Origin of the sequence: Actibacterium sp. XHP0104 (assembly GCF_025751515.1) — a bacterium.
Lineage (GTDB): Bacteria > Pseudomonadota > Alphaproteobacteria > Rhodobacterales > Rhodobacteraceae > Actibacterium_D.
Genome location: NZ_JAOWLE010000007.1, coordinates 56,388 through 112,394 on the forward strand (window position 1 = coordinate 56,388; position 56,007 = coordinate 112,394).

A 56,007-nucleotide genomic window follows, 5' to 3' on the forward strand; every position below is an offset into this window, starting at 1 on the left:
TGAAACACGGGATCAGCCTGCCCAACACGCCCGGCACGATCGACAGCGATTATCGCGGGCCGCTGGGGGTGCTGCTGATCAATCTGGGCGATCAGCCGTTTCACATCGCCCATGGCGACCGCATCGCGCAGGCGATCGTGGCGCCGGTGGTGCAGGCGCGGTTCGCGCTGGCGGATCAACTGGGCGATACCGCGCGTGGTGCGGGCGGGTTCGGATCTACCGGGCAAAGCTGATGCTGTACGTCTTTTTCCTTGCTGCGATGCTGTGGGTCATCGGGCGCATCATGGGCGCACCGGCGCGGGCGCGCTGGTTGATGATCGCGGTGCTTTATGTGGCGGTGCTGATCGTGCAGATCCTGTTTCCCGAGGGCCACGCGCTGCGTCAGGCCACGGGGGGTCGCAAAGAGGTCTGGCTGATCCTGGGCATGGTGGCCGTCGTGATTTGGGGCTATCGCCAGCTGCTGGGCCGGCTGCACCAGAATGCGCAGCCGGCTGTCGAGACCCCGAAACAGGGCACATTTTCCGAGGCCGAGCTGGAACGCTACGCCCGCCATATCGTGCTGCGAGAGGTCGGCGGGCCGGGGCAAAAGGCGCTGAAGAACGCGCGGGTGCTGGTGATCGGGGCAGGGGGGCTGGGCTCGCCCGCGCTGCTCTATCTGGCGGCGGCGGGCGTGGGCACGATCGGGGTGGTTGATGACGACGTGGTTGATGCCTCGAACCTGCAACGCCAGATCATCCATTCCGACGCCAAGATCGGCGTGCCCAAGGTGTTTTCGGCCGAGGACAGCCTGCGCGCGCTGAACCCTTTCGTCACCGTCCACCCCTATCACCGCCGCCTCAGCGAAGAGGATGCGCGCGAGCTGTTTGCCGACTATGACCTGATTTTGGACGGCACCGACAACTTCGACACGCGCTACATGGTCAATCGCGTGGCGGTGGCGCTGGGCAAGCCGCTGATCTCGGCGGCGATCACCCAGTGGGAGGGGCAGATCAGCCTCTATCATCCCGCCGGTGGCGCGCCCTGCTATCAGTGCATCTTTCCGCAGGCCCCCGCCCCCGGCCTGGCCCCGCCCTGCGCCGAGGCCGGCGTGATGGGCGCGCTGCCCGGCGTGGTCGGGTCGATGATGGCGGTCGAGGCGATCAAGGACATCACCGGTGCGGGGCAGTCGCTGCGCGGACGGCTACAGATCTATGACGCGCTTTACGCCGAAAACCGGCAGGTGCGGCTCAAGCCCGATCCGGCCTGCCCGGTCTGCGGCGGCTGATGCGCTGGGCCGGGCACGGCGTCATTGTTCTGCTGCTGACCGTGGTGACACAGCTTGGCGGGCTGGCGTGGCTCATCGCGCTGATGACGCGGCGCAGGCTGGTGTCGTTCGTTCTGGCCTATGGTGTTATCTGGATGGCGGCGTATGCGCTTGCGCCAGTGACAGGTCGCGTGCCCTTGCCGTGTCTGCAAGAGCCTTTGCGGATGCAGTCGCCAGCCTATTGCGTGCTGATGCGCAACTACGTCTCGCCCGACCTGGCCGATGCCGCCCATCGCGCCGCCCGTCAGGTGGCCGAGGCCTATCCCGACACTGTCACCTTGGCGTTGGATGGCGGTTTTCCGTTCCTTGACGGGTTTCCATTGTTGCCGCACCTGTCGCATGCCGATGGCGACAAGCTGGATTTTGCATTCTACTACACCGATCCTGGCGGGCACTATCTGCGCGGCAAGACCCGCTCGCCCATCGGATATTGGGCCTTTGAAACGCCCGAGGCGCAGATATGTCCAAACCGTCGATGGACGCTGCGCTGGGATATGCGGGCGCTGCAACCCCTGTGGCCAAACCGCCCGATCGAGACCGCGCGCACGCGGGTCCTGATCACGGCATTGATGACGGATCCACGTATCACCAAGCTATTCGTCGAACCGCCGCTGGCCCAACGCCTGGGCGTTCAGGGGGCCAAGCTGCGGTTTCAGGGCTGCCGTGCCGCGCGGCATGACGATCATATTCACGTGCAACTTTAACCACGCGGCGGGTATTTCCCCGGCCCGTCTGGACCTTTGCGCGGCGCGCCCCTAGCTTGCCGTGCAAAGGAGTTTCCGCATGACAAATCCGCTGTTGGCCGACTGGTCCACCCCGTTCGAACTGCCGCCGTTTTCGGACATCAAGGATGATGATTTTACCCCGGCCTTCGAGACCGCGCTGACCGAGGCGCGGGCCGATATCGCGGCGATTGCGGATAACCCCGAGGCCCCTGATTTTGCCAACACGATTGATGCGCTGGAACTGTCTGGCAAGCGGCTGGACCGGGTTTTGGGCGTGTTTTATTCGCTGGCGGGCGCCGACAGCAACCCCGCGCGCGAGGCGTTGCAGCGCGATTTCGCGCCCAAGCTGGCCGCCTATTCGTCCGAGATCACGATGAATGCGGCGCTGTTCGCGCGCATCGATGATTTGTGGCAGCAGCGCGATGATCTGGGCCTGAGCGATGAACAGGCGCGGGTGCTGATGCTGACCCGGCGCGGGTTCGTGCGGGCGGGGGCGCAGTTGCAGGGCGCGGCGCGTGACCGGCTGCGCGAGATCACCGCGCGGCTGGCGGTTCTGGGCACGCAATTCACGCAGAACCTGCTGGCGGATGAGCGCGAATGGTTCATGGAACTGTCCGAGGCCGATCTTGAGGGCCTGCCCGGTTTCGTCGTGGCCGCGGCAAAGGCCGCAGGTTCGGAAAAGGGTGCAAATGGCCCGGTTGTCACCCTGTCGCGGTCCTTGATTGTTCCATTCCTGCAATTCTCGCCCCGGCGCGAATTGCGCGAAAAGGCCTATCAGGCGTGGACGGCCCGTGGCGCCAACGGGGGCGAGACCGACAACCGGGCGCTGGCCGCCGAGACCCTGGCCCTGCGTCAGGAACGGGCCCAGTTGTTGGGCTATGACGATTTCGCCAGTTTCAAGCTGGAAACCGAAATGGCCAAGTCGCCCGACCGGGTGCGCGAGCTGTTGATGGCGGTCTGGGGGCCGGCCAAGGCGGCGGCCGAGGCGGATGCGGACAAGCTGCAGGATATGCTGCATGCTGATGGCATCAATGGCCGGCTGGAACCGTGGGATTGGCACTATTACTCCGAGAAGCGCCGCAAGGCCGAGCACGATTTGGATGAGGCCGAGCTGAAGCCCTATCTGCAGCTTGACCGGATGATCGAAGCGGCGTTCACCTGCGCGAACCGCCTGTTCGGGTTGAGCTTTGCCCCGCTGGGCGCGCCGATGTATCACCCCGATGTACGGGCCTGGGAGGTCACGCGCGATGGCCGTCATGTGGCTGTGTTCATCGGTGATTATTTCGCGCGCGGCTCGAAACGGTCGGGGGCGTGGTGTTCGGCCAGCCGCTCGCAAAACCGGCTGGCGGGTGAGGTCACGCCGATCGTGCACAATGTCTGCAATTTTGCCAAGCCCGCGCCGGGCGCGCCTGCGTTGCTAAGCTATGACGACGCGCGCACGCTGTTCCATGAATTCGGCCATGCGCTGCACCAGATGCTGTCGGACGTGACCTACGATTCCATCTCGGGCACGTCGGTGGCGCGCGATTTCGTGGAACTGCCCAGCCAGCTGTACGAGCATTGGCTGGAAGTGCCCGAGGTTTTGGCAGAGTTCGCCACCCATGCCGAGACCGGCCAGTCGATGCCGCGCGATATGCTGGATCGGCTGCTGGCGGCGGCGACATACGACATGGGGTTCCAGACGGTGGAATACGTGGCCTCTGCGTTGGTTGATCTGGCATTCCATCAGGGCGCGGCGCCGTCCGACCCGATGGCGAAACAGGCCGAGGTTCTGGCCGAGATCGGCCTGCCGCACGCGATCCGCATGCGCCACGCCACGCCGCATTTCGCGCATGTGTTCTCGGGCGACGGGTATTCGTCGGGCTATTACAGCTACATGTGGTCTGAGGTGATGGATGCTGATGCCTTTGCCGCCTTTGACGAGGCGGGCGGCGCGTTCGATGCCGATACTGCCGCGCGGCTAGAGGAATTCATCCTGTCCAAAGGCGGATCGCAGGATGCCGAGGCGCTGTATCTGCAATTCCGGGGCCGGATGCCGGGGGTCGAGGCTCTGTTGAAAGGGCGCGGTCTGATCGCCGCCTGAGAACGTTATTCTTCTTTCAGCGCGGGCGCGTGCGGTGGCTTGAAAACCGCGCGCGCTCGTTTTGATTGAGGGGGGATCTCTCGGCGAAAGGCCGTTGTGCATTTGTGGACGCATTCTTTCTGTTCATGGCCGTCGGTTTTTTCGCACAGCTGGCCGATGGCGCGCTGGGCATGGGGTTCGGTTTCATTTCCTCGACCATCCTTTTGGGGCAGGGGGTTGCTCCGGCGCTGGTCTCGGCCTCGGTGAACGCGGCCAAGCTGCCGACCGGCATTGTGGCGGCAGTGTCGCATCATCTGAATCGGAACACCGACTGGGCCTTGGCGCGGCGCTTGGCGCTGTGGGGGGTGATCGGCGGGCTGGCGGGGGCGACGGTTCTGTCGTTTCTCAAGGCGCCGCTGCTGACGCTGGTGATTTCAGCTTATCTGATTTTCATGGGGGCGCTGATTGCCCTGCGCGGTTTGCGCGGCGCGGCGCCGCGGGTGATCGGTGCGGGGCGAAATCGGCTGATCGGGGCCTGTGGTGGCCTGATCGAAGGGATTGGTGGCAGCTGGGGGCCGGTCGTCACCTCGTCGCTGTTGGGCAGCGGTGTGGCGCCGCGCGTGGCAATCGGCAGTTCGGCCTTTGCGGAGCTGGTTGTTTCGGGGGCGGTGTTTGCCACGCTGGCGGTGACGTTTTCGGCCGGTATCTGGGGGCAGCATGTGAACTGGGCGCAGGCCGGGGCCTCGGTCGCGGGGCTGATCTGTGGCGGGCTGCCTGCGGCGATGCTGGGTGGCAAGCTGGCCCGCCACGCGCCGCGCCGGACGATCACGGTGATCGTGGGGCTGATGGCGATGGTTATCGGGGCGTTTCGTCTGGCCGAAGTGGTCGGATGACACGCCTACCAGTGCGGCGGTTTCTGATCGGCCAGCGGGATGGACCCGCTGTCGGACATCTCGCGCTCGGCCTCGCGTTCCATCAGCATCCGCACCCGGTTGGTCAGGCGCGCGATTTCATGCGACTGGCCGGCCACCACATCAGACAGATCGTCCACTGCCGCGCGCAGATGGGCGATTTCTTCTTCCAGGCGGGTGATGCGTTCGTCGGTCATAGGGTTCTCATAGCGCATTCATCGTAATTTCACAGGGTGAAAATCAGCCTCGCCTTGCCCCGGCGCGCCCCATCCGCTATGCCCCGCGCGAAGTTGTAACAACGGACCCAGACCATGGCCAAGGACAAGAAACCCCGGCGCCCCAAGGCCGAGACGCCCAAGGGCTTTCGCGACTATTTCGGCGCGGACGTGACCGAGCGCAAGGAAATGCTCGACACGATTGCCGGGGTCTATCATCGCTATGGGTTCGATCCGCTGGAAACGTCGGCCGTGGAAACGGTCGAGGCGCTGGGGAAATTCCTGCCCGATGTCGACCGCCCCAATGAGGGTGTGTTCGCCTGGCAAGAGGATGACAGCGACTGGGTTGCGCTGCGCTATGACATGACGGCGCCGCTGGCGCGCGTGGCCGCGCAGTTCCGCAACGATCTGCCCAGCCCCTATCGCCGCTATGCGATGGGGCCGGTGTGGCGTAACGAGAAGCCGGGGCCGGGGCGGTTCCGCCAGTTCTATCAATGCGATGCCGATACCGTGGGCGCGCCCACCGTCGCCGCCGATGCCGAGATATGCGCGATGCTGTCCGACACGCTAGAGGCCGTGGGCATTCCGCGTGGCGATTACATCGTGCGGGTGAACAACCGCAAGGTTCTCGACGGTGTCTTGGAGACTATTGGCCTCACGGAAGATGATCACGAAACGCGTGCAGCCGTTCTGCGGACTATCGATAAGTTCGACAAGGTAGGTAGAGAGGGTGTGCTACAGTTGTTGAAGGAAGGCCGCCGAGATGCCTCCGGAGCCTATATCGAAGGTGTAGGTCTGTCGGAGCAGCAAGCCGAGGGCGTTTGGAATTTTCTGTCGTCCACCGGTGACGATAACTCTGAGACTCTGGCGTTGCTCAGCCAAGTTATTGGGGATTCCGCGATTGGTGGGGCGGGCCTTCAAGAGCTGGAGGATATGTCGAAGCTGCTGGCCGCTCTGGGGTATGCGGAAGATCGGATCAAGATTGATTCAAGTGTCGTGCGCGGTCTTGGCTATTACACCGGCCCCGTGTTCGAGGCCGAGCTGACCTTTGAAATCCTCGACGAAAAGGGCCGTCCGCGTCAGTTCGGCTCGGTCGCCGGGGGCGGGCGTTATGACGACCTGGTGAAACGCTTTACCGGTCAGGCCGTGCCCGCGACGGGCGTGTCGATCGGGGTTGACCGCCTGCTGGCCGCGCTGCGTGCCAAGGGCCGCATGGGCGGCGTCGATCGCGGCCCGGTGGTGGTGACGGTAATGGATAAGGCCCGCATGGCCGAGTATCAGGCCATGGCGACCACGCTGCGCAACGCGGGTATCCGGGCCGAGGTCTATCTGGGCAACCCCAAGAATTTCGGCAACCAGCTGAAATATGCGGACAAGCGCAATTCGCCCGTGGCGATCATCCAGGGCAGCGACGAGGCCGCGCGCGGTGTCGTGCAGGTCAAGGATCTGATCCTGGGCGCCAAGATCGCCCAAAGCGCCAGTCTGGAAGAATGGAAATCCCAGCCTGCCCAGTTCGAAGTGGCGCTGGATGACCTGGTGGCCGAGGTCTCGCGCATCATCGACGGGGCCGGGCAATGATGGGTGAATCGGCGGTTCGCGCGAAATCTGAACAGTTGTTCAATTACTTTCAGGCCGCCGGCGCGCAGCCTGTCGAAACCGATATTCTGCAACCGGCCGACACGCTGTTGGACCTTTACGGCGAGGACATTCGCGGCCGCGCCTATGTGACCTCGGATCCGCTGCAGGGCGAGGTCATGCTGCGCCCCGATTTCACCGTGCCGGTGGTGCGCATGCATATGCAGAACGGGGCCGAGCCCGCGCGCTATACCTACATGGGCAAGGTGTTTCGCGCGCAGGAACACGAGATGGGCCGCGACAATGAATATTTTCAGGTCGGGTACGAGGTGTTCGACGGCACCGATCCCGTTGCCGCCGATGCCGAGGTTTTCGCGCTGATCGCCGAGGCATTGCTGCCGCTAAAACTGCGCGCTGCGACGGGGGACTTTGCCGTGCTGCTGGCGGCGGTCAACGGGCTGAACACCACCGATCGCCGCAAGGCCGCGCTGCGCCGGCATCTGTGGCGCCCGCGCCGGTTCCGGGCGCTGCTGGACCGGTTCGGCGGCCGCAAGCCCGAACCCGAAAGCCGGGTGCGGATGCTGGCCGAGGCCACGAAAGACGGGGTTGCGGCGCTGATGGATCGTGCCGGTCCCGAGGTCGGTCTGCGCAGCCGGGCCGAGGTCGAGGCGCGTATCGCCGCCTTGCAGGAAGACGCCGCCGCGCCGGCCATCTCGGCGGGTGAGCTGGAGATCCTTGATACGATTATCGGGCTGCGGGAAACGGCGCCCAATGCGCTGGAACATTTGCGCGATATCGCGGTTGATCTGCCCTCGATCCTGCCAGCGGTGCAGCGGATCGAGCGCCGCCTGACGGCGCTGGATGCGCGCGGCATCGACGTGTCGTCGCTGGATTTCGAGGCCAGCTATGGCCGCACCACGATGGAATATTACGACGGGTTCGTGTTCGGGTTTTATGCCGAAACCCGCCCCGATCTGCCGCCGGTGGCCAGCGGCGGGCGCTATGACGCGCTGACGCGGGTGCTGGGGCAGGGGCGGTCGATTCCGGCTGTAGGCGGTGTGATCCGCCCGGCCGAGGTTCTGACCCTGACGGAGGGTGCACAATGACCCTGAAACTGGGTGTGCCGTCCAAGGGGCGGCTGATGGAAAAGACCTTTGACTGGTTTGCCGAGCGCGGCGTCAGCCTGCGTCGCACCGGGTCGGAACGCGAATATGCCGGCGCCGTCGAGGGTGTCGAAGGCGTTGAGCTGGTGCTGCTGTCGGCGGGTGAGATCCCGCGCGAGCTGGCTGCCGGGCGCATCCAGATGGGCGTGACCGGGTCGGATCTGGTGCGCGAGAAAATCGCCGATTGGGATGACAAGCTGCGCGAGCTGGCCCCGATGGGGTTTGGCCATGCCGACCTGATCATCGCGGTGCCCAAGTTCTGGGCCGATGTGGAAACGCTGGACGATCTGGATGCGGCCGCTGCGGCCTTCCGGGCCGAGCATGGGTTCCGGCTGCGGATCGCGACCAAGTATCACCGCCTGGTGCGGGAATTCCTGCGCGAGGCTGGTGTGGCCGATTATCAGTTGGTCGACAGCCAGGGCGCGACCGAGGGCACGGTCAAGAACCTGACCGCCGAGGCGGTGGCGGATATCACCTCGACCGGCGAGACGCTGCGCGCCAACCATCTGAAGATCTTGTCGGATGGGTGCATTCATCAAAGCCAGGCGACGCTGTTCCGCGGTCGTCGCGCGGGGTGGAGCGACGCGATGCGGGCCGATTTCGCGGCGCTGATGATGCGGTTGGGGATCGAGACCTGATTGCGCGCGCGTTCCGCGCGCAGGGGTCTTGTCTCGCGGCCCTGTCGGGCCGCTCGGGTGCCTCCGGCGGAGGTATTTTCACCAAGATGAAAGGGCGTCAGCGGATGCCGATTTCGGCCAGAGCGGCCGAGAGCGCGGGGGGCAGGCTGTCTTCGCTGGGGCGTGTGCGCGGCAGGTCGGGCGGGCTGTCGCCAGGGGCGAGGTAGCGCCAGCCCTGGAACGTGCGGCGCGGGGCCGGGCGGGTTCGGACCAGTTCGGGGTCGAGTACGATGCCGCAGCGGCGGATGCCGTCGGCGCCGATGACCTCGTCGAGGCGCAGGATGCGCTGGCGGGCCAGAATCACCCCTTTGAAGACCCAGTAGAGCGAGCCGCCATTCAGCAACTCGGCCTCGCGTTTGGGCCACATGCGGGTGACATGGCGGTTGGCGGCCTCGGGATTTTCGGCCTGTCGGGCGCTGCGCCAGGCGATCAGGTCTTCGACGCTGTCGGCGCCGACGCAGAGTTTCACGAGATTGGTGTAGTTATCCACAGATTCATCCCCAAGATGGTCATATATGGTAGTGCCTTGGGCGAAATCTGCAATCTGTTGTGCCCTTTTTCTTGTCGGGGGCTGGGGCTGGGGCTATTCTGTATCTCCGCTGAAATAGAGGACCGCGCCGATGACCCGTTTTTCCGCCCCCATTGCTGAACAGATCTGGGATATGAAGTATCGTCTCAAATCGTCCGATGGGGCCCCGCAGGATGTCACGGTCGAGGACACTTGGCGGCGGATCGCGCGGTCGCTGGCCTCGGTCGAGGCGGACCCGGTGGAATGGGAAGCAAAATTCTATAACGCGCTGGAAGATTTCAAATATCTGCCGGCGGGCCGGATCACGGCGGGTGCCGGCACGGCGCGCAGTGTGACGCTGTTCAACTGTTTCGTCATGGGCACGATTCCCGACAGCATGGGCGGGATTTTCGACATGTTGAAAGAGGCCGCTTTGACCATGCAGCAGGGTGGCGGCATCGGCTATGATTTCAGCACGATCCGTCCGCGTGGCGCTGACGTGAAAGGCGTGGCCGCCGATGCCTCGGGGCCGTTGTCGTTCATGGATGTGTGGGATGCGATGTGCCGCACCATCATGTCGGCGGGCAGCCGTCGCGGCGCGATGATGGCGACGATGCGCTGCGATCACCCGGATATCGAGCAATTCATCACCGCCAAGCAAGACCCGGCGCGGCTGCGCAATTTCAACCTGTCGGTGCTGGTGAGCGATGATTTCATGGAGGCCGTCAAGGCCGATGGCAGCTGGGATCTGAAGTTCGAGGATACGATCTATCACACGGTCGAGGCCCGCGATCTGTGGAACAAGATCATGCGCGCCACCTATGATTATGCCGAGCCGGGCGTGATTTTCATCGACCGCATCAACCAGATGAACAACCTGTCCTATTGCGAAAGCATCGCCGCGACCAACCCCTGCGGCGAGCAGCCGCTGCCGCCTTATGGCGCGTGTCTACTGGGCTCGATCAACCTGGCGCGGCTGGTGACCAACCCGTTTGAGGCCGGGGCCGAGCTGGACCCCGCCGCACTGGATGATCTGGTGCGCATGGCGGTGCGGATGATGGATAACGTGGTGGATGCCTCGCGTTTTCCGCTGCCGCAGCAGGCCGAAGAGGCCGCCAACAAGCGCCGGATCGGGCTGGGTGTCACCGGGCTTGCCGATGCGCTGCTGATGCTGGGGCTGCGCTACGGCAGTGACGAGGGTGCCGCCCAGACCGAGGCCTGGATGAAGCAGATCGCGCGCGCGTCCTATCTGGCGTCGGTCGATCTGGCCAAGGAGAAGGGCGCCTTCCCGCTGTTCGATGCCGATAAATACCTGGCCTCGGGCAACATGATGCAGATGGATGACGACGTGCGCGATGCGATCCGCGAACATGGCATCCGCAACGCGCTGCTGACCTCGATCGCGCCGACCGGCACGATCTCGCTTTACGCGGGTAACGTGTCCTCGGGCATCGAGCCGGTCTTTGCCTATGCCTACAAGCGCAAGGTGCTGCAAAAGGATGGCACCCGGACCGAGGAAGAGGTGGTCGATTACGCCGTGCAGATGTGGCGTGACAAGTTCGGCGACACGCCGCTGCCCGACTATTTCGTCAACGCCCAGACGCTGGCGCCGCAGGACCATGTGAAAATGCAGGCCGCCGCGCAGAAATGGATCGATTCCAGCATTTCCAAGACCATCAACTGCCCCGAGGACATCAGCTTTGACGCGTTCAAGGATGTCTACATGCAGGCGTTCGAGACCGGCTGTAAGGGCTGCACCACCTATCGCCCGAATGACGTGACCGGCAGCGTGCTCAGCGTGTCGGAAGAGACCGAAAAGACGCCCGAGGCCGATACCGGGGCCGAGGTTGTCTATATCTCGGAACCGCTGGACCGGCCGCAATCGCTGGAGGGTCATACCTACAAGCTGAAATGGCCCGACAGCGAGCATGCGATCTACATCACCGTCAATGATCTGGTGATCAACGGCCACCGCCGCCCGTTCGAGGTGTTCATCAACTCGAAGAACATGGAGCATTACGCCTGGACCGTGGCGCTGACGCGGATGATCTCGGCGGTGTTCCGGCGCGGGGGCGATGTGTCGTTTGTGGTCGAAGAGCTGAAGGCGGTGTTCGATCCGCGCGGCGGGGCCTGGATGCAGGGCAAGTATATCCCGTCGATCCTGGCGGCCATCGGTGGCGTGATCGAGCGGCATCTGGTCTCGACCGGGTTCATCGCGGGCGAGGGCATGGGCCTGAAATCCGACCCGCAGGCCGAACGCATGGCCGTGGGCGAAACCCCGCGCGGCAAGGCTTGCCCGTCTTGCGGTCAGTATGACATGCGCATGGTCGAGGGCTGCATGACCTGCGGCAGCTGCGGCCATTCGAAATGCGGCTGACCGTTTAGCGCGGCAAAGTTCCGGATGTGGCGTGTCACGCGACATGACCTAAACGTTTCAAAGGGTCATTCTGGCAGGTGGCAAGAGAAAACAGCCTCGGATTTCGTCCGGGGTTGTTTGCATGTCTGACTGGGGCTGACGATCGAGATTGCGCTGGGATGAAGACATTATCAGGCGTTGATACGATGGCGGACTGCTGTAGGTGCGACCGGCCCCAGGTTCGATTGCCAGACCGGACATCCGATATGCCGCCAAGCGCGTTCATACTGACCGATGTGCTGCCCAACGCGCCCTCGGCCGCTGTCAGGGTTTTCGCTACGTCCTCTACCTGATTGATGATGAACGCCTTCCGCGCCTTTCCCGCCCGGGAGTCGATGCGGAGAACTCTAACCAAAGTCGGGGGCGTTTCCGGGGATCACATCACAACGAATGACAGCGTCAATGGAAATCGCGGCTTGGAAACAGGCGCTTTGCCTGGTCGCGGGGATGCATGGCGCGGGTGGGATAGCGCGACCGCTTGGGTGTGTCGTCGGCGCGAGGGCCTTCGGTGGTTAGGGCTTCTGGCTCTGGGTGGCCCAGTTCGAAAAGCTTATGCGACATGTCCTCAATGTCCTGCGCGATCAGGTGTACGACGATGCCTTCGCGTTGCAGATAGCCCGTCACACGCAAAAGTCGCGCGCCCATAACAATCCGTCGAAACCGTTCATAGACATTGCGCCAGACCACAACATTGCTGACGCCGGTTTCATCCTCGAGCGTCAGGAAAATCACGCCAGAGGCCGTGCCGGGCCGCTGTCTGGTGATGACAAGGCCGCAGACGCTGTAGCGCCCCAGGGCAATGTCATGCAAAGAGGCGTGTGTGACGAGGCCGGGAAGCGTGGGGCGCAGTAACTCCATCGGGTGGGCGCGCAAGGTAAGACGAGTTGAAACGTAATCTTCTACCACCTCTTCGCCCAATTGCATGAGGGGCAGGTGCACCTGCGGTTCATGAATGCTTTCCCCGTCAATCGGATCATTGAACAGGGGTAAAGGCTTGGGGCTTTGGATGGCTTTGACTTGCCATAATGCGTCGCGACGCGTGAGCCCCATATCGGCAAACGCATCGGCTTCGGCCAGACGCGTCAACACATCAGGTCTCAGGCCTGTGCGCAGCCACAGCGCATTCGGGTCCGGGTAACCGTTGCCGCGTGCTGCCACGATCCAACCGGCATCTTCCTCTTTCAGCCCTTTGATTTGTCGAAAGCCCAGTCGCAGCGCCAAAGTGCCATCAGGGCGACGTTCCAGCGTGTTGTCCCAATCAGAGTGATTCACGCATATCGGGCGGGTTTCAACGCCATGTTCACGGACATCCCGCACGATCTGAGCCGGGGCATAAAACCCCATGGGTTGGGAGTTCAGCAAGGCACAGGCAAAGATCGCCGGATGATGGCATTTGAGCCAGGCCGACACATAGGCCAGCATGGCAAAGGCTGCTGCGTGGCTTTCGGGGAAACCATAATCGGCAAAGCCCTCGATCTGGCCAAAACAGCGTTCGGCCACGTCTTGAGAATAGCCATTGTCCAACATCCCTGCGATGAACTTGTCGCGGTATTTGCCAATGGTGCCCATGCGCCGGAACGAGGCCAAAGAGCGGCGCAGATGGTCGGCCTCTTCGGCGGTGAACCCCGCGCCGACCACTGCGATTTGCAGGGCTTGCTCCTGAAACAATGGCACACCCAGCGTGCGTGCAGTGACTGCTTCCAGCGCGGGGCCGAAGGGTTCCGCCTTTTCCTGACCGTTTCGGCGCCGGATATAGGGCTGCACCATGTCGCCCTGAATGGGGCCAGGACGGACAATCGCAACCTCGATCACCAGGTCATAAAATTCACGGGGCCGCATACGGGGCAGGAAATTCATCTGCGCCCGGCTTTCCACCTGAAAGACGCCAATCGCATCGGCGCGACACAGCATGTCATAGGTGGGTGTATCGCCTTGGGGCACCGAGGCAATGCTGTGGGTGATATTTTCGTGGCTTTGCATCAGCGCAAAAGCTTTGCGGATGCAGCTGAGCATGCCCAGACCCAGCACATCCACTTTCAGGATCCCCAGCGCGTCAATATCATCCTTGTCCCAGCAAATGACGGTGCGATCTTCCATCGCGGCATTCTCGATCGGGGCCAGTTCGTCCAACCGTCCCGCAGTGATGACAAAGCCCCCCACATGTTGCGACAGATGACGGGGAAAGCCGATGATTTCTCCGATCAAGCGAATGGTTTGCATCAAGCGGCGGTCATTCGGGTCAAGGCCAAGTTCGCGGATGCGGTCCAGATCCACGCCGCCATTGGTCATGCCCCATATCTGGCTGGACAGACCTGCGGTCACGTCCTGACTAAGCCCCATGACCTTGCCCACCTCGCGGATGGCAGCACGGGTGCGGAAATGGATCACAGTGGCGCAAAGCCCGGCGCGGTGGCGACCGTATTTCTTATAAATCCACTGGATCACCTCTTCGCGCCGTTCGTGTTCAAAATCGACGTCAATGTCCGGCGGCTCGCCCCGATGTTTTGACACAAAGCGTTCGAACACCATGGCGATCATGTCCGGGCTGACATCGGTGATGCCCAAGAGATAACAGAGGATTGAATTCGCCGCCGAGCCACGCCCTTGGCACAAAATCCCCTGAGATCTGGCGAATTGCACAATGTCATGCACGGTCAGGAAATAAGCGGGGAAGTTCAGTTCCTGTACCACGGCCAGCTCTTTTTGCATTAATGTCAGCGCCCGGTCCGGCGGGCCATCCGGGTAGCGCCGCTTCAACCCCTCCTTGGCCAGCCGTTCCAGGCGGGCCTGCGGGGTTTCCCCGCCCGTTTGCTCATGCGGGTATTCATAAGACAACTCGCCCAGGTCAAAGCTGCACCTGTCGGCGATTTCCAATGTGCGGCGCACCGCCGCCGGGTGGTTGTGAAAAAGACGCGCCATATCGGCCCCGGCCTTTAGGCGGCGTTCGCCATTGGGCAGCGCGCGGGTGCCGATCTGGTCGATGGTGATATGTTCGCGCATACAGGTCAGCACATCAGCCAACTGTCGACGATTGGCACGGTGCATCAACACATCGCCCACAGCGACCATCGGGGCAGACGCCCTTTGCGCCGCCTGTGCGCAGGCGCGCAGATAGGTCTGATCACTGCCGTCGTAACGGGGGGCGGCCCCCAGGAAGACGTGGCCCGGGAAATGACGGACAAGAGCACGGATATCTGCTGTGGCTTCTGCCAAATCGCCTTTTGGCAGGGCAATCAGGATCATGCCTTTGCAGGCGGGGTAAAGATCTTTGCTGTACAGCAGGCAATCCCCTTTCTCGGCCCGACGTTTTCCCAAGGTCAAAAGGCGCGTCAGGCGTTGATAGGCGGCTCGGTCACGCGGCAATGCGAGCCAATCCACTGAACTGTCCTGCAAGATCAACCGGCACCCTACGATGAGCTTGGGCAACACGATCGCATCAGGCTTGGCGAGGGGATCACCCTGATCACTGACCTGCCGGGACGAACTGTCCATGCGCTGCTGGGATCGTATTTTGACACTGTCCTGCGTTCCACGTTTCAGCTCTTTCAGCGCAGACCAGGCCCGCACCACACCGGCCAACGAATTGCTGTCTGTAATGGCAATGGCCGAAAGGCCCAGCTCGGCCGCCCGCACCACCAATTCTTCGGGATGCGATGCCCCGGTCAGAAAGGTGAAATTTGTTGTGACGCACAGCTCGGCGTATTCCTGCGCCTGCGCACGGGTTTCCAACAGATCTCGCCGAAACGCCTCAACCGGGCTGTGGGTGCGATTGATTTCGATCATGCGAATTCCCCCTGCACAAACCAGCCGGGGTTTTGCGGCGTATAGAATAGCCACAACCTGCGCCCCTCACGTGTTTCCACCCGCCAGTAATCGCGCAGGCCGGATTGCCAGTTGTCATCTTGCAGCCACCATTCCGGGGCGATGCGTTCGGGCCCGGTGGCGCGGCCTGTGGTGAGCGACATTCGTCGCCAGCGAAAGCGCGTAGGGGGGCGCGAGCCTGTTCCGGCAATCGGCTCTGGTGGGAACAGAGTGATCGGACGCGGGTGTGTGCTGACCCAACTATTGGCCGGGTCAGAATACGCCACAGGTGCAACGATAAAGCTGCGCTCGGGAATATGGCTGTCGGCGGGTAGGAACCGCTGGATGTTCTCTAACCCGATCCGCGTGCCAAGGCGCGAGATCAGATCGTCCAGCTTGCCTTTTTCGCCACCTGAAACATGGCTGATCTGCTGCACGGGCAGGGCCTCTACCTGTGTGGCTTCCAGCCTTAGCTGATCAATGCCGAACCCGGCGTCAACCTCGCTTAGTCCCCGCTCAAAAAGTGGCAGGATGCGCAAGGGGTCGCGCAGAGGGCGTGCCAAACGCAGTTCGACCTGTTGCTGGCCCTGATCCACCCGGCGCAGTGTCATGCACAAGCTCCGCGCACCCGCCTCCTGTGTTTTCAATTTCGTACAGAGCTGAATAAGTAGCCGCTCGGCCCCGACCATCACATCTGACAGCAAGCCGATCGGCTCGGGCAGGGTCATTCGGACCGCGAAATGCGGCGGATCAGCATAAGGGGAAATCTCTTCGGGCTGCCTGCCCAAAGCCTGATCCAATCGCAGCAAAAGACCGGGGCCAAACCGGCGGGTCAGCGGCGCGCGCGCGGCCCCCGCCAAGTCGCCAATGCTGCGCAACCCCAAACGTTGTAACGTGACGGATGTGCTGTCGTCGATTCGCAGCGCCGCGACTGGCAAGGACGTCAAGGCGGCCAGCGCCTTGCCGCCGGGGGCGACACCCTCGCCATAATGCGCTAAAGCCCAGGCCGCCCCACGGGTATCTGCAAGGCCTATCTGAGTTGAAATCCCGGTGCGCATCAGGCGCATGCGCATGTCGGCCAGCATGGCCGCCTCTCCGCCAAACAGATGCGCCGAACCCGTGACATCCATCACCAGCCCATCTTGGCCCTCAAGCCCAACCCATGGGCAATAGCGTGTTGCCCAGCGACGGAGCGTCTGCAAAAGCCGCTGGTCCTGCTCAGGCTGCGCCACCTGGCTTTGCAGGCTTGGACAAAAGGCCCGCGCATCCGCATAGGGCATCCCCTGACGCAGGCCTTGTTGTGTGGCCGCGGCATTCAGGCAGTAAATCCGGTTGGCATTTTTCTGCTTCAGCGTCAGCGCAAAAGGCCCGTCGATGTGGCGCTGGCGTAAAACCCGGTCACTTGCGAGCCGGGGAAACCATAGTGAGACGACGCGACGCTGTATCCCATCGAACATGCCAGACACCCAGTGTTCCTGATTTGTTCTTAATAAGCTCCCACCGCTGCAGAGTCGAGTCTTTGGGGGTGAACACGGGGGTGCAGCGCCAACGCGTTTCCGCCGCATTGCTGCCCATGCCTTCGGGAATAACGGCCAATCCCGTGGACATTCCATCCCGCGCAGCCAGCTGCAATCGCCGCCCTTCAGTCAGGCCCAAAGGCTTATTCAGAGACATGACAACCAGCGACACAGCACCAGACCGCAAGGCCTCTTCTGCAACTGCAAGCGTCTCGGGCTGATTCTTGGTGTTGCAGATTGTTAGTGCCGCAGGCTCTATGAAATCGGCAAATCCAGCTGGATTGATTTGTGTCGTATCCCAGGTTTCGCGGATCCACATCGTATGACCATCCAATTGCGCCGCAAGCGCAAAGGAAAACACACATGCACCCGCCCCACAAACCTCATGTGTGCGGGATGCGGCAGGTGGAAATAACAGAACCTCGGCATTTTGCATGGGTAGAATGTAGCGAGAAACACCGAGGCCAAACAATACCGGACCTTGGTGCGGCGGCAGCAAAGCTCACTTTGTCCGGCGCTACTGACGTTCAGGAACGCTGCGGCGAGCGGGGACACGCCTGACCGTCGATAAGGTGCTTCTGTTCAGATTGTCGGTCCTGTCTTTGGCAAGACCCAAGGCAACCGCGTCAGGTGATCCATGTGATGCCGGGCAGACATTGCCCGGCGTCTTTGCTTTGGCCTGGTGGCCCGTGTGCGCAATCGTGCGATTTTTTCCAGGTTTGATTTGTGTCAAATAACATATTCGGAATATGTAATATGATACGACCGATTATGGACCCCACCCAGGAGCAGAACATGACCAACCCCATCGCCACGCGGCGACAGTTTCTCGGTCTTGCGGCGGGCGGTGCCGCGGCAGCGACGCTGACGTCCACGCAAGAGGCGCAGGCCCAGACGAAAACGTCTGCGCGTATCGTGATCATCGGTGCCGGTGCGGGCGGCACGGCCCTGGCCAACCGGCTTGTGCGGCGACTGGATGGTGCGCAGATCACCGTAATCGACCCGCGCGCCGAGCACCTGTATCAGCCGGGTCTTTCGCTGGTGGCAAGCGGGCTCAAGCCTGCGGATTACGTGGTCAGCAAGACCACCGACTGGCTGCCCTCCGGCGTCACGCTGATCGCGGAAAAGGCGGCTGCCATTGACCCGATCGCCAAGACGGTCTCGACAGAGGGTGGGCAGACGCTGGGCTATGATTTCCTGGTGGTCGCCCCCGGTCTGGTGCTGGATCACGACGCGATCGAGGGCTTTTCGCTGGACATGGTCGGCCAGAACGGCATCGGCGCCCTTTATGCCGGGCCGGACTATGCCGCGCGGACATGGCAGGCGGCGGCGAAATTCACCGAAGAGGGTGGTTTCGGGCTGTTCACCCGGCCCGAGACGGAAATGAAATGCGCGGGCGCGCCGCTTAAGCACACGTTCCTGATCGACGACATCGCCAAGCGCGCGGGCAATGGCGGCAAGATCGACGTGCATTACGCCGCGCCGCAAAGCTCGTTGTTCGGGGTGCCGATCGTGGCCGAGAAGGTGCGCATGCTGTTCAAGGATCGCGGCATTTCCAGCCACTACCAGCACACGCTCAAGGCCATCGACGCCGGCGCCAAGCGCGCGACCTTTGAAACGCCCGATGGCGTGGCAGAGATGGACTATGACTATATCCACGTCATCCCGCCCCAGCGCGCCCCCGAAGTGATCCGCCAGTCGGGCCTCAGCTGGGCCGACAAGTGGACCGATCAGGGCTGGGTCGAATGCGACAAGGCTAGCCTGCGCCACCTGCGCTATCCCGATATCTGGGCGCTGGGCGATGTGGCGGGCGTGCCCAAGGGCAAGACCGCGGCTAGCGTCAAATGGCAGGTGCCCGTGGTCGAGGACGGCCTGGTCGCCGCCATTGAGGGCAAAGAGCCGACCCAGACCTATAACGGCTATACCTCGTGCCCGATGATCACCCGTGTCGGTCGCGCGATGCTGGTCGAGTTCGACTATAACAACGATCTTGTGCCGTCCTTCCCCGGCGTGATTGCGCCGCTGGAAGAGCTTTGGATCAGCTGGCTGATGAAGGAAGTCGCCCTGAAAGCCACCTATAACGCCATGCTGCGTGGCCGCGCCTGAGGAGGAGCCGAGATGAAAGACCTGACGCTTGAGACGCTTATCGCCGTCTTCGAGGAAATCTTTGGCCGGGGCCTGTTCTGGGCCATGGTCGGCCTGGCCGTGATCGTCACGGTGGCCTACCTTTACGTCCTGGTGCGCGACCGCGCGATCAGCTGGCACAAGTTCCTGCTTGCCCAGATCTCGATGCCCTTTGGGGCCGTGGCAGCAGTGTGGTTCGTGCTGTTCATGACGCAATCGCGGCTGGCCGATATCGGCGGGCCGATCGATCTGATCGTGCTGCTGGGTGTGGCAGTGGGCGGTGCGGTCGGCGCGGCCATTCTGGTTTACACCGTTCAGTCGCTGACCCGCCAGCCGTCGTCGTCGGACTAAAGACCCCTGGCGGTGCCGGGGCCCCGGGCTTTGGCGCCGCCTGCCGTTATGCGGGCGGATTGTCCCGCAGTTCGGCCGCGATATCGTCGTCCAGCGGCGTGTCGCAACTGTTCAGGATATAGCCCAGCGTCGAGTAGAACCCCACGGTCGCGATGATGTCGAACATGGCGGCAGTGCCCAGTTGTGCGATCAGAGCGTCCTGGGTGGGCTGCGACAGGCGCTTGGCGTCGAACAGCTGATCCACGGCACCGGCGATCAGGGCGTCGGTCGGTTCCATCCCTGCAACGTCGCCCCTGATCGAGGCGATGCGCGCGTCGCTCATGCCGCAGGCGCGGGCGCGCGAGACATGCTGCCCCCATTCATAGGATGACCCCAGCCGGTGCCCGGTGCGCAGGATCGTGACCTCTGACAGCTGCGGCCCCAGCGCGTTGTCCAGCACCACGTGCTGGCGTAGCGGTGCCCAGGCCCTTAGCAGCGCAGGGTTATGCGCCATGGTGCGATAGACGTTCAGCCGCCCGGCAAAACCGTCGCGCATGTCGGCGATGGGGTCTGGCCAGGCGGCGTCAGAGATGGGTGGGAAATCGGGCATGGGGCTAAAGAACCTGTTTCAGCGCGGTGTCCAGCTTGGTGACGATCTCGTCGATATGCTGGTCTTCGATGATAAAGGGCGGAGCCAGCAGGATGTGATCGCCGCTGTTGCCGTCGATCGTGCCCGACATGGGGTAACAGATCAGCCCGGCCTGAAACGCCGCCTTTTTCAGCTTGGCGGCGATGGCGCGGCTGGGGTCAAAGGGCTGTTTGCTGTCGCGGTCCTGCACCAGCTCGATGCCGCGAAACAACCCCCGCCCGCGGATGTCGCCCACGTTGGGGTGTTGGCCAAAAGCGCCGGTCAGGGCGTTCTGTAACCTCTCGCCCATCGTGGCGCAGCGATCGACCAGCCCGCCCGATGTCAGCTTGGTCACAACGGCCAAAGCGGCGGCGGCGGCGACCGGGTGGCCGACATAGGTGTGGCCGTGCTGGAAAAACCCCGACCCGTTTTCGATCGCGGCATAGATGTCGGCGCTGCACAGCATGGCGCCGATGGGCTGATAGCCCGCGCCCAGGCCCTTGGCGATGGCGGTGATGTCGGGGGCGATGCCGTCCTGTTCGCAGGCAAACAGCGTGCCGGTGCGGCCCATGCCGCACATGACCTCATCAAGGATCAGCAGCACGCCATATTGGTCGCAGATCTGACGGATACGTTTGAAATAGCCCGGCACCGGGGGCAGGGCGCCGGCGGTGGCACCGACGACCGGTTCGGCGACAAAGGCCATCACATTGTCGGGGCCAAGGCGCAGGATCTCAGCTTCCAGCTGGTTGGCGACGCGCAGGCCATAGGCCTCGGGCGTCTCGTCCGCGCGGCGGTCGCGGTATTCATAGCAGGGCGCGATATGGGTGGTGTCGATCATCAGCGGGGCAAAGGGCTCTCGCCGCCACATGTTGCCGCCCGTGGCCAGCGCGCCCAGCGTGTTGCCGTGATAGCTTTGGCGGCGGGCGATGATATGGCGCCGCTGGGGTTGGCCGATTTCCAGGAAATACTGCCGCGCCAGTTTCAACGCCGCTTCCATCGCCTCGGAGCCGCCGGACACCAGATAGACCCGGTCGATACCGGCGGGCGCGTGGCTTATCAGCAGATCGGCCAGCTGTTCGGCCGGTTCCGAGGTGAAGAACCCGGTATGGGCAAAGGCCACCTTGTCGAGTTGGGCCTTGATCGCGGCGGTCACATCGGCGTCGCCATGACCCAGGCAAGACACAGCCGCCCCGCCCGAACCATCGAAATACTGTTTTCCGCCAGTGTCATAGAGGTAAACGCCCTGACCCGATGCAACTGTGGGGCCGGTCGATTTCGTGTGTCGCGGGAAGATGTGGGGCATGGCTGTTGCCTTAAAGGAGAATCTTTCGGCGAAACTGCCGCAAGGTCACTATGAAACATATGTTTCATATGTTGACAACAATTAATACGCATGAAACGTTCTGTTTCAATTCTGTTACGAGGACGCATGACAGCCACGCTGACCATTCAGGAAAAGATCGCCGCCGAGTATGACGGGCTAAGCGCGAAACTGCGCGATGCTGCTGATTTCGTTGCGGAAAACCCGCTGGACGTGGCCACGCGGTCGTTGCGGTCGATCTCGGCCAGCACGGGGCTGGCGCCGGCGACATTCTCGCGTCTGGCGCGCGCGCTGGGCTTTGAGACCTACGAAGACATGCGGGAATTGTCGCGCAGCGCGGTGGGCCGACAGGTGCTGTCCTTCTCGGAAAAGGCGCGCCGCCTGCAGGAAGAAACCGCCCGTGGCGAGGTCATGCCGTTTCACCAGCGCCAGGCTGCGGCGGTTACCGCCAATATCGAGGCTTCGCTGCAAACCGTCGATCCGGATCGCCTGGAGCAGGCGGTCGAGCGGCTGCACGCCGCGCGCAACGTGGTGCTGTTCGGGGCGCTGGGATCGACCGGTATCGCGGAATACATGGCCTATATGGGCAACTACTTTGCCACGAACTGGATACTGGCCGGGCGTATGGGGGCCTCGTTGTCCTCGACGATGGCCGATCTGGGGCCGCAGGATGCGATGATTGTTATTACAAAGCCGCCCTTTGCAAAACGTGCTATACTGGCGGCGGAAATGGCTGCGGCCAAAGGGGTTTACCTGGTGGTGATCACCGATACCCATGCCTGCCCGGCGCTGAAACACGCCTCTGCGGGGTTTATCCTGCCGTCTGACAGCCCGCAGTTCTTTTCATCCTATGCCGCGACTCTGGTTCTGCTTGAAACCATTGTCGGCATGCTCGTTGCGCGATCGGGGCCAGAGGCCAAGGCGCGGATCGAGGACGTGGTCGCCCGCAGCACTCAGCTGGAAGAATTCTGGGCGCCTCAAAACTAAACAACTCAAAAACACTCAACAACGGGAGTTCAAAATGTTTGCCAAACTGAAATTCACTGCTGCTGCGGTAGTGCTGGGCGCGATGGTTGCGCCGGCTGCGCATGCGGAGGAGTTCATCACGATTGGCACAGGTGGCGTGACTGGTGTGTATTATCCCACGGGTGGCGCGATCTGTCGTCTGGTTAACAAGGGCCGCAAAGAGCACGGTATCCGCTGCTCGGTGGAATCGACCGGCGGCTCGGTCTACAACATCAAGACCATCCGCGAGGGCGAGCTGGAATTCGGCGTCGCCCAGTCTGACTGGCAGTTCCACGCCTATAACGGCAGTTCGGACAATTTCGAGGCCGATGGCCCGTTCGAAGGTCTGCGTGCCGTGTTCTCGGTGCACCCTGAACCCTTTACTGTGGTTGCGCGTGCCGATTCCGGGATCACCAATTTCGACGATCTCAAAGGCAAGCGCGTGAATATCGGCAACCCCGGCTCGGGCCAGCGTGGCACGATGGAGGTTCTGCTGGCCGCGAAGGGCTGGACGGTCGATGACCTGGCCCTGGCGACAGAGCTGAAGGCCGCCGAACAGTCAGCCGCCCTGTGCGACAACCAGATCGACGCGATGGTTTACACCGTCGGCCACCCCTCTGGTTCGATCCAGGAAGCCACCACCGCGTGTGACTCGGTGCTGGTGACCGTCGACGGCGAGGCCGTGGACAAGCTGGTCGCGGACAACCCGTTCTATCGCACCGCCACCATCCCCGGCGGCATGTATCGCGGGTCGGATGCTGATGTGAAAACCTTTGGTGTGGGCGCCACTTTCGTGACCTCGGACCAGGTGTCCGAAGAGGCCGTCTATGCCGTGGTCAGCGCGGTCTTCGATAATTTCGACGACTTCAAATCGCTGCACCCGGCCTTTGCCAACCTGGATCCCCAGGAAATGGCCACCGCGGGTCTGTCCGCTCCGCTGCACCCCGGTGCCGCGAAGTATTACAAGGAAAAGGGCTGGATCGAATAATCCGCCTTTGAACATGGGCAAGAGGCGTTCGCGCCTCTTGCCGCTTTCTGCGACGGACCGCCCGGACACAAGGCGCGGCCGCATATCATAACAACAGGTCCAGCATCGTAACGAGCGCATCGCTTGCCAGTGCCACGGGGGGTATCGACATGACCGAAGACAAAGCCAAGGGCCGCGCCCTTTCCGAGGAAGAACTGCAGGAGCTGGTCGCCGCAAGCGATTCAGGCGCCCGCAACCCCGCCGGTGCGGTGGGCAAGATGCTGGCCATCGTGGCCGTCATCTGGTCTCTGTTCCAGGTGGTGCTGGCCTCGCCTCTGTCGAACGTGATCCTTCCGGGCGACATCATCAACAACTCGCGCCAGATCCACCTGGCCTTTGCGATCTTCCTGGCCTTCATGGCCTATCCGGCGCTGAAATCCAGCCCGCGTCATTACATCCCCATTCAAGATTGGATCTTTGCGCTTTTTGCGACCTTCACGGCGCTCTACGGCTATATCTTCTACGACAAGATCGTCAGTAATGGCGGCCTGGCCGATGACACGGACAAGTGGTTCGCGCTGGCCGGTTTGTTGCTGCTGTTCGAGGCCGCGCGCCGGGCGTTAGGGCCGGCGATGGCGATCATTGCTACGGTCTTCCTGGCCTATGTCTTCTTCGGGTCCAGTGACTGGGTGCCTGATGTGATCCGCTGGAAGGGCGCGTCGCTGAAAAAAGCGATGAGCCATATGTGGACCACCTCCGAGGGCGTCTTTGGCATTGCGCTGGGGGTTTCGACCAAGTTTGTCTTCCTGTTCGTGCTGTTCGGCGCATTGCTGGATAAGGCCGGGGCGGGGAATTATTTCATCAAGATGGCCTTTGGCGCGCTGGGCCACCTGCGCGGCGGCCCGGCCAAGGCGGCGGTCGTCGGTTCGGCCGCGACTGGCCTGATCTCGGGCTCGTCGATTGCCAACGTCGTGACCACCGGCACATTCACCATCCCGCTGATGAAACGCGTGGGCTTTACCAGCGAGCAGGCGGGTTCGGTCGAGGTGGCCAGTTCGGTCAACGGCCAGATCATGCCGCCCGTGATGGGCGCGGCCGCGTTCCTGATGGTCGAATATGTCGGCATTTCCTATGTCGAGGTCATCACCCACGCCTTCCTGCCCGCCGTAATTTCCTATATCGCCCTGGTCTATATCGTGCACCTCGAGGCCGTTAAGCGGAACATGCCCACCCTGGGCGACCGCGACGTGCATCTGTCGCGGACTGTCGTCGGTATGTTCTCGTTCTTCGGGGTGTTCGCCGGGCTGTGCTATGGCTCGCAATTCCCGGTCCAGGCGGCACAGGCCTGGGCGCCGTCTGCTGCCGGGCTGGTCATGTCGGTGGCAGTGGTTGCGGTTTACGTGGCGCTGCTGTGGTTCGCGGCACGGGTGCCCGACCTGGAACCCGACGATCCCAATGCCGAGCATGTCGAACTGCCCGTCATCAAGGACATCTACAAGGCGGGCCTCTACTACCTGCTGCCGATCATCGTGCTGGTCTACTTCCTGATGATCGAACAGAAATCGCCCGGCCTGTCGGCGTTTTGGGCAACTGCGCTGTTGTTCGTGATCTTGCTGACGCAGCGCCCGCTCAAGTCGATCTTCCGGGGCGAAAGCGATACCGCGAATGCGTTCATGGGCGGTGTGGCCGATCTGATTTCGGGCCTGATCGACGGTGCGCGCAACATGATTGGTATCGCTCTGGCCACGGCCACTGCGGGTGTGATCGTGGGCACGGTCACGCTGACCGGTGTGGGGCAGGTGATGGCCGATCTGGTCGAGTTCCTGTCAGGTGGCAATCTGATCCTGATGCTGATTCTGGTGGGTATACTCTCGCTGATCCTGGGCATGGGCCTGCCGACCACGGCCAACTATATCGTCGTCAGTTCGCTGATGGCCGGCGTGGTGGTCGAACTGGGCGCGCAAAATGGATTGATCGTGCCGCTGATCGCGGTGCACCTCTTCGTGTTCTATTTCGGCATCATGGCCGACGTGACGCCACCCGTGGGCCTTGCCAGTTTCGCGGCGGCGGCGGTGTCGGGGGGCGACGCGATCCGCACCGGGTTCATCGCGTTCTTCTACAGCCTGCGCACCGTGGCGCTGCCGTTCATGTTCATCTTCAACACCGATCTGCTGTTGATCGACGTGGGCTGGGCCAAGGGCATTCTGGTGTTCATCATTGCGACGATCGCGATCCTGGTCTTTACCGCTGGCACGATGGGCTGGTTCCTGACCCGCTCGCGCATCTATGAAAGCGTGGCTTTGGTCGCGATCGCCTTTGTGCTGTTCCGCCCCGATTACGTGATGAACCAGATCCAGCCGCCCTATCGCGCGATTGCCCCGGTTCAGCTGGAGCAGGCGATGGGCAACGCCAAAGAGGGCCAAATGCTGCGGCTTGTCGTAAGCGGTCCCGATTTCGATACGGGTGACGTCAAGGACACCACCATCGTGCTGCCGGTCGAAAGCGCGGGGGATGGTGCCGCGCGGTTGAAGGCGCTGGGTCTGAGCGTCCGGCCCGAGGGTGACAGCCTGTTGCTGGACGAACCCTTCCCGGGCACGCCCTTCTCCGACACGATGAGCGGGTTTGATTTCTATCTTGATACGCCGGTGACCGTTTCGGCGGTCAAGGCCCAGGCCGATCAGGCCCCGAAAGAGCTGGTCTTTATTCCTGCGCTGGCCTTCCTGGCGCTGATCGCATTCCTGCAACGGGCGCGGGCCCGCAAACTGGAAGGAGTTCCGGCATGAGCACCTCGATCCTGTGCGCCGTCGATATCTCGCATCCCGAGGCAGAGCGGCTGGTTCTGGAAACCGCCGTCAAGCTGGCCCAGATGGATGGCGCCCGGCTGGATGTCATCACCGTGGTGCCCGATTTCGGCATGAGCGTCGTGGGCCAGTATTTCGACAAGGGTTATCACGACAAGGCCGTCGCCAAGACCCGCGAGCTGCTGAACAAGTTTGTCACCGACACGATCGGCGCCGACGCGAATGCCCAGGTGCGGCACATCATCGCCACTGGCACGGCCTACGAGGAAATCCTGCATGCCGCGCGCGAGGCGGGCACCGACCTGATCGTGATCGGGTCGCACAAGCCCGACCTAAAGGATTACCTGCTGGGCCCGAATGCCGCGCGGGTGGTGCGCCATTCGGATTGTTCGGTCTACGTGGTGCGCTAGGCCGGCGGCGCCTCGGCCATCTCGGCGACCAGCCAGTCGCGAAAGGCCCTGATGGCGGGGCTGGCGCGGGCGCTTTCAGGCAGGATCAGCGAATAGCTGTCTCCGGTTGCGAACCGGCGGGGCGAGGCCAGTTTCAGCCCGCCTTCGGCCAGCGCCTTGCGTGCGATCAGATCGGGCACAAGGCCCACGCCCAGTCCGCAGGTGGCAGCCTCGATCACCATGTCGAAATGGTCGAACCGGGCGCCGCGCAGGCTTTGGCGGGGGTCGCATCCGGTATCGCGGAACCAGTCCAGCCACAGGGTGGGGCGGGTCGATTGCTGCAACAGGGGCAGTTCCAGTATCTCTTCGGGCTGTAATTGGGCGCGCCCGTCCAAAAGCTCGGGCGCAGCGACGATGACCATCTCCTCGGCCAGCAGGCGCTGGGCATGGGTGCCGGGCGGCTCGTGCGTGCTGCGCATGATCGCCAGGTCGAACGGTTCCTGCGCGAAATCGACCGGGGTCAGCCGGGCCGCGATGTCGAAGGTGGTTTCAGGCCGCTGGCGCGCGAACCGCGCCAGGCGCGGCACCAGCCAGAACCGGCCGAAACTGGGCAGAACCGCCATGCGCAGGATCTCGGCCTGACCACCAAAGGCGATGACCGCCGCCGAGGCATCGTTGAGATCATCCAACAGCCGCTCGGCCCGGTCCAGGAACGCCTGGCCCGCATCCGACAGGATCAGCCGCCGCCGCACCCGGTTGAACAACAGCACCCCCAGCCGGTTTTCCAGCGCCGCCAGCGACCGCGACACCGCGCTTTGCGTCAGGTTCAGCCGGTCGGCGGCCTGCACGGTGGTGCCCATGCGGGCGCAGGCGACAAAGGCCTCTAGCTCGGCAATGCTGGGGGTATAGCTTCTTGGCATGATATCCGCCTGTTTGGCCTGAATATTTCGCCACTTTATTACAATAACTCATCAACTCAGCAAATATTATCGTTTGCTTCATCGCCTTGGGTCGCGCATTTTCGGCCGAAATACAGTTGCCGCCGAATTTCGAAAGGACGATCCATGGCCACCAACCTCTCTCCGCAGTCCCGCCCCGATCTGGGAAGTTTCTCCTGGGAAGACCCGTTCCTGCTGGAAGACCAGCTTGCCGAAGACGAGCGTCTGATCCGGGATTCGGCCTTTGCCTATGCTCAGGAAAAACTGCTGCCGCGCGTGACCGATGCCTTTGCTCGTGAAGAGACCGACCCGGCGATCTTTGCCGAGATGGGCGAGATGGGCCTGTTGGGCACCACCATCCCCGAGGCATATGGCGGTCTGGGTGCCAGCTATGTGACCTATGGCCTGGTCGCCCGCGAAGTCGAGCGCGTGGACTCGGGCTATCGCTCGATGATGTCGGTGCAGTCGTCGCTGGTGATGTACCCGATCTATGCCTACGGCACCGAAGAGCAGCGCAATAAATACCTGCCGAAACTGGCCTCGGGCGAATGGATCGGATGTTTCGGTCTGACCGAGCCCGACGCGGGGTCCGATCCGGGCAGCATGAAAACCACGGCCAAGAAGGTCGATGGCGGCTATGTGCTGAACGGCACAAAGATGTGGATCTCGAACGCGCCGATCGCCGATGTGTTCGTGGTCTGGGCCAAGTCCGACGCCCATGGCGGCAAGATCAAGGGCTTTGTGCTGGACAAGGGCACCAAGGGCCTGTCCGCCCCCAAGATCGAAGGCAAGCTGTCGCTGCGCGCCTCGATCACCGGCGAGATCGTGATGAACAATGTCGAGGTCGGCGAAGATGCGCTGCTGCCCGATGTCGAGGGTCTGAAAGGGCCGTTCGGCTGTCTGAACCGGGCGCGCTATGGCATCGCCTGGGGCGCGATGGGCGCCGCCGAGGCCTGCTGGCACGCCGCGCGTCAATACGGTCTGGACCGCAAGCAATTCAACCGCCCGCTGGCCAATACCCAGCTGTTCCAGCTGAAACTGGCCAATATGCAGACCGAGATCACCCTGGGTCTGCAGGCCGCGCTGCGCGTCGGCCGTCTGATGGACGAAGCCAAGGCTGCGCCCGAGATGGTGTCGCTGATCAAGCGCAACAACTGCGGCAAGGCGCTGGATATCGCCCGCGTCGCCCGTGACATGCATGGCGGCAACGGCATCAGCCAGGATTTCCACGTCATCCGTCACATGGTGAACCTGGAAACCGTCAACACCTACGAGGGCACCCACGACGTGCACGCCCTGATCCTGGGCCGCGCCCAGACCGGTCTGCAGGCGTTTGCGTGATGACCGAGGCCCCTCTCAAAGGCGTGCGGGTTCTGGAACTGGCGCGGATTCTGGCTGGCCCCTGGGCCGGTCAGGTTCTGGCCGATCTGGGCGCGCAGGTGATCAAGGTCGAGGCCCCCGAAGGCGATGATACCCGCCGCTGGGGCCCGCCCTTTATCGAACGCGAGGGCGATCGGGCCGCGGCGTATTTTCACGCCACCAACCGCGGCAAGCGGTCGGTCACGATCGACTTTCGCACGCCCGAGGGGCAGGAACAGGTGCGCGCCCTGGCGCGTGACGCCGATGTGGTGATCGAGAATTTCAAGGTCGGGGGCTTGCGCAAATACGGGCTGGATTACGACAGCCTGCGCGAGATCAACCCGCGGCTGGTTTATTGCTCGATCACCGGCTTCGGTCAGGACGGTCCTTATAGCGACCGCGCGGGCTATGATTTCCTGGTGCAGGGCATGGCCGGCTGGATGGATCTGACCGGCGACCCGGCGGGCGAGCCGCAAAAGGTGGGCATCGCTTTCGCAGATATTTTCACCGGTCTTTACGCGGTGATCGGAATTCAGGCCGCGCTTGCCGCACGCGAGCGCACTGGACGTGGTCAGATGGTTGACATGGCTCTGCTCGATTGTTCGGTGGGGGTACTGGCCAACCAGGGTATGAACTATCTGGCCACGGAAAAACCGCCGCGCCGGCTGGGCAATGCCCATCCGAACATCGCGCCCTACGAGGTGCTGCCGACCGGCACCGATCCGTTCATTCTGGCCGTGGGCAACGACGCCCAGTTCGGCCGGCTGTGCGGGGTGCTGGGGCTGAGCGGCGTCGCGGACGACCCGCGTTTTGTCTCGAACGCGACCCGTGTCGCCAACCGCACCGCGCTGCGTGACATTCTGGTATCGGCGCTGGCGTCGTGGTCGCGCGACGATCTGCTGGCGGCGCTGGAAAAGGCGACCGTTCCGGCGGGGCCGATCAACAGTCTGGATCAGGTCTTTGCCGATCCGCAGGTGATCGCCCGCGGCATGCGGATCGACGCCGATGGAATCCCCGGGCTAAGGCTGCCTATTCGGTTCTCTGATAGCAGCCTGGCCACCGCCCGCCCCTCTCCCGTTTTGGGGGAAGGGGATCAAACCCCGGCCGAGGCCCTTTGGGCCATCGGAGAGTAGGCCGGGCCGCCCCCGAACCGTTGCATGGCGACTGCGGCAAACTTCCGCCATGCAGCAGCGCGGTTCGGGGGCGGGGGCGACCTTTGCGGGGTCAGCCCGCGCTGCGGCGCAACAGGTAGATATCCATGATCCAACCATGGTCGGCGCGGGCCTTTTGGCGCGTGGCGATGATCTTGTCGGCCACCTCGGCCAGAGGTCCGGCGATGCGGATCTCGTTTTCCATGCCGGCATAGGCCGACCACCAGATCCACAGGCCATCGGGGTTCAACGCCTGAAACGCGCCACCCCCGTCCAGCATCACCACTGCCGTATCGACGCCCTGCGGCCAGCCGTTCTCGCGCAGCTGGCGGCCGGTTGTCACGACAAAGGGCGCGCCGATCTCGTTCAGCGCGATGGCGTGGCCGGCGGTCAGGGCCGCGATCGCGGTTAGGCCGGGGATGACCGTGACGGTGACGGGCATCCGGTCGCGCAGCCGGTCGGCGATGCGCAGGGTGCTGTCGTATAGCGCCGGGTCGCCCCAGACCATGAAGGCCGCCGTGCCGCCCTGGGGCAGGGCCGCGCGGATCGCGGATTGCCAGGTGTCGGCGATGGCGTCGTGCCAGTCATCGACCCCGGCGCGATAGTCGGGATTGGCCGCATCGCGCACCGGCAGGTCGAATTCATGTATCCGGGGGCCACCCGCGCGCAGGACATCGGTGCAGATCTGGCGGCGCAGGCCGGCCAGGTCGTCCTTGCCCGGGCCCTTGCGCGGAATAAGGATCACGTCGGCGGCGTTCAGCGCGTCGATGGCTTGCAGGGTCAGGTGCCGGGGATTGCCGGCGCCGATGCCGACCAGGGTCAGGTTGAACATGGGGGCTCCGGTGAAACGAAACGCGGCCCCGTTGGCGGGGCCGCGCTAGGGGTTTGGGCGGGATCAGGCCGCCGCAAAGACGCGCGGGGTCAGGATGCCGGTACCGGCGCGGCCGCGCAGCGCCTTGGCTGCGGCCAGCGCGGCCAGGTCAGCCAGCGGCTCGATCAGCACGACCAACATGTAGGCGCCGCCGAAGGACAGGACCGAGGTCATGGTCTCGGCGCCAAAGCCCTGGCCGTAGAAGGCCCAGAAGCCGACCCAGGCCACCACGCCGCCCTGGTAGGCGGTCGAAAGCGCCAGCGCCTGGCGGTATTTCAGGTCGACATAGGCGGTGCCGGGGGCGATCACGCGCTTGGCCAGCGCGCCCATGGCAAAGAGCGGCACCAGCAGCGTGGTGATGTTGATGAAATACTGCGGCAGGTCGGCGGGGGCAAAGAACATCCCCTGCAGCAGCAGGCCCATGGCCAGGCCGATTGCGGCCGGTGCCGCGCCGAACATCAGGAACAGGGTCGAGCCGAGGATGAAGTGTACCTCGGAGACGCCGACCGGAAAGTGCGGCAGGATCTGGAAAAAGCTGAAGACCGCCGCCGTGGTCACGGCGCTGCGGCCGATCAGGGCGGTGATGCCCGACTGGCGGATGGTGTCGGCGGTCAGTTTCAGGCCGACGGTGGCCGCGCCTGCGGCGGTGGCATAGCCAAGCGCCATCTTGGCGCCGGCAACGATACCGGGTTCGATATGCATAGTCTGTCTCCCTGCCGTCTCACCCGACGGCATTATGGTGGTGAAGCCGGACGGGCCGGCGGTGGGTGGGGCGCATGCCCCTGACGGCAGGTTTCCTGACTTGCGGGTCTCTGCTTGGCCGGGCCTTCCCAACCCCGATGGGGTCAGTGGCATCGTCCGGCCACGCTCTCCGCTTACAGTTGCGGGGGCAGTCACGGATTTGGCGCCTGATGGCTACACCGCACCGTGTTCCCTTTTTCATCCCCGGCGCTTTGCGCGTTTGGGGAACCGTCTGGTCTTGGGTCTCATGTCCTTGGCTGTGGTGTCAATCCTCGTCGATCAGGGGTCCGTAAAGAATCATGACCGGGGCGTTTCCGGCCCGGTTTTCCAGCTGTTGCGCTAGGCTGGCCACGGTGTGCCGGGTCAGGGTCTGGTCGGGCGAAGACACGGCCTCGGCCAAGAGGGCGGGCGTGTCGGGCGGCAGGCCCGCGCCGATCAGCCGCTCGGCCAGAGCGGCAAAGGTGCGGCGGCCCATATAGACGGCGGTGGTGGCCTGGGCGTCGGCCAGGGCGGGCAGGTTCAGCCCCTCGGGCAGGGCGCCGGTCACGTCATGGCCGGTGACGAACTGCATCCGCCGCGCGGTCAGGCGACGGGTCAGCGGAATGCCGGCAGCAGCCGCAGCGGCGGCGGCCGTGGTCACGCCGGGGATCACCTCATAGGCAATGCCGGCGGCGCGCAGGGCGGTGATTTCTTCCTCGAGCCGGCCGAAAATGCCCGCGTCCCCCGATTTCAACCGCACCACCCGCGCGCCCGTGGCGGCGTAATCGACCAGCAAGCGGCTGACGTGATCCTGGCGCGGCGACGGGCGGCCCGCGCGTTTGCCCACGCCCACCAGATCGGCGCCGTCGCGGGCCAGGTCCAGGATTGGCCCCGAGGACAGGTCATCGAACAGGATGGCGTCGGCGGCCTCGATCCGCCGCACGGCCTTGACGGTCAGCAGTTCGGGGTCGCCGGGGCCGGAAGAGACGAAACTGACAAGGGCGGTCATGTGGCCTCGGCAATCATGTGAAAGAAGGTGCCGGTGGCATTGCCCCGGCGCGACCCGGTTTCGGGCACGGCGGCGCCATTGGCATCGGTGACCTCGGCCAGCGGCGCATCGGGCTGGTCGAGGATGGTGGAGTAGTGGAACTCGTGCCCGCGCAGGCGGCTGCCGGGGGCGTGGCCGGGCAGGGCGGAGTGCAGCCGGGCCAGGCGATAGCCCAGGTGCATCTTGCGTTTGGCGAACGAGGTCACCAGCCCCAGCAGCCCGGCCATCTCGTGGCGGGCGCCGTCCTTGTCGATCAGGGCGGTGCCCATCGCCATATATCCCCCGCATTCGCCATGCACCGGGCGGGTGCGGGCGAAATCCTGCAACCCGGCGCGAAACCGGGTGGCGGCGGCAAGGCGGCCGGCGTGCAGTTCGGGATAGCCGCCGGGCAGCCAGCAGGCATCGGCCGAGCCATCGGGCGCCTGATCGGCCAGCGGCGAAAAGGGCAGGATCTCGGCCCCGGCGGCGCGCCAGCTTTCCAAGAGGTGCGGATAGACGAAGGAAAACGCCGCATCGCGGGCAAGGGCAACGCGCTGGCCCGGCGGCGGCGCGGTGCGGGTGGCGTTGGGCGCCGTGATGCCGGTGGGCCGGGCGGCGGCGATGATCCGGGGCAGGTCCATGTTCTGGGCGATGAAATCGGCGGCGGCGTTCAGGATGTCGTCAAGCGCGGCGTGTTCCTCGGCCTGCACCAGCCCCAGGTGGCGGTTGGGCATCTCGATCGAGGCCAGCCGGGGCAGCGCGCCCAGAACCTCGATGCCGGCGGCCTGCATTCCGGCGCGCACCAGGGCCTCGTGCCGGGGGCTGGCGACACGGTTCAGCACCACGCCCGCCAGCGCCACGTCGGGGCGCATGGCGGCGAACCCGCGCGCCACCGCCGCCGCCGATTGCGCCTGGCCCGACACATCCAGCACCAGCACCACCGGCCAGCCGGTCAGCGCGGCGATATCGGCGCTGGCGCCGGTGCCGCTTTCGCCGGGGCAGGCCACGCCGTCGAACAGGCCCATCGAGCCCTCGGCCAGCGCCAGGTCGGCCCCGTCGCAGGCCGCGATCAGCCGATGCAGCAGGCCCGGCCGCATGGCCCAGCTGTCAAGGTTGACCGAGGCCCGCCCGCAGGCCGCGCCGTGAAAGCCGGGGTCGATATAGTCGGGGCCGCTTTTGAAGGGCTGCACCTGCGCGCCGGCGCGGGTCAGCGCGCGCAAGAGGCCCAGCATCAGCGTGGTCTTGCCCGTGCCCGACGCCGGGGCCGAGATCAGCAGGCCGGGGGGCAGGCTCATTCGACGCCCTCCGGAAAGCGCGGCTGGGTGCCGACCGGGCGAAAGCGGCGGTCGTAATCGCCGGCGTAAAGGCAGCTTTCGTCAAAGCCCTCGGCCGCCAGCGCGGGCCCCACAAGGATCAGCGCGGTGCGGCCGCGTTCGCCATCGGTGGCGTCGATCACGCTGCCCAGCGTGGCGCGGATGATGTGCTGGTCGGGCCATGTGGCGCGCCAGACCACCGCGACCGGGCAGTCGGCGCCATAGGCCGGGCTTAGCCGGGCGACCACCTCGTCCAGCACATGCACCGACAGGTGAATGGCCAGCGTCGCGCCGGTGGCGGCAAAGTTTTCCAGCGTTTCGCCCTCGGGCATGGCGCTGGCCCGGCCCGAGGTTCGGGTCAGCACCAGCGACTGCGCCACGCCCGGCAGGGTTAGCTCGTTGCCCAGCGCGGCGGCGGCGGCGGCAAAGGCGGGCACGCCGGGGGTGATGTCGTAGGGGATGCCCTCGGCCCGCAGGCGGCGCAGCTGTTCGCCCATCGCCGACCAGACCGACAGATCGCCCGAATGCAGCCGCGCCACATCCTGCCCGGCGGCATGGGCAGTTTTGATCTCGGATATGATCTCGTCCAGCGACAGCGGTGCCGTGTTCACGATCCGTGCGCCGGGGGGGCAATGGGCCAGCAGGGCCTCGGGCACCAGAGATCCGGCATAGAGGCAGACGGGGCAGGCGGCGATCAGGTCGCGTCCGCGCAGGGTGATCAGGTCGGCGGCGCCGGGGCCGGCGCCGATGAAATGGACGGTCATGAGGGGGATCCTTCTGCAAGGGCGGCGGTGGCCATGCCATCGGCCGACTGAACGCGCGGCCCGGTCAGGCGGGCGCCGGGGCCGGCGGCGGCAAGGGCCGCGGCCTCGGCCAGGCTGCCGGTGCCGAACCGGGCGGTGACGCGGGGCGATTGGGTAAGGGTGGTCTGGCGCGCCAGATCGGCGGGCGGAATGGCGTGCAGGGGCAGGCCCAACTCGGCCGCCAGGGCGCGGGCCTGCGGGGTGCGGGCCTTGGTGTCTGCCGTCGCCAGCGCCTGAGCGCCCGCACCCGCCAAGGCCAGCGCCTCGCGCAGCGACGACAGGGGCGCGCCGGCCCGGAAACCGATACCTGCGATCTTCATCGGATGACGCTCCACTGGGTGATCGGGCGGGCGCGGTCCCAGCCGCGCATCCGGCCCAGCGGTGCGGCCTCGGCCAGCTCGGCACGCAGCAAATGGCCGCCGTGCCGCTGGTGGCTGTCGATCAGCAGCGCCTCGGATTCCAGCGTCACCGCATTTGCGACGATCCGGGTGCCGGCGGGCAGGGTTCGCCACAGATGGGCGATCAGCTCGGGCGAGCCGCCGCCGCCCAGAAACACTGCATCGGGGGCGGGCAGGTCGGTCAGGGCCTGCGGCGCGGCGCCTTGGATGACCTCGATCATATGATCCAGCCCAAAGACCACGGCATTGGCGCCGATATTGGCGCAGCGATCGGCGCGGGGCTCGATCGTGATGGCGCGCCCGCCCGGTGCGGCCAGCGCCCATTCGACCGAGATTGACCCCGAGCCCCCGCCGATATCCCACAACAATTCACCCGCGCGCGGGGCCAGGGCCGACAGGGTCAGCGCGCGCACGGGGCGCTTGGTGATCTGGCCGTCATGGGTGAACATGTCGTCGGGCAGGCCGCTGGCACGCGGCAGGCCGGGTGCGCCCGCCGCGGTGATCGCCACGGCGACCGGGGCGGCGACATCGGGCAGGGCAAAATCCTGCGCGCGGGTCTGGCGCAGCCGTTCGCGCGGGCCGCCCAGGCATTCCAGCACATGCAGCTTTGACGGGCCAAAGCCGCGCGCGCTCAGCCAGCGCGCCAGATCCCCCGCTGCCGCGCCATCGCGCAGCAGGCAGATCACCTGCCGCCCCGGAGCCAGAACCGGCACCAGACGCTCGAACGGGGCGGCGTGCAGGCCCATGCAAACGGTGGCCTCAATGCGCCAGCCCAGCCGCGCCGCCGCCAGCGAAAAGGTCGAGGGTGCCGGAAAGGCGCGCCATTCGCCGGGCGCCAGATGCGCCGCCAGCGACCCGCCCGCGCCATGCCAGAACGGATCACCCGAGACCAGCACCGCCACCTTGCGCACGCGTTCGGCCAGCACCGGTTCGACCGAGAACGGCACCGGCCAGGGGCGGCCCCGGTCGGCCACGCCGGCCAGATCCAGGTGGCGCGGCCCGCCGAACACGATTTCGGCCTCGGCCAGCGCGCGGCGGCTTGCATCGGGCAGGCCGGGCAGGCCATCTTCGGTGATGCCGATGAGGCTTAGCCAGGGGGTATCAGACATGACGCGCATCCTTGTTCTTGGCGGCACGGCCGAGGCCTCGCGGCTGGCACGGGCGCTGGCAGATGCGGGGGCGGATGCGGTATTTTCCTATGCCGGGCGCACGCAGGCGCCGGTGGCCCAGCCGCTGCCCACGCGGGTGGGCGGCTTTGGCGGGGTTGAGGGGCTGATCGCCTATCTGCGGGCCGAGCGCATCACCCATGTGGTTGACGCCACCCACCCGTTTGCCGCGCAGATGAGCGCGAATGCCGTTGCCGCCTGTGGTCGCGCCGGTGTGGCGCTGGCCGCGTTCGAGCGCGCGCCCTGGCAGCCCGGCCCCGGCGATCGCTGGACCCGCGTTGCCGATCTGGGCGCCGCCGTCGCGGCCCTTCCCGATGCGCCTGCCCGGGTGTTTCTGGCCATCGGCCGGCAAAACCTTGATGTCTTTGCCGCGCGGCCCGGTCATTTCTATTTGCTGCGGCTGGTCGATGAGCCGCAGGCGCCGCTGCCCTTGCCCGACTGCGCGGCGGTGATCGCCCGCGGCCCCTTTAGCGTCGAACAGGATACGGACCTGCTGCGCCAGCATCGCATCGACCTGATCGTCGCCAAGAACAGCGGCGGGCGCGGGGCCGAGGCCAAGCTGGCCGCCGCGCGCGCGCTGGGCCTGCCGGTGGTCATGATCGACCGCCCCGCCGTGCCCGACCGGCTGGTTCTGGGCCATGTCGATGAGGTGATGCGCTGGCTGGGTCATTAGGCGCGCCTTGGGGTATAGACGTAACGCCCGACGCGGCGGGTGTCGGCATTGCCGACGATCACCACGGTGCGCATGTCGGCCATCTCGGGCGTGGCTTCGGCCAGGGTGACGGTATGCAGGCACTGATCGGGTTTGGTCACGTCGCGGGCGAATGAAATCAGCCGTTCGCCGCCGCATTCGTCGCGCAGGATATCCAGCGCCTGGCCAAACTGATGCGGCCGCGAGGCCGAGCGCGGGTTGTAGAACGCCATCGCGAACCCTCCCCGCGCCGCCATGCGCAGGCGGTGTTCGATCACCGACCAGGGTTTCAGGTTGTCGCTGAGGTTGATCGCGCAGAAATCATGCCCCAGTGGCGCGCCCAGCTGCGCGGCGGCGGCCAGCATGGCGGTGATGCCGGGCAGGATGCGGATATCAATGTCGTCGGGTGTACCGGGGCGGTTTTCCAGCGCCTCAAACAGGGCCGAGGCCATGGCGAACACCCCCGGATCGCCCGATGACACGATCACCACGCGCCGACCCTGCGCCGCCATGTCCAGCGCATGGGCGGCGCGGTCCAGCTCGACCCGGTTGTCGCTTTCATGCAGGGTCAGGCCGGGGCGTGGCGCGATGCGGCGCACATAGGGGATGTAGCCGACGATATCGGTGGCCGCGTCCAGCGCGGCGCGCACTTCGGGGGTGATCAGCGCCTCGTCGCCCGGGCCCAGCCCTGCCACGGTCAGGGTGCCGGCGGTGGTCATGGGCGCCTGCCGTTGCCGTGAACCACGGCTATGGTGAAATAGGGCACTTCGGCGGTGGCTTCGGTCAGGCGCTGGACGTTCTGCCCGGCCATGGTGCCGCGTTCGACCAGCCAGGTGTCGTCCAGCCGCCCGGCGCGGGTCAGCGCGCGTTTCAGGCGCGGCAGGTTGCGGCCGATCTTCATCACCACCAGCGCATCGGTATCGGCGGCGCGGCGGGCCAGCTCGTCCTCGGGCAGGGTGGCGGTCAGCACGGTCAGCACGTCATCGCCCCAGGTGATCGGCACGCCGGTCGCGGTCCAGCAGCCCGACATGCCGGTGATGCCGGGGATGACCTCGACCGGGGTGCGGCCTTGCAGGCGGCTGTGCAGGTGCATGAACGAGCCATAGAAAAACGGGTCGCCCTCGCACAGCACGATCACGTCGTCGGTGCGGGTCAGCGTGTCCAAGCGGTCGGCCCAGTCGTCATAGAACGCGGCCAGCAGGCGGTTGTATTCCGGGTCAGAGAACGGAATTTCGGTCGTGACCGGATATTCCATCGCATGTTCCTGCGCGTCCGGGTTCAGCATACCCTCGACGATGGCGCGGGCCTGGCCGGCGCGGCCTGCCTTGCGGAAATAGGCCACGTGGCGTGCGCCCCGGATCAGCCGGTCTGCGCGCACGCTCATCAGTTCGGGGTCGCCGGGGCCAAGGCCCACGCAGATCACCTTGCCCATGGTCATTCCTTCCAGCTGGCCAGCGCGTTCACCGCCGCCACCGTGATGGCCGAGCCGCCGAGGCGCCCCTGCACGATCATCGAGGGCACGGGCAGTTCCTGCATCAGCGCGTCTTTGGATTCGGCCGCACCGACAAAGCCCACCGGGCAGCCGATGATGGCCGCCGGGCGCGGGCAGGCGGGGTCATCCAGCATGTTCATCAGGTGAAACAGCGCCGTGGGCGCGTTGCCGATCGCCACCACCGCGCCGTCCAGATGGGGGCGCCACAGCTCGATCGCGGCGGCCGAGCGGGTGTTGCCCATCTGGCGCGCCATCTCGGGCACGCAGGCGTCGTGCAGGGTGCAGATCACCGGGTTGTCGGCGGGCAGGCGCGGGCGGGTGATGCCCTCGGACACCATGCGCGCGTCGCACAGGATTGGCGCACCGGCGGCCAGCGCAGCGCGGGCGGCGCGGGCCATGCCGGGTGAAAAGCGCACGTCGCGTTCCAGCCCGACCAGCCCCGCGGCATGGATCATGCGAACGACGACCGGTTCCTCGTCACGGTCGAACCGCGACAGCGCGGCCTCGGCCCGGATGGTGGCAAAGCTTTCGGCATAGATGCGGGCGCCGTCGGTTTCATAGATATGGGGCATTCACGGCCTCTTGGTCAGACTGTCGAACAGGGATGGCAGATCGCCGGCGTTTAGGCCGGTCACGGCGGGCGGGGCGGCGGCGGTGCCGTCGCGGATCAGGTCAAAAAGGTCTGGGCCGCGCGCGACCAGTACCAGCGGCGCGGGGCCGGGATGGGCACAGCCCTTGGCGCAGCCCGAGACATGCAGCATCTCGTGCGGCGCCAATCGCGGGGCGAGGGTGGCGGCCACCGCGCGGGTGTCGGACAGTCCCTGCGGGCAACCGGGCGCTCCGGTGCAGGCGGTGACGCGCCGCAGCGGATCGTCGGGCCGGGTGATCAGGTCGTCTGCCCCAGCCAGATCGGTGGCGGAAAGGCCGCGCAGGAACAGCATGCGAAACGGGGTCACGGCCATATCGCCCGGCGCGCGTTCCGCCAACCAGCCCAGACGCGCGGCGGGCAGCTGGCCGAATACGGCGGTGATGCAGAGCCCGCCCGCCCATGGGCCGGGTGTGGCGGTCGGTGCGGCGGGGGCGGGTAGCACATCGCCCGGCCAGCCCGGTGGCAGGGTGGCACCGTCTTGCAGGTGGCGGCGCATTCGGCCCCGGCCATCCGGCCCCACGCCGCCTGAGGCGATGAACCAGCGCGCCAGATCCAGCGCCATCTCGACCCCCTGCGCGGGGTCGGCGGCGGCGCGGCCCGTGTCGGCCCCGTCGGGGCGTACGATCAGCCCGGTCGTGCCGGTTTCGATGCGGATATCACCGATCGCCCGCGCCAGGTCGCGCCGGTCGGGGGGCGCGTCGATGACAAAGCCGAACTTGCCGGGCAGCGCGGCCAGGTCATCGCCGGCCAGCCCCCGGATCAGGGCGGTGGCCATGGCGTCTTGCCACGCGGCGTCATCGCCGGTGCAGAACGGGTTGAGGATGATGTTGCGGCGCGCCTCGATCTGGGGGCTGTCATCGATCAGCCCCTGCGCGCGCAGGGCCTCGGTCAGCCCGGCCAGCGCGGTATCGGCCACGCCCCGGATTTGCAGATTGGCGCGGGTGGTCAGCTCGATCATGCCGGTTCCATGGGTCTGGGCCAGCTCGGCCAGCGCGCGGGCCTGGCCCCGCGACAGCCGCCCCAGCGGCGGGCGCACCCGCACCACCAGCCCGTCGCCCGAGCGCATCGGACGCAACGCGCCGGGGCAGCGGCCATGGATCACCGGCGCGCTCATTCCAGACCCTCCATCGCGGCGGCGATCGAGTTGCGCCGCGTGTCCCACAGCCCGGCCTCGCGCAGGGCGGCAAAGCGCGCGCGCATCGCCGCCAGCGCGCCGGGATTGGCGTCCTGCATGAAATCGACCAGATCGGCGCGGCCCAGCGTGGCCTCGAAGTAAAGATCGAACAGATGCGCCGGCACAACGCCCGCCAGATGGGCGAAGGCGGCCATGTGATCCAGCGTGGCGGCAATCTCGGCGGCGCCGCGAAAGCCGTGCCGCATCATGCCGGTGGCCCAGTTGGGATTGGCGGCGCGGGCGCGGGTGACGCGGGCGATTTCCTCGCCCAGATCGCGGGCGCGCGGGGCATCGGGGCGGGTGGCGTCGAGGTGGTAGAGCGCCGGGCGCGGCGCCCCCAGCCGGGCCATTGCGGCGGCAAACCCGGCCTCGTGCGCGGCATAGTCCGAGGCCATCAATAGGTCGGTTTCGGGCAGGTCTTGCAGATGCACGAAACTGTCGGCCTCGCGCAGGCGGGTTTCCAGCGCGGCGCGGGCCGGGCGGATCGCGCCCTGCGCGTCGATCGCGTGCGACGAGGCGGCCAGCCAGGCCTCGCCCGCCGCCGCGCGCGCGGCATCGGTATAGTCATCCAGCGCCGCGCCCATGTTCAGGCCATAGAGGCCGGGCTTGGGGCCAAAGACCCGCGGTGCGGTCCGCAGGTAGGGGTTGTCGGCGGCGTCCTCGTCGCGGCCCGACAGCGCGGCGGCGGCGGTTTCGAACATCTGCGCCAGCCCCGGAAACACGTCGCGAAACAGGCCCGAGACCCGCAGCGTTACGTCGATGCGCGGCCGGTTCAGCAGGGCCAGCGGGATCACCTCGAACCCGCTGACGCGTTCCGATCCGTCGTCCCATTTCGGCGCCAGCCCTGCCAGGTGCAGCGCCATGGCGAATTCCTCGCCCGCTGTGCGCATGGTGGCGCTGCCCCACAGGTCGATCACCAGCCCGCGCGGCCAGTCGCCGTGGTCTTGCAAATGGCGGCGCAGCAGTTCCTCGGCCAGTTTCACGCCCTGCGCATGGGCCGCGCGCGAGGGCACGGCGCGCGGATCGGTGGTGTAAAGGTTGCGCCCGGTGGGCCGCACGTCGTCGCGCCCGCGATGGGGTGACCCCGATGGCCCCGGCGCGACCATGCGGCCCGTCAACGCGGCCTCTAGCCCGGCCCGTTCCTGCGCGCCGTGATCGCCCAGGCCAAAGATATGCAGGCCCTCGCCATACTGGCTTTCCTTGATGTCGCAGACAAAGCTGTCGATGCGGGTGATGGCCTCGGCGGGGCTGGTATCGGCGGTCAGGCCCAGGTCGGTCTCGACGCCGGTGCCGCGAGCCTCGGCGCGGATGTCAGAGATCAGCCGGTCGCGCCGGGCCGGGTCCAGCCCGTCGGCGGTGGAGTATTCGTCGAGCAGCTGTTCCAGCCGGCCCAGCCCCTGCGGCAGGGTGGTCTGGGCCAGCGGCGGAGGCATATGGCCGATGGTCACCGCGCCGATCCGGCGCTTGGCCTGAGCGGCCTCGCCGGGGTCGTTGACGATGAACGGATAGATCACCGGCAGCGCGCCGGTCAGCGCCTCGGGCCAGCAGTCATCCGACAGGGCCACGGCCTTGCCCGGCAGCCATTCCAGCGTGCCATGCGCGCCGATATGGATCAGCGCGTCGGCCTGCGCGCGCAGCCAAAGGTAAAACGCCACGTAGGAATGGCAGGGCGTGCGCGACAGGTCGTGATAGTCGTCGGCGCGGGTGTCGATCTGGCCGCGCTCGGGTTGCAGGGCGATCAGGGTGTTGCCGCTGTGCAGGGCGGCAAAGCGGAAGGTGTTGCCGTCGCATATCGGGTCATTGGCCGGGTCGCCCCAGGCGCGGGTCAGGTCATCGCGCAGCCCCTTTGGCAGGGTGGCCAGCGCGGCGCGATAGTCGTCCAGCGGCCAGTGCAGGGTGTCATGGCCAAGGCGCGCGGCGGTGTCGTCGGTGGCGGGCGCGTTCAGCCCCATCGCGCGCAGCTGGCCCAGGATCGCGTCGCAAGAGGCCGGCGCATCCAACCCCACCGCATGGGCCAGCTGATGCGCCTTGCCCGGATAGGTCGACAGCACCAGCGCCACGCGTTTCTGGGCGGCGGGCAGGGCGCGCAGCCGGTTCCAGGCCGCCACGCGGTCGGCGATGGCGTCAACGCGCACCGGGTCGGCGCGATGGGCAAAGCGGGCATATTCCAGATCGGGGTCGCGCTTTTCGGGCTGTTTGAAACTGGCCACCCCGGCAAAGACGCGGCCATCAACCTCGGGCAGAACCACATGCATGGCCAGATCGGCGGGCGAGAGGCCGCGCTCGGCCATGGCCCAGTCCTTGCGCCGCGCGGTCGACAGGGCGACCTGAAACACCGGGCATCCTGCGGCATCCAGCGGCGAGGCCGCGCCATCGGCGCCACGGGCGGAAAAGGCGGTGGCGTTGACGATGGCGGCGGGCGTCAGGCGGGCAATGCGGTCGCGCAGCCAGTCGGCGGTGCCGGGCGCCTTGAGGCTGGTGGCAAAGATGCCGTGGGCGTCGAACCCGCGTGCCCGCAGGGCGGTGATCAGTGCATCAATCGGGCCGGTATCGGCCGAGGTCAGGTATGACCGGTAAAAGCTGACCAGCGCGAAGGGCGCCGCGCCGGGCGTGGGCTCGGGCACCACGCCATGCGTGGGGTCATAGAATCCGGCCTCGGGCACGGTCTTGTCGCCGCGCACCGGCCCGGCATAAAGCCCCGCCGCCAGCGCCAGCTGTGCCAGCGCCGCCTGTGCCGCCACCGCGCCGCCCGCATCGCACAGCACCTGCAACCGCCGCAGGGTTGAAACCGGCAGGGTCGAGACCTGATCAAGCCGGGGATCGGGCCGCCCGTCGGCGGGCAGCACCGCCAGCGCGATGCCGCGGCGCCGGGCCATGTCTTGCAGGGTGGCCAGGCCGTAGGGCCAATAGCTTTCGCCGCCGATCAGCCGCACCAGGATGCCCTTGGCCCCGGTCAGGGTCTGCTCGGCATAGGTGTCGACCGACAGCGGATGTTTCAGCGCCACCAGATTGGCCAGCCGCAGCGAGGGCAGCCCGCCGCCCGCACGCCGCCAACCCGCCGCAAAGGCCCCCAGGTCGGAATCGGAAAACGACAGCACCACCAGATCCGCGGGCGTCTGCCCCAGATCGCGCGGCGTGTCGGTTTCCTCTAACCCGTGGCTTTCGCGAAAGACGACGTGCATCTGGCGTCAGACCCCCAGCGCGGCGTGAATGGCGGCGCGGTCGATGTGGTCGTGCTCGGCGATGACGACCAGCTGCGAGCGGCGGGGCAGGTCGCCCCAGGGCCGGTCATACTGGGCGCGCAGGCGGTCGCCCACGGCCTGAACCAGCATCCGCATCGGCTTGCCCGCGACGGCGACATAGCCCTTGACCCGCAGGATGTTCAGATCGCGCGCCATGGCGATGATCGCCTGTTGCAGCGCGTCGGGGTCGGCGACTTCGCCCAGCTCGACGGTGAGGCTGTCGAAATCGTCATGCTCGTGATCGTGGTGGCCGTCATGATGGCTGGGCCGGGCATCAAGGTCATCCTCGGCGGCGGCATTCAGCCCCAGGATGACACGCGGGTCGATCACGCCCTCGGTCATCGGCAGAATGGGCAGCTTGCGCGGGCTTTCGGCCTCGATCACGGCGCGGGCCTTGGCAAGGCCCGCGTCGCCGGCCAGATCGGCCTTGGACAAGAGAACGATATCGGCACAGGCGATCTGATCCTCGAAGACCTCGGACAGGGGCGTTTCATGGTCAAGGCTGTCATCGGCCTGGCGCTGCGCCTCGACGGCGGCGGGATCGGGGGCAAAGAGGCCATTGGCCACGGCCTCGGCATCGGCCAGGGCAATCACACCGTCCACGGTGATGCGCGACCGGATCGCGGGCCAGTCAAAGGCCTTGAGCAGCGGCTTGGGCAGGGCAAGGCCCGAGGTCTCGATCAGGATGTGCTCGGGCGTTTCGGGCAGGGCCATAAGCGCCTCGATCGTGGGGATGAAATCATCGGCCACGGTGCAGCAGATACAGCCGTTGGCCAGCTCGACGATGTTCTCGGCCGGGCAATCGGGTACGGCGCAGGATTTCAGGATGTCGCCATCCACGCCGGCGGTACCGAATTCATTGACCAGCACCGCCAGGCGCTTGCCCTGCGGGTTCTGCATCAGGTGGCGGATCAGCGTGGTCTTGCCCGCGCCCAGAAAGCCGGTGATGACGGTGACGGGAATTTTCGACAGGTCGGACATGGTTACTCCTGCGGGGGGACGCGTGCGATGGATTGCTTGCGGAAAACGGTGGGGCGCTCGCGCCAGGGCACCAGCCCGTCATCGGTGGCGGCATAGGCGGTGACGCCGGCGACGATGTCGTCGACATGCTGGGCAGGGTCGAGATCGCCATACACGTAGGTCCAGCGGGCAGGGCCGCCGCTGAGCGCGATCGAGCAGCCGCGCGAACAGGCCGACAGGCATTCGACCGGTTGCAGCGTGACGCCCTCGGGCAGCGCGCGACCTTCGAGCGCCTGCAGCAGGCGGGTGCCGGGGCGCGGTTCATCCGTGCCGGGTTCGCTGCCGCCAATACTGCGGCAGGTGGTGCAAACGGTCAGTGTGACGGTGGCCATGCAACCCATCCATATCCATGGGCTGCGGGGGGAAAGGGCCAAGAGGGGCGCACGGTTTCAGGCGCCTCCCGAAGCCGGCCGCGAAACACCCCGTTCGCCCGAAACAACAAAGTTACTGGCAGGTCTCCCGGCTTGCGGATCTCGGGGCGTGGGGCCCCGGCAACCCTCCCGCCTTCCCGGCTGGCGCCAGTGGCATTGGGGGGTCTCTCCGGTCACGGTCGCGGGGGCGGCTGCGCTTTAGCCGATGGCCTATCGCATTCCCTCTTCGCCTGTCATAGACAGGAACCAGTGCGCTCAACTGAGGCATCGCCCCCTGTCTTGTCAAGCGAAGGATCGCCCCGATGACCGATACACCCGTCGCCGATGATGCCCGCCACGCCCAGAAAATGGCGAAGAAAAAGGCCGCTCGCGATAAGATCATGGCCTCGAAAGAGGGCGAAAAAGGGCTGGTGATCGTCCATACCGGGCCGGGCAAGGGCAAGTCGTCCTCGGGCTTTGGGATGATTCTGCGCTGCATCGCGCATGAGATGCCCTGTGCCGTGGTGCAGTTCATCAAGGGTGCCTGGCAGACCGGCGAACGCACGCTGATCGAGACCCATTTCGCCGATCTGTGCCAGTTTCATGCGATGGGCGAGGGGTTCACCTGGGAAACCCAAGACCGCGCACGTGATATCGCGATGGCGGAAAAGGGCTGGGCCAAGGCCAAGGAACTGATCCGCGACCCCGGCATCCGGATGGTGCTGCTGGACGAGATCAATATCGCGCTGCGCTACGATTATCTGGACGTGAACGAGGTGGTGCGCTTTCTGTCCGAGGAAAAGCCGCCGATGACCCATGTCGTGCTGACCGGCCGGAACGCCAAGCCCGAGCTGATCGAACTCGCCGATCTGGTGACCGAGATGACACTGGTCAAGCACCCCTTCCGGTCGGGCATCAAGGGCCAGCCGGGCGTCGAGTTCTGAGCAAAGGGGGCGCTGCCCCCTCGCGGCCCCAGGGGGCCGCTTACCCCCGAGGTATTTTAGCCAAGATGAAAGCAACGGAATCTTAACCATGCACGTGGAAACTGGTGTCGCGGTACAGGGAGAGGTCCCGATGACCGCCCAAGGTGAAAGCGCCGCGTTCCTCCCGCTATCGCGGCGGCCTGGGGCGCGGCGCCGATGTGCCTGGTCTTTCATATTGGCGAAAAATACCTCCGCCGGAGGCTCCCGCAGGTGCAATCGCCGTGCGACAGGGAGGGAGTGATGCCGGCGTTGATGATCCAGGGAGCGGGCTCGAATGTAGGCAAGTCGTTGCTGGTGGCCGGGTTGTGCCGTGCCGCGCGGCGGCGGGGGCTGTCGGTGGCGCCGTTCAAGCCGCAGAATATGTCGAACAATGCCGCCGTGACAGGGGATGGCGGCGAGATCGGGCGGGCGCAGGCGTTGCAGGCGCTGGCCTGCGGGTTGGAGCCGCATACCGATATGAACCCGGTTCTGTTGAAGCCCGAGAGCGATACGGGGGCACAGGTCGTGGTGCAGGGCAAGGTTCTGACCACGACGCGGGCGCGGGATTATGCGCGCCTCAAACCCCAGCTGCTGGGCCGGGTGCTAGAGAGTTTTCATCGCTTGCAGGCCGCGCATGACCTGGTGATCGTCGAGGGAGCGGGCAGCCCGGCCGAGGTGAACCTGCGGTCGGGGGATATCGCGAATATGGGCTTTGCCTGTGCCGCCGGTGTGCCAGTCGTGTTGGCGGGTGATATCGACCGGGGCGGGGTGATAGCTCAGATGGTTGGTACGCAAGCCGTGCTGGACCCGTCCGACAATGCGCAGATTGCCGGGTTCGTGATCAACAAGTTTCGCGGGGATGTAAGCCTCTTTGAGGATGGCTATGCGCTGATTGCGCAGCGGACGGGCTGGCCTGGTTTTGGCGTGCTGCCGTTTTTCGCTGACGCGAACCGGTTGCCGGCCGAGGATGCGCTGGATTTGCCGCGGCGGTCGCGGGGAGAGGGCTTTCGCGTGGCCTGTCTGGCGCTGTCGCGGATCGCGAATTTCGATGATCTGGATCCGCTGGCGCAAGAGCCGGGTGTTGATCTGACGCTGGTGGCGCCGGGCGAGCCCATTCCGGGCGACGCCGATCTGGTGATCCTGCCGGGCAGCAAGTCGACGCGCGGTGATCTGGCATTTCTGCGGGCGCAGGGCTGGGACGTGGATCTGGCGGCGCATGTGCGAAGGGGCGGGCATGTGCTGGGCATTTGCGGCGGTTACCAGATGCTGGGCCATGCGATCCGCGACCCGGACGGGCTGGAAGGGGCGGCGGGGGATACGCCGGGGCTGGGCTTGCTTGATGTCGAGACTGAGATGCGCGCCGACAAACGGCTGACCCGCGTGACGGCGGTGCATGCCGCGACGGGTGTGCCGATGCAGGGCTATGAGATCCACATCGGTCGCACCGATGGTCCGGCCCGTGCGCGGCCTTTCGCGCATGTCGATGGCCAGCCCGAGGGGGCCGTGTCACCCGACGGGCGGATCATGGGCAGCTATCTGCACGGGTTGTTCGCCGATGATGCGTTCCGCGCGGCATTCCTGCGCGGGCTGGGCGTCGAGGCCGGGCCGGTGCGCTATGGCGCGGTCGTCGAGCAGACGCTGGATGCGCTGGCCGATCACATGGAGACCCATCTGGACGTCGCGGGCCTGTTGGCGCTGGCGCGTTAGCTCAGCGCCTGTGCGATGCGGGTCCATTCGGGCTTGGGGCCGGGCAGGCCAAGGCGGATCAGGTGGTCGGACCAGGGAAAGGTGCGGGTCCAGATATGGGCGCGGGCCAGGCGGGTTTGGGCCTCTTCGGCGTTTGGGGTGTGATAGAGGCGAAAGAGCTCGGTGCCGCCGATCAGCGCCCACCCCGCGCGAAGGGCGATGTTGTCAAGGCGGGCGGCCTCGGCGCGCAGGCGGCTGGTGGTGGTGGTGGCCCAGTTGCGATCGGCCAGCGCGCGTTGCCCGATTTCGACCGCCGCCCCGCAGATCGGCCAGGGCCCGGCCAGTTCGGCCATGGGCGCGATGTCGTCGGGGTGACCCAGGGCAAAGCCCAGCCGCAGCCCGGCCAGCCCATAGAACTTGCCAAAGGATCGCAGCACGAACAGGCCGCGCCGGGTGCCGGCATGGGGCGCGACCGAGAGGTCGGGGCGGGGGTCGGCAAAGCTTTCATCGACGATCAGCGTGCCTACCTGACCGGCCAGTGCCAGCAGGTCGGCAGGGGTGGTTTCGCGGCCGTCGGGGTTGTTGGGGTTGACGATCACCGCCAGGTCGGCGCCCGGCAGATCGCTGACCGCCGCGACCTCGGTCACCTGCCAGCCGGCGGCGCGCAGGCTGGCGGCATGTTCGTTGTAGGTGGGCGCCAGCACCCGGGCCTGTCCGGGCGGCAACAGGCGCGGGATCATCTGGATCGCGGCCTGCGCGCCGGGCAGCGGCAGAATGGCGGCGGGGCTGTCATAGGCCCGCGCGGCGGCGTTGCTGAGCGCGGCCATGTCGGCCCGTGTGGGCAGGGCGCGCCAGGCGTGATCGGGCAGTGCGGGCACCGGGTAGGGCGCCCGGTTGATGCCGGTCGACAGGTCGATCCAGTCGGCGGGGTCTCCGCCGAACTGCTGCATGGCTTTGTCGATATTCCCGCCGTGATCGCGCATGGCCCGCCCCCTTTAGGTCAGCGCCCATAGCCCAAGCACCGCCGCCAGCGCAACCAGCATCCGCAGGTAAAGCCGCAGCCCGCGCCGCAGGTCGGCGGGGCCGGGATCGGGGGCGTCGGCATTCACCCAGGGCTCAGGCGAGACCCGGTCGCCATAGCTGCGCGGCCCCGACAGGCGCAGGTGCAGGGCGCCGGCCATTGCGGCCTCGGGCCAGCCGGCATTGGGCGATCGGTGGTGGCGCGCGTCGCGCAGGATCGACCGCAACGCGGTCAGCGGGCGGGGCGAGGCCAGCGCGAACAGCAGCCCCGTCAGCCGCGCCGGGATCAGGTTGACCGCGTCGTCGATCCGCGCCGCGGCCTTGCCGAAATATTCATACCGGTCGGACCGGTGACCGATCATCGAATCCAGCGTGTTGATCGCCTTGTAGGCCGCGATGCCCGGCAGGCCGGCAACCGCCCCCCAGAACAGCGGCGCCACAATCCCGTCCGAGCTGTTCTCGGCCAGGCTTTCCAGCGCGGCACGGGCCACCCCGGCCTGATCCAGCGCGGCCGGGTCGCGCCCGACGATCATCGACACCGCCTGTCGCGCGCCGGGCAGGTCGCCCGCGCCAAGGGGGCGGGCCACGTCGGCCACGTGGGTATACATCGACCGCGCCGCGACCAACGGCCAGGCCAGCAGCCCGGTCAGGATTGTGCCCGGCCAGCCGCCGGGCAACAGCGTCATCAGCACCAGCCCCGTGCCCGAGGCAGCCGCGATCACCGTCAGGCTGGCGGTCAGCCCGGCGCCGAACTGCTGGGCGGGGCTGTCATCGGGGTGGTTGTTGCGGGCCTCAAGCCGCGCGATCAGCGCGCCAAGCCAGGTCACCGGGTGGCCGATGTGCGCATAAAGCGGCGCGGGCCAGCCGATCAGCGCATCCAGCGCCAGGGCGATGATCATCGCGGCGGGCCAGTTCATCGCGCGCCTCCCGCGTCGAATTGCAGGAGGCGGGTGAAACCGGCCTCGCGCAGTTGATTGCGGCCATGGGGTGGCACGGCGCCGGGCGCAAAGATCAGCCCGCGCGCCGATCCGGTATGGGCCATGACCCATCCCAGTGCGCTAAGGCTGCGGGCCAGGTCTGCGGTCGGGTCATTGCCGGGGCCGCGCAGGGCGATGTTGCGTCGGGCCGATTGGCTGGCCAGCGCGGCTAGGCGGGGCAGGTTCGCGTCCTGCGCCGCCGCGTGCCAGTTGGGCAGCAGGTCGGCGATATCGGCGAAATCGGCGTCTGTCGGATCGGTGCGGTGGGCGGGGCCGTGGAATCCGCCCAGCACTGTGAACCGGGGCAGGGGCGGCAGGGTGCCAAGCACCTGCGCGCGGCGTGAGGCCCAGAGCAGCCGCTCGGGGCAGGGGAACATCAGCGGGTCGGTCGCGCCCTCGATCGTTAGGCAGGCGCGGGCCAGTGTCTGGGCGTCGATGCCCGGTGCCGCCGCGCGGGCCAGTGCCACCAGCGCCGCCGTCGAGGCCCCCGCGCCGCCACCGGGCGGCATATCGGCGTGCAGCACGAACCGGCCGCGAGGCGGCGCGCCGATCAGGTCGAACAACCGCCGCAGATCGGACGGGCCGATCAGCCGGGGCCGGGCCAGCAGGGACAGGCCGCGCGCCGGTCGCGCGCTGACCCGCATCGCCAGTTCCGGGCAGGGCAGCGAGATCAGCGCCACCGGCCCATGCGGCCCCATGCGGCCCTGGATCAGCTCTCCGAAATGGCCGTTGATCCGCAGATGTGATGCGCGCGGGGCAATCACCCAGAGACCTCGCGGATGACGAACCCGTCGCCGGGCAAAAAGGTGATCCGGGTCAGCGACAGCGGCGCGATCTCAAAGCTTAGCGCGCCGGGGACGGTGCCGGTCGCCATGGCCAACGCGGCGCGGATGGTGCCGGCATGGGCGACCACGGCGATGTCGCCGCCGGTGGCTAGGGCACGCAGCGCGGGGATGGTGCGAGCGCAGAGATCGGCAAAGCTTTCGCCGCCGGGCGGGCAATGCGTGGCCAGGGCCTCGCGGGTCATCGGGCCAAGGTCGGGCAGGGAATCATAGGGCTGGTCTTCCCAGGCGCCCAGGTCCTGTTCCCATAGCGCGGGCAGGGTCTCGGGCACGCGGTCGGGCCAGATTCTCGCGGCGGTTTGCAGGCAGCGCAGGGCCGGGCTGGCGACGATCCGATCGGGGGCGGGCAGGCGGTCGCGCAGGGCCGTAAACGTCCTTGAATCGCTGCAATCGGCGGGCAGATCGCGCCGCCCATAGGCGCGCCCGTCGCCCATCACCGGGGCATGCCGGATCAGCATCAGATTGGTCGTCGTGGTGTCCGGCATCGGTGACAAGCCCCTTTCCATCGACGCCCATATCTGCTTTTTCGTCGCGCCATGAGCAAGACGATACTGATCACCGGGGGTGCCCGTTCGGGCAAAAGCGCGCTGGCCGAGGCCCGTGTTCTGGCGCTGGGATCGCCCGCGATCTATGTCGCGACCGCGCAGGTTTTGGATGCTGAAATGGCCGATCGTGTCGCCACCCATCAGGCGCGCCGGGGCCCGGAATGGCAGGTGGTGCAAGAGCATTTGAACTTAGTTCAAACTTTGCGCGAAACCGATGGCGGCGGGCCTCGGTTGGTTGATTGCCTGACGCTGTGGCTGACCAACCTGATGCTGGCCGAACGCGACTGGCGGGCCGAGATCGACGTGTTGATCGAGGCGCTGCCCGCGCTGTCTTCTCCGGTGGTTCTGGTCACCAACGAGGTGGGGGCGGGCATCGTGCCCGAGAATGCGCTTGCTCGGGCGTTTCGGGATGCGGCAGGCCTTTTGAATCAAAGGGTTGCGGCGATTTCCGACGAAGTAACACTGGCCGTTTGCGGCCTTCCGCTAAAGGTGAAACCCCATGCTTGATACGCTGCCCCGCTTTGCCAATCTGGCCGAAATTCCGGCGCTTGCAGATGCCTTGCCGACCGTCGATGCCCAGTCAGCCGAGGCCGCGCGCGCCCGGCAGAACGTGTTGACCAAGCCGCCCGGATCGCTGGGCCGGCTGGAAGAACTGGCCGAGTTCATGGCCGGCTGGCGTGGCACCGCGCGGCCACAAATCGACACCGCGCAGGCGCTGGTTTTCGCGGGCAATCACGGCATCTGTGCGCAGGGTGTGAACCCCTATCCGCAAGAGGTCACCGCCCAGATGGTGGCGAACTTTCAGGCTGGCGGGGCGGCGATCAACCAGCTGTGCCGCGCCAACGGGGCAGAGCTGTCGGTGGTGCCGTTGAACCTTGCATCGCCCACCGCCGATTTCACCCAGGGCCCCGCGATGACTGAGGCCGAGACGATCGAGGCGATGAATATCGGCGCCGAGTCGGTCGACACCTCGGCCGATGTTCTGATCGTGGGCGAGATGGGCATTGGCAATTCGACGGTTGCCGCCGCGCTGGCCGCTGCCGTGTTCGGGGGTGATGTTGCGGCCTGGGTCGGACCGGGCACCGGATCTGATACGGAGGGGCTGGCGCGCAAGATCGACGCGATCACGCGCGGGTTGGCGCGGCATGCGGACAGCTCGGGCATGACGGTTCTGGCAGCGCTGGGCGGGCGCGAGCAGGCGGCGATCTGTGGTGCCGTTCTTGCCGCGCGCGCGGCGCGTGTGCCGGTGGTGCTGGATGGGTTCATCTGCACCGCCGCGGTGGCGCCGCTCTATGCTGCCGACCCGCGGCTGCTTGATCACTGCATGGTCGGTCATGTCAGCGCCGAGCCGGGCCATCGCCTGTTGCTGGAGGCGATGGGCAAGCAGGCGATCCTGGCGTTCGACATGCGGCTGGGCGAAGGCTCGGGCGCGGCGCTGGCGCTGGGCATTCTGCGTTCGGCGCTGGCCTGCCACAACGGCATGGCGACCTTTGGCGAGGCCGGGGTGTCCGAGGCATGAGCCTGCGCGCCCGTCTGGCCGAGGCCCAGATCGCGGTCATGTTGCTGACGCGATTGCCTGCCGGGCGGATCCCGGGCACCGCGCCGGGCATGGGCGCCTCTGCCTGGGCTTGGCCGCTGGCGGGGTTTCTGGTCGGCGGGCTGTCGGCGATGGGGTTTGCGGGGGCTGCGGTGCTGGGTCTGCCGGTGATGGTGGCGGCGCTGTTGGCGGTTGCCGTGGCGATGTTGGCCACCGGCGGGATGCACGAAGACGGTCTGGCCGATCTGGCCGATGGCTGCGGCGGCCGTGACCGCGCGCGCAAGCTGGAGATCATGCGTGACAGCCGGATTGGCAGCTATGGCGTGCTGGCGTTGTTAATCGTGGTCGGGCTGCGTGTTGCGGCCATGGCCGAACTGGCGACGCCGCATCTGGTGGTGCCTGCGCTGATCGGGTTGGCGATGGTCAGCCGGGCGGGGCTGGCGCTGTGGCTGGCGGTGCTGCCGCCGGCGCGCGACGACGGTTTGGGCCGGTCGGCGGCGCAGGTGCGCCCGGTCGGGATCGCGGTGGCGCTGATCGCGGGCCTGGCGGGAATGGTCGCGCTGTTGGGCGCGGGCGGTTTGGTGCTGGCGCTGGTGGTGCTGGCGGCGGGGGCCTTGGTCGCGCTGTTCGCGATGCGGCAAATCGGCGGCCAGACCGGCGACGTTCTGGGCGCGATCCAGCAACTCTCTGAGGTGGCAGGCTGGCTGGCGCTGCTGGTGTTGGTCTAGGGGTGCCCCGCGCAGGTTCAGATCGCGGATTGATCAGAATCCTGCCCGGATGACTGATATTTGGGCAGTTTGCGCGCCGATGCTGCAACTGCGAATGCGCCCTCTTTACATTCCCCGCCGCGATGCTCTGGCTGGCGTCATGTCTGGAGCCATGTCCATCATAGTTGTCGAACCCGACCGGGATCGGGCGTTGCAGATCGTCGACAGTCTGCGCGAGGCCGGCGACTATGACATTCACGTCATTGCCGAGGCCACCGGGCTGGCGCGGCAAATCCAGCGGCGCAATCCCGATGTGGTGTTGATCGACCTCGAAAACCCGTCGCGCGATATGCTTGAGGAACTGGCCCTGGCCTCGGGGCCGCAAGAGCGCGCGGTGGCGATGTTTGTCGATCGCTCGGCCGAGGGGCTGTCGGCGGCGGCGATCGAGGCGGGCGTGTCGGCCTATGTGGTCGATGGCATGCAGCCGCAGCGGATCAAGCCGATCCTGGATGCGGCCATCGCGCGGTTTCGCATGTTTCAACGGATGCGCACGGAACTGGCCGAAACCAAGCGCGCGCTTGAGGAACGCAAGGTCATTGATCGCGCCAAGGGCATGTTGATGAAGGCGCGCGGCATCGGCGAGGACGAGGCCTATGCCCTGTTGCGGCGCACCGCGATGGATACCGGCAAGCGCGTGCCAGAGGTTGCGGCGGCGCTGGTCACGGCGGCGGGGTTGCTGTCATGAAGGCGGCGACGCTGAACGTGGGTTTCATGCCTCTGGTCGATTCCGCCGCGCTGATCGTGGCGCAGGAAATCGGGTTCGCCGCCGAGGAGGGCATCGCGCTGAACCTGCGGCGGGCGCCGTCCTGGTCGTCGCTGCGCGATCTGCTGTGTTTTGGTCATGTCGAGGCGGCGCATATGCTGTCGCCGGTGCCTGTGGCCGCGGCCATGGGGCTGGGCGGTGTGGGCGTGCCGTTGTCGGTGCTGTCAGTGCTGTCGGTGAATGGCAATGTGATCGGGGTCAGCACCGCGCTGGCGCAACGATTGCGCGCGGCGGGGCACGACTTTGATTTTCTTGACGCGGCCAAGGCCGGGCGGGCGCTGATCGCCGAGGCGGGGCGTGGGTTGCGCATCGGCGTGCCGTTTCCGTTTTCGATGCATTCCGAGCTGTTGTTCTATTGGCTGACGGCCCTGGGTCTGCCGGCGCCGCAGGGTGTCGAGATCCGCACCGTGCCGCCGCCGCTGATGGCCGAGGCGATCAAGGCGGGCGAGATCGACGCCTTTTGCGTGGGCGAGCCGTGGGGGTCGAAGGCGGTTGAAAACGGCGACGGGCATCTGTTGTTGCCGGGCGCTGCGATCTGGGCTTTTGCGCCGGAAAAGGTATTGGCGGTGCGGTCGGACTGGGCCGAGGCCGAGGCAGAGCTGCGCGATCGCCTGATCCGGGCGGTCTGGCGCGCGGGGCGGTGGCTGGCCCAGCCGTCATCGCTGACCCTTGCGGCCGAGTTGCTCAGCCGACCGGCCTATCTGGATCTTGCCCCCGAAATCATCGAGCGCGCGCTGACCGGGCGGCTGGTGATTTCCCCCGAGGGCGAAGAGCGCGAGGTGCCCCGGTTTTTGGAATTTCACGCCGGGGCCGCCAGTTTCCCGTGGCGCAGCCAGGCCGAATGGATCGGGGCGCAACTGGCCGCGCGCACCGGGCTGGACCGGGCCGCCGCCGCGCGGCTGGCGCGCGATACGTTCCGCAGCGATCTGCACCGCGCCGCACTGGCGCCGATCGGGGCCGATCTGCCGGGGGCCTCCAGCAAGGTCGAGGGCGCGCTGGACATGGATCTGGCCGTGCCATCGGAATCAGGGCGGCTGTTTCTGTGCCGTGATGCGTTCTTTGATGGCCGAGTCTTTGAGCCTTGTGCCGGGTGATGCACAAAGAATGTGCAAGCGCAGCAATCGATCCGCTGCAATGCGGCATTTCTTGTTCGGCGCGCCAATAATCCTTTGAAACGCCCGCCCGCCGCGGGGCATGATCAGATCAACGGGCTCGGGGCAATGGCGCCACGGGCCGGACATCTCCCAAAGATTGGGATCAGAGCAAAGCCGCTCGACACCTCGCATCATGCGGGGATTGTCAGCGGCTTTTTTGTTTTTGCCCGGACCCTCCTCACCCTGTCCGGGCCCAGGAAAAAGGGGAACGACCCGTGAGAAAGATCCTGCTTGGCCTTGCCGCCACCACCGCCCTTGTCAGCCCGGGCATCGCCCAGGCGCTGGAGCTTGAGAAAGACGAGCTGACATTCGGTTTCATCAAGCTGACCGACATGGCCCCGCTGGCCGTGGCCTATGAACAGGGCTATTTCCTGGACGAGGGCCTGTTCGTCACGCTGGAAGCCCAGGCCAACTGGAAGGTGCTGCTGGATGGCGTGATCTCGGGGCAGCTGGACGGCGCGCATATGCTGGCCGGTCAGCCGCTGGCCGCGACCATCGGTTTCGGCACCGAAGCCCATATCATCACGCCCTTTTCGATGGATCTGAACGGCAACGGCATCACCGTGTCGAACGAGGTCTGGGACATGATGCGCCCGCATATTCCCTCGATGGAGGATGGCCGCCCGCAGCACCCGATCAGCGCCGCCGCGCTGAAGCCCGTGATCGACGAATTCAGCGCCCAGGGCAAAAGCTTCAACATGGGCATGGTGTTTCCGGTTTCGACCCATAACTACGAACTGCGCTATTGGCTGGCCGCCGGTGGCATCAACCCCGGCTATTACAGCCCCGAGAACATCACCGGCCAGATCGGCGCCGATGTTCTGTTGTCGGTGACGCCGCCGCCGCAGATGCCGGCCACGCTAGAGGCGGGCACGATCAACGGCTATTGCGTGGGCGAGCCGTGGAACCAGGCCGCCGTGTTCAAGGGCATCGGCGTGCCGGTGATCAC

Annotated in this window: 52 protein-coding genes and 2 riboswitches (2 of these 54 running past the window's edge); of the genes, 26 read left to right on the plus strand and 26 right to left on the minus strand. The window is 66.0% G+C overall.

All coding sequences use genetic code 11. The features are described from left to right. From dut to OE856_RS11680, 5 genes are all read left to right on the plus strand, one after another. Window positions 1-233 carry the final stretch of a dUTP diphosphatase gene (gene dut, locus OE856_RS11660; RefSeq protein ID WP_263716301.1) on the plus strand. It extends 235 nt beyond the left edge of the window, so the window shows 233 of its 468 coding nt (coding positions 236-468); its start codon lies beyond the left edge, outside the window; it ends in the stop codon at window positions 231-233. Then, window positions 233-1,264 carry a HesA/MoeB/ThiF family protein gene (locus OE856_RS11665; RefSeq protein ID WP_263716302.1) on the plus strand — a complete coding sequence of 344 codons (1,032 nt, stop codon included), beginning with the start codon at window positions 233-235 and terminating at the stop codon, window positions 1,262-1,264. Before dut ends, OE856_RS11665 begins: the two co-directional genes overlap by 1 nt. Then, a complete protein-coding gene (locus OE856_RS11670) occupies window positions 1,264-2,007 on the plus strand; it encodes a hypothetical protein (RefSeq protein ID WP_263716303.1) in 744 nt (247 codons plus the stop codon). Before OE856_RS11665 ends, OE856_RS11670 begins: the two co-directional genes overlap by 1 nt. 79 nt (window positions 2,008-2,086) lie before the next feature. Beyond that, a complete protein-coding gene (locus OE856_RS11675; RefSeq protein ID WP_263716304.1) occupies window positions 2,087-4,111 on the plus strand; it encodes a M3 family metallopeptidase in 2,025 nt (674 codons plus the stop codon). A gap of 125 nt (window positions 4,112-4,236) precedes the next feature. Further along, window positions 4,237-4,983, plus strand: a complete 747-nt coding sequence (locus tag OE856_RS11680; RefSeq protein WP_263716305.1) for a sulfite exporter TauE/SafE family protein — start codon at window positions 4,237-4,239, stop codon at window positions 4,981-4,983. A 5-nt stretch (window positions 4,984-4,988) separates the two neighbouring features. On the opposite strand, the gene OE856_RS11685 is transcribed toward OE856_RS11680, so the two are convergent. Next, complete coding sequence (locus tag OE856_RS11685) at window positions 4,989-5,198, minus strand: SlyX family protein (RefSeq protein WP_263716307.1); 210 nt, start codon at window positions 5,196-5,198, stop codon at window positions 4,989-4,991. 114 nt (window positions 5,199-5,312) lie between these two features. On the opposite strand from OE856_RS11685, the gene hisS reads away from it, so the two are divergent. The 3 genes from hisS to hisG are packed head-to-tail and all read left to right on the plus strand — an operon-like array spanning window position 5,313 to window position 8,592. Then, entirely contained in the window at window positions 5,313-6,794 is a 1,482-nt protein-coding gene (gene hisS / locus OE856_RS11690; protein ID WP_263716308.1) for a histidine--tRNA ligase, read from the plus strand. Then, on the plus strand, window positions 6,791-7,897 hold the full coding sequence (locus OE856_RS11695; protein WP_263716309.1) for an ATP phosphoribosyltransferase regulatory subunit: 1,107 nt from the start codon (window positions 6,791-6,793) through the stop codon (window positions 7,895-7,897). The genes hisS and OE856_RS11695 overlap by 4 nt, the downstream gene beginning before the upstream one ends. Next, entirely contained in the window at window positions 7,894-8,592 is a 699-nt protein-coding gene (gene hisG / locus OE856_RS11700) for an ATP phosphoribosyltransferase (protein WP_263716311.1), read from the plus strand. Before OE856_RS11695 ends, hisG begins: the two co-directional genes overlap by 4 nt. Before the next feature lie 97 nt (window positions 8,593-8,689). On the opposite strand, the gene OE856_RS11705 is transcribed toward hisG, so the two are convergent. Beyond that, complete coding sequence (locus OE856_RS11705; protein ID WP_263716312.1) at window positions 8,690-9,121, minus strand: DUF1489 family protein; 432 nt, start codon at window positions 9,119-9,121, stop codon at window positions 8,690-8,692. A 130-nt stretch (window positions 9,122-9,251) separates the two neighbouring features. On the opposite strand from OE856_RS11705, the gene OE856_RS11710 reads away from it, so the two are divergent. Then, the gene (locus OE856_RS11710; RefSeq protein WP_263716313.1) at window positions 9,252-11,516 is read left to right on the plus strand and encodes an adenosylcobalamin-dependent ribonucleoside-diphosphate reductase; all 2,265 of its coding nucleotides are present in this window, start codon (window positions 9,252-9,254) and stop codon (window positions 11,514-11,516) included. Between the two features lie 438 nt (window positions 11,517-11,954). On the opposite strand, the gene OE856_RS11715 is transcribed toward OE856_RS11710, so the two are convergent. The 3 genes from OE856_RS11715 to OE856_RS11725 are packed head-to-tail and all read right to left on the minus strand — an operon-like array spanning window position 11,955 to window position 17,309. After that, window positions 11,955-15,338 carry an error-prone DNA polymerase gene (locus OE856_RS11715; RefSeq protein ID WP_263716314.1) on the minus strand — a complete coding sequence of 1,128 codons (3,384 nt, stop codon included), beginning with the start codon at window positions 15,336-15,338 and terminating at the stop codon, window positions 11,955-11,957. Then, window positions 15,335-16,813 carry a Y-family DNA polymerase gene (locus tag OE856_RS11720; protein WP_263716384.1) on the minus strand — a complete coding sequence of 493 codons (1,479 nt, stop codon included), beginning with the start codon at window positions 16,811-16,813 and terminating at the stop codon, window positions 15,335-15,337. Before OE856_RS11720 ends, OE856_RS11715 begins: the two co-directional genes overlap by 4 nt. Further along, window positions 16,755-17,309, minus strand: coding sequence for an ImuA family protein (locus OE856_RS11725; protein WP_263716385.1), 555 nt, complete (start codon window positions 17,307-17,309; stop codon window positions 16,755-16,757). Before OE856_RS11725 ends, OE856_RS11720 begins: the two co-directional genes overlap by 59 nt. A 359-nt stretch (window positions 17,310-17,668) precedes the next feature. On the opposite strand from OE856_RS11725, the gene OE856_RS11730 reads away from it, so the two are divergent. Both OE856_RS11730 and OE856_RS11735 read left to right on the plus strand, forming a co-directional pair. Then, window positions 17,669-18,979, plus strand: coding sequence for an FAD/NAD(P)-binding oxidoreductase (locus tag OE856_RS11730; RefSeq protein WP_263716315.1), 1,311 nt, complete (start codon window positions 17,669-17,671; stop codon window positions 18,977-18,979). Between the two features lie 12 nt (window positions 18,980-18,991). Next, window positions 18,992-19,348 carry a DUF5368 domain-containing protein gene (locus OE856_RS11735; RefSeq protein WP_263716316.1) on the plus strand — a complete coding sequence of 119 codons (357 nt, stop codon included), beginning with the start codon at window positions 18,992-18,994 and terminating at the stop codon, window positions 19,346-19,348. A gap of 46 nt (window positions 19,349-19,394) precedes the next feature. Here OE856_RS11735 and OE856_RS11740 read toward each other — a convergent pair whose 3' ends face one another. Together OE856_RS11740 and OE856_RS11745 are read right to left on the minus strand one after the other, a co-directional pair. Then, on the minus strand, window positions 19,395-19,937 hold the full coding sequence (locus tag OE856_RS11740) for a carboxymuconolactone decarboxylase family protein (RefSeq protein WP_263716317.1): 543 nt from the start codon (window positions 19,935-19,937) through the stop codon (window positions 19,395-19,397). A 4-nt stretch (window positions 19,938-19,941) separates the two neighbouring features. Next, window positions 19,942-21,261 (minus strand): aspartate aminotransferase family protein, encoded by a 1,320-nt coding sequence (locus OE856_RS11745; protein ID WP_263716318.1) that lies wholly within the window; start codon window positions 21,259-21,261, stop codon window positions 19,942-19,944. Window positions 21,262-21,387: 126 nt separating this feature from the next. Here OE856_RS11745 and OE856_RS11750 point away from each other — a divergent pair, with 126 nt between their 5' ends. From OE856_RS11750 to OE856_RS11765, 4 genes are all read left to right on the plus strand, one after another. After that, complete coding sequence (locus OE856_RS11750) at window positions 21,388-22,266, plus strand: MurR/RpiR family transcriptional regulator (protein ID WP_263716319.1); 879 nt, start codon at window positions 21,388-21,390, stop codon at window positions 22,264-22,266. Between the two features lie 34 nt (window positions 22,267-22,300). After that, window positions 22,301-23,272 (plus strand): TAXI family TRAP transporter solute-binding subunit, encoded by a 972-nt coding sequence (locus tag OE856_RS11755; protein WP_263716320.1) that lies wholly within the window; start codon window positions 22,301-22,303, stop codon window positions 23,270-23,272. 149 nt (window positions 23,273-23,421) lie between these two features. Continuing rightward, entirely contained in the window at window positions 23,422-26,034 is a 2,613-nt protein-coding gene (locus OE856_RS11760; protein ID WP_263716321.1) for a TRAP transporter permease, read from the plus strand. Further along, entirely contained in the window at window positions 26,031-26,462 is a 432-nt protein-coding gene (locus tag OE856_RS11765; RefSeq protein ID WP_263716322.1) for a universal stress protein, read from the plus strand. The genes OE856_RS11760 and OE856_RS11765 overlap by 4 nt, the downstream gene beginning before the upstream one ends. Here OE856_RS11765 and OE856_RS11770 read toward each other — a convergent pair. Further along, window positions 26,459-27,361, minus strand: coding sequence for a LysR substrate-binding domain-containing protein (locus tag OE856_RS11770; RefSeq protein WP_263716323.1), 903 nt, complete (start codon window positions 27,359-27,361; stop codon window positions 26,459-26,461). The genes OE856_RS11765 and OE856_RS11770 overlap by 4 nt on opposite strands. A 144-nt stretch (window positions 27,362-27,505) precedes the next feature. Between OE856_RS11770 and OE856_RS11775 the strand changes: the two genes are divergently transcribed. After that, window positions 27,506-28,720 carry an acyl-CoA dehydrogenase gene (locus tag OE856_RS11775; protein WP_263716324.1) on the plus strand — a complete coding sequence of 405 codons (1,215 nt, stop codon included), beginning with the start codon at window positions 27,506-27,508 and terminating at the stop codon, window positions 28,718-28,720. Beyond that, complete coding sequence (locus OE856_RS11780) at window positions 28,720-29,871, plus strand: CaiB/BaiF CoA transferase family protein (RefSeq protein WP_263716325.1); 1,152 nt, start codon at window positions 28,720-28,722, stop codon at window positions 29,869-29,871. Before OE856_RS11775 ends, OE856_RS11780 begins: the two co-directional genes overlap by 1 nt. A gap of 91 nt (window positions 29,872-29,962) precedes the next feature. Here OE856_RS11780 and cobF read toward each other — a convergent pair whose 3' ends face one another. The 7 genes from cobF to cbiE all read right to left on the minus strand — a co-directional run bounded on the left by cobF (window position 29,963) and on the right by cbiE (window position 36,130). Continuing rightward, window positions 29,963-30,721 (minus strand): precorrin-6A synthase (deacetylating), encoded by a 759-nt coding sequence (gene cobF, locus OE856_RS11785; RefSeq protein ID WP_263716326.1) that lies wholly within the window; start codon window positions 30,719-30,721, stop codon window positions 29,963-29,965. A 63-nt stretch (window positions 30,722-30,784) separates the two neighbouring features. Continuing rightward, entirely contained in the window at window positions 30,785-31,462 is a 678-nt protein-coding gene (locus OE856_RS11790) for an energy-coupling factor ABC transporter permease (RefSeq protein ID WP_263716327.1), read from the minus strand. A gap of 67 nt (window positions 31,463-31,529) precedes the next feature. Next, a riboswitch (cobalamin riboswitch) is annotated at window positions 31,530-31,749 on the minus strand. A gap of 17 nt (window positions 31,750-31,766) precedes the next feature. Further along, window positions 31,767-32,489 (minus strand): uroporphyrinogen-III C-methyltransferase, encoded by a 723-nt coding sequence (cobA, locus tag OE856_RS11795; protein WP_263716328.1) that lies wholly within the window; start codon window positions 32,487-32,489, stop codon window positions 31,767-31,769. Beyond that, window positions 32,486-33,802, minus strand: coding sequence for a cobyrinate a,c-diamide synthase (locus tag OE856_RS11800; protein WP_263716329.1), 1,317 nt, complete (start codon window positions 33,800-33,802; stop codon window positions 32,486-32,488). Before OE856_RS11800 ends, cobA begins: the two co-directional genes overlap by 4 nt. Continuing rightward, window positions 33,799-34,584, minus strand: coding sequence for a precorrin-4 C(11)-methyltransferase (gene cobM, locus OE856_RS11805; protein WP_263716330.1), 786 nt, complete (start codon window positions 34,582-34,584; stop codon window positions 33,799-33,801). The genes OE856_RS11800 and cobM overlap by 4 nt, the downstream gene beginning before the upstream one ends. Next, window positions 34,581-34,943, minus strand: coding sequence for a cobalamin biosynthesis protein (locus tag OE856_RS11810; protein ID WP_263716331.1), 363 nt, complete (start codon window positions 34,941-34,943; stop codon window positions 34,581-34,583). The genes cobM and OE856_RS11810 overlap by 4 nt, the downstream gene beginning before the upstream one ends. Beyond that, on the minus strand, window positions 34,940-36,130 hold the full coding sequence (cbiE, locus tag OE856_RS11815) for a precorrin-6y C5,15-methyltransferase (decarboxylating) subunit CbiE (RefSeq protein WP_263716332.1): 1,191 nt from the start codon (window positions 36,128-36,130) through the stop codon (window positions 34,940-34,942). The genes OE856_RS11810 and cbiE overlap by 4 nt, the downstream gene beginning before the upstream one ends. Here cbiE and OE856_RS11820 point away from each other — a divergent pair. Beyond that, window positions 36,129-36,860 (plus strand): cobalt-precorrin-6A reductase, encoded by a 732-nt coding sequence (locus OE856_RS11820; protein WP_263716333.1) that lies wholly within the window; start codon window positions 36,129-36,131, stop codon window positions 36,858-36,860. The genes cbiE and OE856_RS11820 overlap by 2 nt on opposite strands. On the opposite strand, the gene cobJ is transcribed toward OE856_RS11820, so the two are convergent. From cobJ to OE856_RS11855, 7 genes are read right to left on the minus strand one after another with little or no spacing between them, the layout of a single operon-like run. Next, window positions 36,857-37,597, minus strand: coding sequence for a precorrin-3B C(17)-methyltransferase (cobJ, locus tag OE856_RS11825; RefSeq protein WP_263716334.1), 741 nt, complete (start codon window positions 37,595-37,597; stop codon window positions 36,857-36,859). The two genes, OE856_RS11820 and cobJ, sit on opposite strands and share 4 nt — an antisense overlap. Next, the gene (locus tag OE856_RS11830; protein ID WP_263716335.1) at window positions 37,594-38,310 is read right to left on the minus strand and encodes a precorrin-2 C(20)-methyltransferase; all 717 of its coding nucleotides are present in this window, start codon (window positions 38,308-38,310) and stop codon (window positions 37,594-37,596) included. Before OE856_RS11830 ends, cobJ begins: the two co-directional genes overlap by 4 nt. A 2-nt stretch (window positions 38,311-38,312) precedes the next feature. Further along, entirely contained in the window at window positions 38,313-38,942 is a 630-nt protein-coding gene (locus OE856_RS11835; protein ID WP_263716336.1) for a precorrin-8X methylmutase, read from the minus strand. Beyond that, window positions 38,943-40,133: a precorrin-3B synthase gene (locus OE856_RS11840; protein ID WP_263716337.1), complete on the minus strand. Its 1,191-nt coding sequence runs from the start codon at window positions 40,131-40,133 to the stop codon at window positions 38,943-38,945. Then, window positions 40,130-43,375, minus strand: a complete 3,246-nt coding sequence (cobN, locus tag OE856_RS11845; protein ID WP_263716338.1) for a cobaltochelatase subunit CobN — start codon at window positions 43,373-43,375, stop codon at window positions 40,130-40,132. The genes OE856_RS11840 and cobN overlap by 4 nt, the downstream gene beginning before the upstream one ends. A gap of 6 nt (window positions 43,376-43,381) precedes the next feature. Continuing rightward, complete coding sequence (cobW, locus tag OE856_RS11850; protein ID WP_263716339.1) at window positions 43,382-44,416, minus strand: cobalamin biosynthesis protein CobW; 1,035 nt, start codon at window positions 44,414-44,416, stop codon at window positions 43,382-43,384. A gap of 2 nt (window positions 44,417-44,418) precedes the next feature. Continuing rightward, a complete protein-coding gene (locus OE856_RS11855; RefSeq protein ID WP_263716340.1) occupies window positions 44,419-44,787 on the minus strand; it encodes a DUF1636 domain-containing protein in 369 nt (122 codons plus the stop codon). A 99-nt stretch (window positions 44,788-44,886) separates the two neighbouring features. Continuing rightward, window positions 44,887-45,092: riboswitch (cobalamin riboswitch) on the minus strand. Between the two features lie 36 nt (window positions 45,093-45,128). Here OE856_RS11855 and cobO point away from each other — a divergent pair. After that, window positions 45,129-45,749 (plus strand): cob(I)yrinic acid a,c-diamide adenosyltransferase, encoded by a 621-nt coding sequence (gene cobO / locus OE856_RS11860; RefSeq protein WP_263716341.1) that lies wholly within the window; start codon window positions 45,129-45,131, stop codon window positions 45,747-45,749. A gap of 279 nt (window positions 45,750-46,028) precedes the next feature. Next, entirely contained in the window at window positions 46,029-47,474 is a 1,446-nt protein-coding gene (locus OE856_RS11865; protein ID WP_263716342.1) for a cobyric acid synthase, read from the plus strand. Here the strand turns inward: OE856_RS11865 and cobD are convergent. Genes cobD through OE856_RS11885 form a run of 4 tightly spaced genes read right to left on the minus strand, consistent with a single transcriptional unit; the run spans window position 47,471 to window position 50,777 of the window. Then, complete coding sequence (cobD, locus tag OE856_RS11870) at window positions 47,471-48,436, minus strand: threonine-phosphate decarboxylase CobD (protein WP_263716343.1); 966 nt, start codon at window positions 48,434-48,436, stop codon at window positions 47,471-47,473. The genes OE856_RS11865 and cobD overlap by 4 nt on opposite strands. A 12-nt stretch (window positions 48,437-48,448) precedes the next feature. Continuing rightward, window positions 48,449-49,390, minus strand: a complete 942-nt coding sequence (gene cbiB, locus OE856_RS11875) for an adenosylcobinamide-phosphate synthase CbiB (RefSeq protein ID WP_263716344.1) — start codon at window positions 49,388-49,390, stop codon at window positions 48,449-48,451. Continuing rightward, the gene (locus OE856_RS11880) at window positions 49,387-50,214 is read right to left on the minus strand and encodes a propanediol utilization protein (protein ID WP_263716345.1); all 828 of its coding nucleotides are present in this window, start codon (window positions 50,212-50,214) and stop codon (window positions 49,387-49,389) included. Before OE856_RS11880 ends, cbiB begins: the two co-directional genes overlap by 4 nt. Then, entirely contained in the window at window positions 50,211-50,777 is a 567-nt protein-coding gene (locus OE856_RS11885; RefSeq protein ID WP_263716346.1) for a histidine phosphatase family protein, read from the minus strand. Before OE856_RS11885 ends, OE856_RS11880 begins: the two co-directional genes overlap by 4 nt. Window positions 50,778-50,828: 51 nt before the next feature. Here OE856_RS11885 and cobU point away from each other — a divergent pair, with 51 nt between their 5' ends. From cobU to OE856_RS11915, 6 genes are all read left to right on the plus strand, one after another. After that, window positions 50,829-51,344, plus strand: a complete 516-nt coding sequence (gene cobU, locus OE856_RS11890; protein WP_263716347.1) for a bifunctional adenosylcobinamide kinase/adenosylcobinamide-phosphate guanylyltransferase — start codon at window positions 50,829-50,831, stop codon at window positions 51,342-51,344. After that, window positions 51,337-52,356: a nicotinate-nucleotide--dimethylbenzimidazole phosphoribosyltransferase gene (gene cobT / locus OE856_RS11895; RefSeq protein WP_263716348.1), complete on the plus strand. Its 1,020-nt coding sequence runs from the start codon at window positions 51,337-51,339 to the stop codon at window positions 52,354-52,356. The genes cobU and cobT overlap by 8 nt, the downstream gene beginning before the upstream one ends. After that, a complete protein-coding gene (gene cobS, locus OE856_RS11900) occupies window positions 52,353-53,102 on the plus strand; it encodes an adenosylcobinamide-GDP ribazoletransferase (RefSeq protein WP_263716349.1) in 750 nt (249 codons plus the stop codon). Before cobT ends, cobS begins: the two co-directional genes overlap by 4 nt. A 139-nt stretch (window positions 53,103-53,241) precedes the next feature. Continuing rightward, entirely contained in the window at window positions 53,242-53,826 is a 585-nt protein-coding gene (locus OE856_RS11905) for an ANTAR domain-containing response regulator (RefSeq protein ID WP_263716350.1), read from the plus strand. Then, a complete protein-coding gene (locus OE856_RS11910; RefSeq protein ID WP_263716351.1) occupies window positions 53,823-54,998 on the plus strand; it encodes an ABC transporter substrate-binding protein in 1,176 nt (391 codons plus the stop codon). The genes OE856_RS11905 and OE856_RS11910 overlap by 4 nt, the downstream gene beginning before the upstream one ends. 275 nt (window positions 54,999-55,273) lie before the next feature. After that, window positions 55,274-56,007 carry the 5' portion of a CmpA/NrtA family ABC transporter substrate-binding protein gene (locus tag OE856_RS11915; RefSeq protein WP_263716352.1) on the plus strand. The gene runs 634 nt beyond the window's last position, so 734 of the gene's 1,368 nt are visible here — the first part of the coding sequence; the start codon lies at window positions 55,274-55,276; its stop codon lies off the right edge, out of view.

Excerpts from the sequence above, each read along its gene's own strand:
- cobU (WP_263716347.1), top strand. The coding sequence starts at position 50,829 with ATGAGCAAGACGATACTGATCACCGGGGGTGCCCGTTCGGGCAAAAGC.
- cobS (WP_263716349.1), top strand. The coding sequence starts at position 52,353 with ATGAGCCTGCGCGCCCGTCTGGCCGAGGCCCAGATCGCGGTCATGTTG.
- OE856_RS11745 (WP_263716318.1), bottom strand. The coding sequence starts at position 21,261 with ATGCCCCACATCTTCCCGCGACACACGAAATCGACCGGCCCCACAGTT.
- cbiB (WP_263716344.1), bottom strand. The coding sequence starts at position 49,390 with ATGAACTGGCCCGCCGCGATGATCATCGCCCTGGCGCTGGATGCGCTG.
- OE856_RS11830 (WP_263716335.1), bottom strand. The coding sequence starts at position 38,310 with ATGGGCAAGGTGATCTGCGTGGGCCTTGGCCCCGGCGACCCCGAACTG.
- cobF (WP_263716326.1), bottom strand. The coding sequence starts at position 30,721 with ATGTTCAACCTGACCCTGGTCGGCATCGGCGCCGGCAATCCCCGGCAC.
- OE856_RS11755 (WP_263716320.1), top strand. The coding sequence starts at position 22,301 with ATGTTTGCCAAACTGAAATTCACTGCTGCTGCGGTAGTGCTGGGCGCG.
- hisS (WP_263716308.1), top strand. The coding sequence starts at position 5,313 with ATGGCCAAGGACAAGAAACCCCGGCGCCCCAAGGCCGAGACGCCCAAG.
- cobW (WP_263716339.1), bottom strand. The coding sequence starts at position 44,416 with ATGTCCGACCTGTCGAAAATTCCCGTCACCGTCATCACCGGCTTTCTG.
- cobM (WP_263716330.1), bottom strand. The coding sequence starts at position 34,584 with ATGACCGTCCATTTCATCGGCGCCGGCCCCGGCGCCGCCGACCTGATC.
- OE856_RS11720 (WP_263716384.1), bottom strand. The coding sequence starts at position 16,813 with ATGTTCGATGGGATACAGCGTCGCGTCGTCTCACTATGGTTTCCCCGG.
- OE856_RS11800 (WP_263716329.1), bottom strand. The coding sequence starts at position 33,802 with ATGAGCCTGCCCCCCGGCCTGCTGATCTCGGCCCCGGCGTCGGGCACG.
- cobN (WP_263716338.1), bottom strand. The coding sequence starts at position 43,375 with ATGCACGTCGTCTTTCGCGAAAGCCACGGGTTAGAGGAAACCGACACG.
- OE856_RS11760 (WP_263716321.1), top strand. The coding sequence starts at position 23,422 with ATGACCGAAGACAAAGCCAAGGGCCGCGCCCTTTCCGAGGAAGAACTG.
- OE856_RS11765 (WP_263716322.1), top strand. The coding sequence starts at position 26,031 with ATGAGCACCTCGATCCTGTGCGCCGTCGATATCTCGCATCCCGAGGCA.
- hisG (WP_263716311.1), top strand. The coding sequence starts at position 7,894 with ATGACCCTGAAACTGGGTGTGCCGTCCAAGGGGCGGCTGATGGAAAAG.
- cbiE (WP_263716332.1), bottom strand. The coding sequence starts at position 36,130 with ATGTCTGATACCCCCTGGCTAAGCCTCATCGGCATCACCGAAGATGGC.
- OE856_RS11840 (WP_263716337.1), bottom strand. The coding sequence starts at position 40,133 with ATGAGCGCGCCGGTGATCCATGGCCGCTGCCCCGGCGCGTTGCGTCCG.
- OE856_RS11680 (WP_263716305.1), top strand. The coding sequence starts at position 4,237 with ATGGCCGTCGGTTTTTTCGCACAGCTGGCCGATGGCGCGCTGGGCATG.
- OE856_RS11685 (WP_263716307.1), bottom strand. The coding sequence starts at position 5,198 with ATGACCGACGAACGCATCACCCGCCTGGAAGAAGAAATCGCCCATCTG.
- OE856_RS11905 (WP_263716350.1), top strand. The coding sequence starts at position 53,242 with ATGTCTGGAGCCATGTCCATCATAGTTGTCGAACCCGACCGGGATCGG.
- OE856_RS11790 (WP_263716327.1), bottom strand. The coding sequence starts at position 31,462 with ATGCATATCGAACCCGGTATCGTTGCCGGCGCCAAGATGGCGCTTGGC.
- OE856_RS11710 (WP_263716313.1), top strand. The coding sequence starts at position 9,252 with ATGACCCGTTTTTCCGCCCCCATTGCTGAACAGATCTGGGATATGAAG.
- OE856_RS11735 (WP_263716316.1), top strand. The coding sequence starts at position 18,992 with ATGAAAGACCTGACGCTTGAGACGCTTATCGCCGTCTTCGAGGAAATC.
- OE856_RS11675 (WP_263716304.1), top strand. The coding sequence starts at position 2,087 with ATGACAAATCCGCTGTTGGCCGACTGGTCCACCCCGTTCGAACTGCCG.
- OE856_RS11835 (WP_263716336.1), bottom strand. The coding sequence starts at position 38,942 with ATGCCCCATATCTATGAAACCGACGGCGCCCGCATCTATGCCGAAAGC.
- OE856_RS11725 (WP_263716385.1), bottom strand. The coding sequence starts at position 17,309 with ATGCAAAATGCCGAGGTTCTGTTATTTCCACCTGCCGCATCCCGCACA.
- cobO (WP_263716341.1), top strand. The coding sequence starts at position 45,129 with ATGACCGATACACCCGTCGCCGATGATGCCCGCCACGCCCAGAAAATG.
- OE856_RS11910 (WP_263716351.1), top strand. The coding sequence starts at position 53,823 with ATGAAGGCGGCGACGCTGAACGTGGGTTTCATGCCTCTGGTCGATTCC.
- OE856_RS11810 (WP_263716331.1), bottom strand. The coding sequence starts at position 34,943 with ATGAAGATCGCAGGTATCGGTTTCCGGGCCGGCGCGCCCCTGTCGTCG.
- OE856_RS11770 (WP_263716323.1), bottom strand. The coding sequence starts at position 27,361 with ATGCCAAGAAGCTATACCCCCAGCATTGCCGAGCTAGAGGCCTTTGTC.
- OE856_RS11855 (WP_263716340.1), bottom strand. The coding sequence starts at position 44,787 with ATGGCCACCGTCACACTGACCGTTTGCACCACCTGCCGCAGTATTGGC.
- OE856_RS11740 (WP_263716317.1), bottom strand. The coding sequence starts at position 19,937 with ATGCCCGATTTCCCACCCATCTCTGACGCCGCCTGGCCAGACCCCATC.
- OE856_RS11865 (WP_263716342.1), top strand. The coding sequence starts at position 46,029 with ATGCCGGCGTTGATGATCCAGGGAGCGGGCTCGAATGTAGGCAAGTCG.
- OE856_RS11670 (WP_263716303.1), top strand. The coding sequence starts at position 1,264 with ATGCGCTGGGCCGGGCACGGCGTCATTGTTCTGCTGCTGACCGTGGTG.
- OE856_RS11775 (WP_263716324.1), top strand. The coding sequence starts at position 27,506 with ATGGCCACCAACCTCTCTCCGCAGTCCCGCCCCGATCTGGGAAGTTTC.
- cobT (WP_263716348.1), top strand. The coding sequence starts at position 51,337 with ATGCTTGATACGCTGCCCCGCTTTGCCAATCTGGCCGAAATTCCGGCG.
- OE856_RS11665 (WP_263716302.1), top strand. The coding sequence starts at position 233 with ATGCTGTACGTCTTTTTCCTTGCTGCGATGCTGTGGGTCATCGGGCGC.
- OE856_RS11885 (WP_263716346.1), bottom strand. The coding sequence starts at position 50,777 with ATGCCGGACACCACGACGACCAATCTGATGCTGATCCGGCATGCCCCG.
- cobA (WP_263716328.1), bottom strand. The coding sequence starts at position 32,489 with ATGACCGCCCTTGTCAGTTTCGTCTCTTCCGGCCCCGGCGACCCCGAA.
- OE856_RS11820 (WP_263716333.1), top strand. The coding sequence starts at position 36,129 with ATGACGCGCATCCTTGTTCTTGGCGGCACGGCCGAGGCCTCGCGGCTG.
- OE856_RS11750 (WP_263716319.1), top strand. The coding sequence starts at position 21,388 with ATGACAGCCACGCTGACCATTCAGGAAAAGATCGCCGCCGAGTATGAC.
- cobD (WP_263716343.1), bottom strand. The coding sequence starts at position 48,436 with ATGCGCGATCACGGCGGGAATATCGACAAAGCCATGCAGCAGTTCGGC.
- OE856_RS11715 (WP_263716314.1), bottom strand. The coding sequence starts at position 15,338 with ATGATCGAAATCAATCGCACCCACAGCCCGGTTGAGGCGTTTCGGCGA.
- OE856_RS11730 (WP_263716315.1), top strand. The coding sequence starts at position 17,669 with ATGACCAACCCCATCGCCACGCGGCGACAGTTTCTCGGTCTTGCGGCG.
- cobJ (WP_263716334.1), bottom strand. The coding sequence starts at position 37,597 with ATGACCACCGCCGGCACCCTGACCGTGGCAGGGCTGGGCCCGGGCGAC.
- OE856_RS11695 (WP_263716309.1), top strand. The coding sequence starts at position 6,791 with ATGATGGGTGAATCGGCGGTTCGCGCGAAATCTGAACAGTTGTTCAAT.
- OE856_RS11780 (WP_263716325.1), top strand. The coding sequence starts at position 28,720 with ATGACCGAGGCCCCTCTCAAAGGCGTGCGGGTTCTGGAACTGGCGCGG.